The sequence below is a fragment of the Raoultella sp. genome (assembly GCF_039594335.1).
In the GTDB taxonomy this organism is placed as follows: Bacteria; Pseudomonadota; Gammaproteobacteria; order Enterobacterales; family Enterobacteriaceae; genus Klebsiella.
On the sequence record NZ_JBCNNS010000018.1, the window covers coordinates 1 to 50808 of the forward strand.

At 55.6% G+C, this 50808-nt stretch carries 48 protein-coding genes and 4 tRNA genes; 41 read left to right on the forward strand and 11 right to left on the reverse strand.

Annotated features, from left to right (window positions below):
- Positions 1-35 precede the first annotated feature (35 nt).
- The 14 genes from wecC to ACZAHD_RS04830 all read left to right on the forward strand — a co-directional run bounded on the left by wecC (position 36) and on the right by ACZAHD_RS04830 (position 11747).
- On the forward strand, positions 36-1298 hold the full coding sequence (gene wecC / locus ACZAHD_RS04765; protein ID WP_462455753.1) for a UDP-N-acetyl-D-mannosamine dehydrogenase: 1263 nt from the start codon (positions 36-38) through the stop codon (positions 1296-1298).
- Positions 1295-2362 (forward strand): dTDP-glucose 4,6-dehydratase, encoded by a 1068-nt coding sequence (gene rffG / locus ACZAHD_RS04770; RefSeq protein ID WP_462455754.1) that lies wholly within the window; start codon positions 1295-1297, stop codon positions 2360-2362. The genes wecC and rffG overlap by 4 nt, the downstream gene beginning before the upstream one ends.
- A 17-nt stretch (positions 2363-2379) precedes the next feature.
- Positions 2380-3261, forward strand: a complete 882-nt coding sequence (gene rfbA / locus ACZAHD_RS04775) for a glucose-1-phosphate thymidylyltransferase RfbA (protein WP_462455755.1) — start codon at positions 2380-2382, stop codon at positions 3259-3261.
- Positions 3239-3913: a dTDP-4-amino-4,6-dideoxy-D-galactose acyltransferase gene (rffC, locus tag ACZAHD_RS04780; RefSeq protein ID WP_462455793.1), complete on the forward strand. Its 675-nt coding sequence runs from the start codon at positions 3239-3241 to the stop codon at positions 3911-3913. Before rfbA ends, rffC begins: the two co-directional genes overlap by 23 nt.
- A gap of 4 nt (positions 3914-3917) precedes the next feature.
- Positions 3918-5048, forward strand: a complete 1131-nt coding sequence (rffA, locus tag ACZAHD_RS04785) for a dTDP-4-amino-4,6-dideoxygalactose transaminase (protein WP_462455794.1) — start codon at positions 3918-3920, stop codon at positions 5046-5048.
- Position 5049: 1 nt separating this feature from the next.
- On the forward strand, positions 5050-6300 hold the full coding sequence (wzxE, locus tag ACZAHD_RS04790; RefSeq protein ID WP_462455756.1) for a lipid III flippase WzxE: 1251 nt from the start codon (positions 5050-5052) through the stop codon (positions 6298-6300).
- Entirely contained in the window at positions 6297-7376 is a 1080-nt protein-coding gene (locus tag ACZAHD_RS04795) for a TDP-N-acetylfucosamine:lipid II N-acetylfucosaminyltransferase (protein ID WP_462455757.1), read from the forward strand. Before wzxE ends, ACZAHD_RS04795 begins: the two co-directional genes overlap by 4 nt.
- Positions 7373-8719, forward strand: a complete 1347-nt coding sequence (gene wzyE / locus ACZAHD_RS04800) for an ECA oligosaccharide polymerase (RefSeq protein ID WP_462455758.1) — start codon at positions 7373-7375, stop codon at positions 8717-8719. Before ACZAHD_RS04795 ends, wzyE begins: the two co-directional genes overlap by 4 nt.
- Positions 8720-8730: 11 nt before the next feature.
- Positions 8731-9471: a lipopolysaccharide N-acetylmannosaminouronosyltransferase gene (wecG, locus tag ACZAHD_RS04805; protein ID WP_462455759.1), complete on the forward strand. Its 741-nt coding sequence runs from the start codon at positions 8731-8733 to the stop codon at positions 9469-9471.
- A gap of 340 nt (positions 9472-9811) precedes the next feature.
- Positions 9812-11197 carry a bifunctional threonine/serine APC transporter ThrP gene (gene thrP, locus ACZAHD_RS04810; RefSeq protein WP_462455760.1) on the forward strand — a complete coding sequence of 462 codons (1386 nt, stop codon included), beginning with the start codon at positions 9812-9814 and terminating at the stop codon, positions 11195-11197.
- Positions 11198-11299: 102 nt separating this feature from the next.
- Positions 11300-11376 (forward strand) — tRNA-Arg (locus tag ACZAHD_RS04815).
- A gap of 67 nt (positions 11377-11443) precedes the next feature.
- Positions 11444-11519 (forward strand) — tRNA-His (locus ACZAHD_RS04820).
- A 22-nt stretch (positions 11520-11541) separates the two neighbouring features.
- A tRNA-Leu gene (locus ACZAHD_RS04825) sits at positions 11542-11628 on the forward strand.
- A gap of 42 nt (positions 11629-11670) precedes the next feature.
- Positions 11671-11747, forward strand: a tRNA-Pro gene (locus tag ACZAHD_RS04830).
- A gap of 527 nt (positions 11748-12274) precedes the next feature.
- Here ACZAHD_RS04830 and hemY read toward each other — a convergent pair.
- The 4 genes from hemY to hemC are packed head-to-tail and all read right to left on the reverse strand — an operon-like array spanning position 12275 to position 16362.
- The gene (gene hemY, locus ACZAHD_RS04835) at positions 12275-13471 is read right to left on the reverse strand and encodes a protoheme IX biogenesis protein HemY (protein ID WP_462455761.1); all 1197 of its coding nucleotides are present in this window, start codon (positions 13469-13471) and stop codon (positions 12275-12277) included.
- Between the two features lie 3 nt (positions 13472-13474).
- Positions 13475-14662 carry a uroporphyrinogen-III C-methyltransferase gene (hemX, locus tag ACZAHD_RS04840; protein ID WP_462455762.1) on the reverse strand — a complete coding sequence of 396 codons (1188 nt, stop codon included), beginning with the start codon at positions 14660-14662 and terminating at the stop codon, positions 13475-13477.
- 21 nt (positions 14663-14683) lie between these two features.
- Complete coding sequence (hemD, locus tag ACZAHD_RS04845) at positions 14684-15424, reverse strand: uroporphyrinogen-III synthase (RefSeq protein ID WP_462455763.1); 741 nt, start codon at positions 15422-15424, stop codon at positions 14684-14686.
- A complete protein-coding gene (gene hemC / locus ACZAHD_RS04850; protein WP_462455764.1) occupies positions 15421-16362 on the reverse strand; it encodes a hydroxymethylbilane synthase in 942 nt (313 codons plus the stop codon). Before hemC ends, hemD begins: the two co-directional genes overlap by 4 nt.
- Positions 16363-16708: 346 nt before the next feature.
- On the opposite strand from hemC, the gene cyaA reads away from it, so the two are divergent.
- Positions 16709-19261 carry a class I adenylate cyclase gene (gene cyaA, locus ACZAHD_RS04855; protein WP_462455765.1) on the forward strand — a complete coding sequence of 851 codons (2553 nt, stop codon included), beginning with the start codon at positions 16709-16711 and terminating at the stop codon, positions 19259-19261.
- Between the two features lie 84 nt (positions 19262-19345).
- On the opposite strand, the gene cyaY is transcribed toward cyaA, so the two are convergent.
- A complete protein-coding gene (gene cyaY, locus ACZAHD_RS04860; protein ID WP_462455766.1) occupies positions 19346-19666 on the reverse strand; it encodes an iron donor protein CyaY in 321 nt (106 codons plus the stop codon).
- 138 nt (positions 19667-19804) lie between these two features.
- Between cyaY and lptM the strand changes: the two genes are divergently transcribed.
- The 8 genes from lptM (at position 19805) to corA (ending at position 26735) form a co-directional block, all read left to right on the forward strand.
- Positions 19805-20008: an LPS translocon maturation chaperone LptM gene (lptM, locus tag ACZAHD_RS04865; RefSeq protein ID WP_462455767.1), complete on the forward strand. Its 204-nt coding sequence runs from the start codon at positions 19805-19807 to the stop codon at positions 20006-20008.
- A 35-nt stretch (positions 20009-20043) separates the two neighbouring features.
- Entirely contained in the window at positions 20044-20868 is an 825-nt protein-coding gene (gene dapF, locus ACZAHD_RS04870) for a diaminopimelate epimerase (protein ID WP_462455795.1), read from the forward strand.
- On the forward strand, positions 20865-21572 hold the full coding sequence (locus ACZAHD_RS04875) for a DUF484 domain-containing protein (protein ID WP_462455768.1): 708 nt from the start codon (positions 20865-20867) through the stop codon (positions 21570-21572). Before dapF ends, ACZAHD_RS04875 begins: the two co-directional genes overlap by 4 nt.
- On the forward strand, positions 21569-22471 hold the full coding sequence (xerC, locus tag ACZAHD_RS04880; protein ID WP_462455769.1) for a tyrosine recombinase XerC: 903 nt from the start codon (positions 21569-21571) through the stop codon (positions 22469-22471). The genes ACZAHD_RS04875 and xerC overlap by 4 nt, the downstream gene beginning before the upstream one ends.
- The gene (gene yigB, locus ACZAHD_RS04885; protein ID WP_462455770.1) at positions 22471-23187 is read left to right on the forward strand and encodes a 5-amino-6-(5-phospho-D-ribitylamino)uracil phosphatase YigB; all 717 of its coding nucleotides are present in this window, start codon (positions 22471-22473) and stop codon (positions 23185-23187) included. The genes xerC and yigB overlap by 1 nt, the downstream gene beginning before the upstream one ends.
- Before the next feature lie 78 nt (positions 23188-23265).
- On the forward strand, positions 23266-25428 hold the full coding sequence (gene uvrD, locus ACZAHD_RS04890) for a DNA helicase II (RefSeq protein ID WP_462455771.1): 2163 nt from the start codon (positions 23266-23268) through the stop codon (positions 25426-25428).
- Positions 25429-25576: 148 nt separating this feature from the next.
- On the forward strand, positions 25577-25633 hold the full coding sequence (ysgD, locus tag ACZAHD_RS04895) for a YsgD/CorL family protein (RefSeq protein ID WP_407081267.1): 57 nt from the start codon (positions 25577-25579) through the stop codon (positions 25631-25633).
- Positions 25634-25784: 151 nt separating this feature from the next.
- The gene (corA, locus tag ACZAHD_RS04900; protein ID WP_123758105.1) at positions 25785-26735 is read left to right on the forward strand and encodes a magnesium/cobalt transporter CorA; all 951 of its coding nucleotides are present in this window, start codon (positions 25785-25787) and stop codon (positions 26733-26735) included.
- A gap of 193 nt (positions 26736-26928) precedes the next feature.
- On the opposite strand, the gene rarD is transcribed toward corA, so the two are convergent.
- The gene (gene rarD, locus ACZAHD_RS04905; RefSeq protein ID WP_462455772.1) at positions 26929-27822 is read right to left on the reverse strand and encodes an EamA family transporter RarD; all 894 of its coding nucleotides are present in this window, start codon (positions 27820-27822) and stop codon (positions 26929-26931) included.
- A 49-nt stretch (positions 27823-27871) separates the two neighbouring features.
- Positions 27872-28336: an acyl-CoA thioesterase YigI gene (gene yigI, locus ACZAHD_RS04910; RefSeq protein ID WP_100685961.1), complete on the reverse strand. Its 465-nt coding sequence runs from the start codon at positions 28334-28336 to the stop codon at positions 27872-27874.
- 156 nt (positions 28337-28492) lie between these two features.
- Here yigI and pldA point away from each other — a divergent pair, with 156 nt between their 5' ends.
- From pldA to rhtC, 3 genes are all read left to right on the forward strand, one after another.
- Positions 28493-29365: a phospholipase A gene (gene pldA / locus ACZAHD_RS04915; protein ID WP_462455773.1), complete on the forward strand. Its 873-nt coding sequence runs from the start codon at positions 28493-28495 to the stop codon at positions 29363-29365.
- Positions 29366-29432: 67 nt separating this feature from the next.
- On the forward strand, positions 29433-31259 hold the full coding sequence (gene recQ / locus ACZAHD_RS04920) for an ATP-dependent DNA helicase RecQ (protein ID WP_462455774.1): 1827 nt from the start codon (positions 29433-29435) through the stop codon (positions 31257-31259).
- 84 nt (positions 31260-31343) lie between these two features.
- The gene (gene rhtC / locus ACZAHD_RS04925) at positions 31344-31964 is read left to right on the forward strand and encodes a threonine export protein RhtC (RefSeq protein WP_462455775.1); all 621 of its coding nucleotides are present in this window, start codon (positions 31344-31346) and stop codon (positions 31962-31964) included.
- Positions 31965-32009: 45 nt separating this feature from the next.
- Here the strand turns inward: rhtC and rhtB are convergent, their stop codons facing one another.
- The gene (gene rhtB, locus ACZAHD_RS04930) at positions 32010-32630 is read right to left on the reverse strand and encodes a homoserine/homoserine lactone efflux protein (RefSeq protein ID WP_462455776.1); all 621 of its coding nucleotides are present in this window, start codon (positions 32628-32630) and stop codon (positions 32010-32012) included.
- Positions 32631-32738: 108 nt separating this feature from the next.
- Between rhtB and pldB the strand changes: the two genes are divergently transcribed.
- The 3 genes from pldB to ACZAHD_RS04945 all read left to right on the forward strand — a co-directional run bounded on the left by pldB (position 32739) and on the right by ACZAHD_RS04945 (position 35711).
- Positions 32739-33731 (forward strand): lysophospholipase L2, encoded by a 993-nt coding sequence (pldB, locus tag ACZAHD_RS04935; RefSeq protein ID WP_462455777.1) that lies wholly within the window; start codon positions 32739-32741, stop codon positions 33729-33731.
- A 191-nt stretch (positions 33732-33922) separates the two neighbouring features.
- Positions 33923-34723, forward strand: coding sequence for a sugar/pyridoxal phosphate phosphatase YigL (gene yigL, locus ACZAHD_RS04940; RefSeq protein ID WP_462455778.1), 801 nt, complete (start codon positions 33923-33925; stop codon positions 34721-34723).
- Between the two features lie 88 nt (positions 34724-34811).
- Positions 34812-35711, forward strand: coding sequence for a carboxylate/amino acid/amine transporter (locus ACZAHD_RS04945; protein ID WP_462455779.1), 900 nt, complete (start codon positions 34812-34814; stop codon positions 35709-35711).
- Here the strand turns inward: ACZAHD_RS04945 and metR are convergent.
- Complete coding sequence (gene metR, locus ACZAHD_RS04950) at positions 35599-36552, reverse strand: HTH-type transcriptional regulator MetR (protein ID WP_462455780.1); 954 nt, start codon at positions 36550-36552, stop codon at positions 35599-35601. The two genes, ACZAHD_RS04945 and metR, sit on opposite strands and share 113 nt — an antisense overlap.
- A 239-nt stretch (positions 36553-36791) precedes the next feature.
- Between metR and metE the strand changes: the two genes are divergently transcribed.
- Both metE and ACZAHD_RS04960 read left to right on the forward strand, forming a co-directional pair.
- Positions 36792-39053: a 5-methyltetrahydropteroyltriglutamate--homocysteine S-methyltransferase gene (gene metE, locus ACZAHD_RS04955; RefSeq protein ID WP_462455781.1), complete on the forward strand. Its 2262-nt coding sequence runs from the start codon at positions 36792-36794 to the stop codon at positions 39051-39053.
- A 155-nt stretch (positions 39054-39208) separates the two neighbouring features.
- Positions 39209-39898 (forward strand): transporter substrate-binding domain-containing protein, encoded by a 690-nt coding sequence (locus tag ACZAHD_RS04960; RefSeq protein WP_462455796.1) that lies wholly within the window; start codon positions 39209-39211, stop codon positions 39896-39898.
- Positions 39899-39902: 4 nt separating this feature from the next.
- Here ACZAHD_RS04960 and ACZAHD_RS04965 read toward each other — a convergent pair whose 3' ends face one another.
- Entirely contained in the window at positions 39903-40715 is an 813-nt protein-coding gene (locus ACZAHD_RS04965) for a dienelactone hydrolase family protein (RefSeq protein WP_462455782.1), read from the reverse strand.
- A 267-nt stretch (positions 40716-40982) separates the two neighbouring features.
- Between ACZAHD_RS04965 and udp the strand changes: the two genes are divergently transcribed.
- From udp to tatD, 9 genes are all read left to right on the forward strand, one after another.
- Complete coding sequence (gene udp / locus ACZAHD_RS04970) at positions 40983-41744, forward strand: uridine phosphorylase (RefSeq protein WP_462455783.1); 762 nt, start codon at positions 40983-40985, stop codon at positions 41742-41744.
- A 138-nt stretch (positions 41745-41882) separates the two neighbouring features.
- Positions 41883-43331: a DNA recombination protein RmuC gene (rmuC, locus tag ACZAHD_RS04975; RefSeq protein WP_462455784.1), complete on the forward strand. Its 1449-nt coding sequence runs from the start codon at positions 41883-41885 to the stop codon at positions 43329-43331.
- A 66-nt stretch (positions 43332-43397) separates the two neighbouring features.
- The gene (gene ubiE, locus ACZAHD_RS04980) at positions 43398-44153 is read left to right on the forward strand and encodes a bifunctional demethylmenaquinone methyltransferase/2-methoxy-6-polyprenyl-1,4-benzoquinol methylase UbiE (protein WP_462455785.1); all 756 of its coding nucleotides are present in this window, start codon (positions 43398-43400) and stop codon (positions 44151-44153) included.
- A 12-nt stretch (positions 44154-44165) separates the two neighbouring features.
- Positions 44166-44771, forward strand: coding sequence for a ubiquinone biosynthesis protein UbiJ (gene ubiJ / locus ACZAHD_RS04985; RefSeq protein WP_462455786.1), 606 nt, complete (start codon positions 44166-44168; stop codon positions 44769-44771).
- A complete protein-coding gene (gene ubiB / locus ACZAHD_RS04990) occupies positions 44768-46408 on the forward strand; it encodes a ubiquinone biosynthesis regulatory protein kinase UbiB (protein ID WP_462455787.1) in 1641 nt (546 codons plus the stop codon). The genes ubiJ and ubiB overlap by 4 nt, the downstream gene beginning before the upstream one ends.
- Positions 46409-46535: 127 nt before the next feature.
- Positions 46536-46787, forward strand: coding sequence for a Sec-independent protein translocase subunit TatA (gene tatA / locus ACZAHD_RS04995; protein ID WP_462455788.1), 252 nt, complete (start codon positions 46536-46538; stop codon positions 46785-46787).
- Between the two features lie 3 nt (positions 46788-46790).
- Complete coding sequence (tatB, locus tag ACZAHD_RS05000) at positions 46791-47333, forward strand: Sec-independent protein translocase protein TatB (protein ID WP_462455789.1); 543 nt, start codon at positions 46791-46793, stop codon at positions 47331-47333.
- 2 nt (positions 47334-47335) lie between these two features.
- A complete protein-coding gene (gene tatC, locus ACZAHD_RS05005) occupies positions 47336-48109 on the forward strand; it encodes a Sec-independent protein translocase subunit TatC (protein ID WP_462455790.1) in 774 nt (257 codons plus the stop codon).
- Positions 48110-48136: 27 nt separating this feature from the next.
- The gene (gene tatD, locus ACZAHD_RS05010) at positions 48137-48931 is read left to right on the forward strand and encodes a 3'-5' ssDNA/RNA exonuclease TatD (RefSeq protein WP_462455797.1); all 795 of its coding nucleotides are present in this window, start codon (positions 48137-48139) and stop codon (positions 48929-48931) included.
- An 8-nt stretch (positions 48932-48939) separates the two neighbouring features.
- Here the strand turns inward: tatD and rfaH are convergent, their stop codons facing one another.
- A complete protein-coding gene (rfaH, locus tag ACZAHD_RS05015; protein WP_462455791.1) occupies positions 48940-49428 on the reverse strand; it encodes a transcription/translation regulatory transformer protein RfaH in 489 nt (162 codons plus the stop codon).
- A gap of 177 nt (positions 49429-49605) precedes the next feature.
- Between rfaH and ubiD the strand changes: the two genes are divergently transcribed.
- Positions 49606-50808: 4-hydroxy-3-polyprenylbenzoate decarboxylase (gene ubiD / locus ACZAHD_RS05020; RefSeq protein ID WP_462455792.1), on the forward strand; the 1203-nt coding region annotated here is incomplete at its 3' end.

Genomic DNA, 50808 nt, shown 5'->3' on the forward strand with positions numbered 1-50808 from the left:
ATTTTGTCCGCACTTAAAAATAATCAGGTAACGCTATGAGTTTTTCTACCATTTCAGTGATTGGCCTTGGATATATTGGCCTGCCAACCGCTGCCGCGTTCGCCTCCCGGCAAAAGCGGGTGGTCGGCGTTGATATCAATCAACAGGCCGTGGCGACCATTAACCGTGGCGAGATTCATATCGTAGAGCCGGATTTGGCGAGCGTGGTCAAAACGGCGGTTGAGCAGGGATATTTACGTGCGACGACCGAGCCAGTCGCGGCGGATGCGTACCTGATTGCCGTACCCACCCCGTTCAAAGATCTGCATGAGCCGGACATGGTCTTCGTCGAGTCGGCGGCAAAATCGATTGCGCCAGTGCTGAAGAAGGGGGCGCTGGTGATTCTGGAGTCCACTTCTCCGGTTGGTTCGACGGAGCAAATGGCCGCCTGGCTCGCTGAAATGCGCCCGGACCTTAGCTTCCCACAGCAGGCTGGCGAAGCGGCGGATGTCAATATTGCCTACTGCCCGGAGCGCGTGTTGCCGGGGCAAGTGATGGTCGAACTGATTAAAAACGACCGCGTCATCGGCGGTATGTCGCCGGTTTGCTCCGCCCGCGCCAGCGAGCTGTATAACATTTTCCTCGAAGGCGAATGTGTGGTCACCAACTCTCGCACCGCCGAGATGTGTAAGCTGACCGAAAACAGCTTCCGCGACGTGAATATTGCGTTCGCGAACGAGCTGTCGCTGATCTGCGCGGAGCAGGGCATTAACGTCTGGGAGCTTATTCGTCTGGCGAACCGTCATCCGCGCGTGAATATCCTGCAGCCGGGACCTGGGGTTGGAGGGCATTGCATCGCAGTCGACCCGTGGTTCATCGTGGCGCAAAACCCGCAGCAGGCGCGGCTGATTCGCACCGCCCGTGAAGTTAACGACCATAAGCCTGACTGGGTTATCGAGCAGGTCAAAGCCCGGGTGGCCGATTGTCTGGCCGCCAGTAATAAACGCGCCAGCGAGGTGAAAATCGCCTGTTTTGGCCTGGCTTTTAAGCCGAATATCGACGATCTGCGCGAAAGCCCGGCGATGTCGATCGCCATGCACATTGCCCACTGGCACAGCGGTGAAACGCTGGTTGTGGAACCCAATATTCACCAACTGCCGTCGAAACTTAACGGTCTGTGCTCGCTGGCCTTGCTGGATGATGCATTGGCGAACGCCGATGTACTGGTGATGCTGGTTGACCATCGCCAGTTTAAAGCCATCAGCGGCGATAGCGTGACGCAGGGTTATATTGTCGATACCAAAGGAGTGTGGCGGTGAATACGGTTCTGGTCACCGGTGGGGCAGGGTTTATTGGCTCAGCGGTTGTTCGCGAAATCATTCGCGAAACTTCTGATACGGTTGTTGTTGTCGATAAATTGACCTATGCCGGTAATTTACAGTCGCTGTCTCCTGTTCCCAGGAATGCTCGCTTCGCTTTTGAACAAGTGGATATTTGTGATCGGACCGAACTAGATCGCATCTTTCACCTCTACCAGCCTGACATTGTGATGCACCTTGCGGCTGAAAGTCATGTCGATCGCTCCATTGATGGCCCTGCGGCGTTTATTGAAACCAATATCATCGGGACCTATACACTACTGGAAGCCGCACGCACCTACTGGAATGGGGCTGACGAAGAGAAGAAATCGGCTTTTCGCTTCCACCATATTTCGACAGACGAGGTATACGGCGATCTCCACGATAGTGGTGCGTTTTTTACCGAAACGACGCCTTATGCGCCTAGCAGTCCTTATTCCGCTTCTAAAGCCAGCAGTGACCATCTGGTGCGCGCATGGCAGCGTACCTATGACCTGCCAGCGCTGATCACCAACTGTTCAAATAATTACGGCCCGTATCACTTTCCTGAGAAGCTGATTCCGCTCACCATCCTCAATGCGCTGGCGGGCAAGCCGCTGCCGGTTTATGGCAATGGCCAGCAAATTCGCGACTGGCTGTACGTTGAAGACCACGCCAGAGCACTGTACCAGGTGGCGACACGCGGCAAGCCGGGCGAAACTTACAATATCGGCGGGCACAACGAGCGTCAGAATATCGAGGTGGTGGAAACCATTTGCGATCTGCTGGAAGAGCTGGCGCCGTATAAACCGGATGGTGTGGCGTACTATCGCGACCTCATTACCTTTGTCGCCGATCGCCCAGGACACGATCTTCGCTATGCCATTGATGCATCGAAAATTGAAACTGAACTAGGCTGGACGCCGGATGAGACATTTACCAGCGGTATGCGCAAAACGGTTCAGTGGTACCTGGCAAATGAAACCTGGTGGCATCAGGTTCTGGACGGTAGCTATCAGGGCGAGCGTCTGGGACTGCAGGCCTGAACGCCTGGGAGAGGACAATGAAAGGTATTATTCTGGCGGGGGGGTCGGGCACTCGTTTGCATCCTATTACCCGAGGAGTGTCAAAACAGCTGTTGCCTGTCTACGATAAGCCGATGATTTACTACCCGCTGTCGGTGCTGATGCTGGCCGGTATCCGCGAGATTCTGGTGATCACCACGCCTGAAGATCAACGTGATTTTCAGCGCTTGCTCGGCGATGGGGAAGAATTCGGCGTGCAACTAAGCTACGCTGTTCAGCCAAGCCCGGACGGGCTGGCAGAGGCCTTTATCATCGGCGAGGCTTTTCTCAATGGTGAGCCTTCATGTCTGGTGCTGGGTGACAATATCTTTTTCGGCCAGGGCTTTAGCCCAAAACTGCGTAGCGTCGCGGCCCGTACAAGCGGGGCGACGGTGTTTGGCTATCAGGTGATGGACCCGGAACGCTTTGGCGTAGTGGAGTTTGATGACGAATTCCGCGCTATTTCACTAGAAGAGAAGCCAAAGCAGCCCAAGTCCAACTGGGCGGTAACCGGCCTCTACTTCTACGACGGTAAAGTGGCAGAGTACGCGAAACGGGTTAAGCCCTCAGAGCGCGGCGAGTTGGAAATCACCTCCATCAATCAAATGTACCTCGACGATGGTGCACTGACGGTGGAGCTGCTCGGCCGCGGTTTTGCCTGGCTGGACACGGGAACGCACGATAGCTTGATCGAGGCCAGTATGTTCGTACAAACCGTGGAAAAGCGTCAGGGCTTCAAAATCGCTTGCCTGGAAGAAATTAGCTGGCGCAACGGTTGGTTGGATGATGATGGTGTGAAGCGGGCAGCCAAACGCCTGGAAAAAACCGGCTATGGCCAATACTTACTGGATCTTGTCCGTGTCCGTCCACGCCAGTATTGAATCCCTGGAGTGGGAAAATCGTTTCTTCGGCATCCAGAGCGCGATTGTGCGCTTTTGCGATGACGCCCCGCCGCTGACCGCTCAGGTTTTGGCCGGCTGGTCGCGTTTGCAGGCGAAGATTGCGGCGGATGATTGTATGCGGCTGGATGCGCTACAGCGGCTGGGTTTCCAGCTCGTGGAAGGCGAAGTCGATCTGGCACTGCCGGTCGGTCGGTCTGCCGAGGCGGGCTGTGAAGTGGCCACGGCGGCAGAGATTCCACGACTGCGCGCGCTGGCGGCACACGCCTTTGCGCAAAGTCGCTTCCGCACTCCCTGGTATGCTGCAGATGCCAGCGGCCGTTTCTACGCTCAATGGATTGAAAATGCGGTGCGGGGGACCTTCGATAACCAGTGCCTGATTTTTCGTGCCGCTGATGGCGACATTCGCGCTTTTGTTTCACTGCGTCAGCTTAACGAAACGGATGCCCGAATCGGTCTGCTGGCCGGTCGCGGCGCGGGTGCTGAACTGATGCAGGCCGCACGGCATTGGGCCGAAGGTCGCGGACTTTCTACACTGCGGGTGGCAACCCAGATTGGGAACACTGCCGCGCTTAAACGTTATATTCTCAGCGGTGCAAATGTGGAAAACACCGCGTACTGGTTATACAGGTGACATGATGATTCCATTTAACGCACCGCCGGTGGTGGGAACCGAGCTTGATTATATGCAATCCGCGATGGACAGCGGAAAACTGTGCGGCGACGGCGGATTTACCCGCCGCTGCCAGCAGTGGATGGAGCAGCGGTTCAGAACTGCCAAAGCACTGTTGACGCCTTCCTGCACCGCTTCGCTGGAAATGGCGGCGCTGCTGCTGGATATTCAGCCGGGCGATGAAGTGATTATGCCGAGCTATACCTTCGTCTCCACCGCCAACGCCTTTGTGTTACGCGGTGCGAAAATCATCTTTGTCGATGTTCGTCGCGATACGATGAACATTGATGAAACCAAAATTGAAGCGGCGATCGGTGAGAAAACCCGGGCGATTGTGCCGGTACACTATGCCGGCGTGGCCTGCGAGATGGACACCATCATGGCCCTTGCCAGCAAGTACAATCTGTTCGTGGTGGAAGATGCTGCGCAGGGCGTCATGTCGACTTACAAAGGCCGAGCGCTGGGCACGATCGGGCATATTGGCTGTTTCAGTTTTCATGAAACCAAAAACTATACCGCCGGTGGTGAAGGTGGCGCGACGCTGATTAACGATCGTACGCTGATCGAGCGTGCGGAAATTATTCGCGAAAAAGGGACCAACCGTAGTCAGTTCTTCCGCGGGCTGGTGGATAAATACACCTGGCGTGATATCGGTTCCAGCTATCTGATGTCTGACCTGCAGGCGGCATACCTCTGGGCGCAGCTGGAAGCAGCGGAACAGATTAACCAGCAACGTTTAACGCTCTGGCAGCGCTATTATGATGCCTTGCTGCCATTGGTACGGGCTGGTCGCATCGATCTGCCGGTTATTCCGGCCGACTGCGGACACAACGCGCATATGTTTTATATTAAGCTGCGCGATATTGACGATCGCAGTAGCCTGATTGCCTGGCTAAAGGAGGCGGAAATTCTGGCGGTGTTCCACTACATTCCGCTACATAGCTGCCCGGCGGGGGAGCACTTTGGTCAATTCCACGGTGACGATCGTCATACTACCCAAGAGAGCGAACGTCTGCTGCGCCTGCCGCTATTCTATAACCTGTCATCAGCCAATCAGCGTACGGTGATTAATTCGCTGTTGAGCTACTTCTCCTGATATGTCGCTGGCTAAAGCTTCACTGTGGACCGCCGCGTCCACGCTGGTCAAAATTGGCGCCGGACTGTTGGTGGTTAAATTACTGGCGGTTTCCTTTGGCCCGGCTGGGGTTGGTCAGGCCGGTAACTTTCGCCAGCTGGTGACCGTGCTGGGCGTACTAGCGGGCGCCGGTATTTTCAATGGTGTCACCAAACTGGTCGCGCAGCATCATGATGATCATCAGCAGCTGAATAGGGTCGTCGGCACCTCCTCAGCGATGGTGCTTGGCTTCTCAATGCTACTGGCGCTGGTCTTTCTGCTGGCGGCTGCGCCTGTCAGCCAGGGGCTGTTTGGTCATACGCACTATCAGGGACTGGTGCGGCTGGTGGCGCTGGTGCAGATGGGTATCGCCTGGGCAAACCTGCTGCTGGCCTTGTTGAAAGGTTTTCGCGATGCGGCGGGTAATGCCCTGTCGCTGATCGCCGGTAGCTTGATTGGCGTCGTGGCCTATTACGCCTGCTATCACTTTGCGGGCTACCAGGGGGCGCTGCTTGGGCTGGCGCTGGTACCGGCGCTGGTGGTGATCCCGGCGGCAATCGTACTATGGCGACGCGGAACGATCCCCCTCAGCGCGCTGCGTCCGCGCTGGGATAACGGCCTCGCAGGGCAGCTTTCCAAATTTACCCTGATGGCGCTGATTACCTCAGTGACGCTGCCGGTGGCTTATGTGATGATGCGTAACCTGCTGGCGGATCATTATGGTTGGGAGGCGGTAGGGATCTGGCAAGGGGTCAGCAGCATTTCCGATGCCTACCTGCAGTTTATCACCGCGTCGTTTAGCGTCTACCTGCTGCCTACGCTCTCCCGATTGACGGTCAAATCGGACATTACCCGTGAGATCGGCAAATCATTAAAATTTGTCCTTCCGGCGGTGGCAGTGGCGAGCTTAACCGTCTGGCTACTGCGCGACTTCGCCATCTGGCTGCTGTTTTCCGACCGCTTTACGGCGATGCGCGACCTTTTTGCCTGGCAACTGGTGGGTGATGTGCTGAAGGTCGGCGCCTATGTTTATGGCTATCTGGTGATTGCGAAAGCGTCACTGCGTTTTTATATACTGACGGAAATCAGCCAGTTCACGCTGTTGACCGCATTCTCGCACTGGCTGATCCCGGCGCATGGCGCGATTGGCGCAGCGCAGGCGTATATGGCTACGTATATTGTTTATTTCGCCCTTTGTAGTGGCGTGTTTTTACTCTGGCGTAAACGGGCATGACAGCACTGATACATGTACTGGGATCGGATATCCCACACCATAACCAGACCGTTTTACGGTTCTTTAACGAGGAGCTGGCCGCCCATGACGAGCAGGCGCGTCGGTTTATGGTCGTCGGTGATGCAACAGGGGTCCGTGAGGCCTACCCGGCATTGTCTGTCACCTGTTATCCCGGAAAAAAATCTCTGGCGCAGGCGGTGATCACGCAGGCAAAAGCCGATCGCCGACAGCGCTTTTTCTTCCACGGCCAGTTTAATACCGGGCTGTGGCTGGCGCTGCTGAGCGGGGGGATTCGTCCTGCCCAGTTTAACTGGCATATCTGGGGCGCCGATCTGTATGAAAATTCGCCCAGCCTGAAGTTTCGCTTATTCTATCCACTGCGGCGCCTGGCCCAGAGTCGGGTCGGGCGCGTTTTCGCCACCCGGGGAGATCTCAGTTGGTTCGCTCGCCGTCATCCGCGCGTGCCCGGTGAACTGCTCTATTTTCCGACGCGCATGGATCCGACGCTCAATTCGCTGGCCGATAGCGCACCGCGTGCCGAGACACTGACGATTCTGGTCGGAAACTCTGGCGACCGCAGTAATGAGCATATTGCGGCGCTGCGCGCTATCCATCAGCAATTTGGCGATACGGTAAACGTGATCGTACCGATGGGGTATCCGGAAAATAACACGGACTACATTAACGAGGTCCGTGAAGCGGGCGCTGCGCTATTTAGCACCGCACACCTGCAGATTCTCAGTGAGAAACTGGCGTTTAATGATTATCTGAATCTGTTGCGCCGCTGCGATCTGGGCTATTTCCTGTTTGCTCGCCAGCAGGGCATCGGGACACTCTGTTTATTAATTCAGGCAGGTATACCCTGTGTGCTGAATCGGGAAAACCCGTTCTGGCAGGATATGACGGAGCAGAATATTCCGGTGCTGTTTACCGGCGATGCGCTGGATGTTGCCGTGGTGCGTGAAGCCCAGCGCCAGCTGGCAAGCGTTGATAAGAACCAGATTGCTTTCTTCCGGCCGAACTATCTGGCGGGCTGGCAGCGGGCGTTGCAGATTGTCGCGGAGGTCAATGCATGACATTAATGCAATTTTGCGGGCTGCTGGTAGTCTGGCTGCTGTCAACGCTGTTTATCGCCACCGCGACGTACTTTGAGTTCCGCCGCGTGCGCTTTAACTTCAATGTGTTCTTCTCATTGTTGTTTCTGCTGACCTTTTTCTTTGGCTTCCCGCTGACCAGCATCCTGGTGTTCCGCTTTGATGTCAGCGTTGCCCCGCCGGATGTGCTATTGCAAACCCTGCTGGTGTCGGTCTGTTTCTATGCGATCTATTACGTGACCTATAAAACGCGTCTGCGTTCGGCCACGCACGACAGCCCGCGACGCCCGCTATTTACGATGAACCGCGTGGAAACGCATCTGACATGGATCATTCTGCTGGGCGTGGCGCTGCTGTGCGTCGGGATTTTCTTTGCCCACAATGGCTTCCTGCTGTTTAAGCTCCGCTCTTACAGTCAGATCTTCTCTGCCGAAGTCTCCGGTGTGGCGCTGAAGCGCTTTTTCTATTTCTTTATCCCCGCGATGCTGGTGGTTTATTTCCTGCGCCAGGATTATAAGGCGTGGATATTCTTCCTGCTCAGCACCGTGGCGTTTGGGCTGCTGACCTATGCCATCGTCGGCGGTACTCGCGCGAATATCATTATCGCTTTCGCCATTTTCCTGTTTATCGGCATTATTCGCGGCTGGATCAGTCTGTGGATGCTGGTGATGGCGGGCGTCCTGGGCATTGTGGGAATGTTCTGGCTGGCGCTTAAGCGCTATGGCATGAACGTCAGCGGCGATGAAGCGTTTTATACCTTCCTCTATCTGACCCGCGATACGTTTTCGCCGTGGGAGAATCTGGCGCTGCTGCTGCAAAACTATGACAAGATTGCCTTCCAGGGGCTGGCGCCGATGATCCGCGACTTCTACGTTTTTATCCCCAGTTGGATGTGGCACGGTCGCCCGACGATGGTGCTGAATACCGCCAACTACTTCACCTGGGAGGTGTTAAACAACCACTCGGGGTTGGCGATTTCACCGACGCTAATTGGCTCGCTGGTGGTGATGGGCGGCATTTGGTTTGTTCCGCTGGGTGCCGTCGCGGTAGGACTTATTATTAAATGGTTCGACTGGCTGTACGACCTTGGCAATCGGGAAAGCAATCGCTACAAAGCGGCGATCCTGCATAGTTTTTGTTTCGGCGCTATTTTCAACATGATAGTGCTGGCGCGAGAAGGGCTGGATTCGTTCGGCTCCCGCGTGGTGTTTTTCCTCGTGATCTTCGGTATCTGCTTGTTAGCGGCGAAATTGCTGTACTGGCTCCTGGACAGCGCAGGATTGATTCATAAGCGGCCTAAACCACTTTCGCAACCACAGGTCTGATAAGGATGAACATGACTAAGAACACTTCCGCGCCGCAGTATACGCTGCGAGGGCTGCAGCTCATTGGCTGGCGTGACATGCAGCATGCGCTCAATTATCTCTTTGCCGACGGCGAGTTGCGTCAGGGAACGCTGGTAGCGATTAACGCCGAGAAAATGCTGGCGGTAGAAGATAACCCGGAAGTCCGCGCGCTGATTGAAGCCGCCGAGTTTAAGTATGCGGATGGCATCAGCGTCGTGCGTTCGATACGCAAAAAATATCCGCAGGCCAGGATATCCCGCGTTGCCGGTGCCGACCTCTGGGAAGCATTAATGGAACGCGCTGGCGCTCAGGGGACGCCGGTATTTCTGATTGGCGGCAAGCCGGAAGTGCTGGCGCAAACGCAAGCGAAGCTGCGCGCACGCTGGAATGTGAATATCGTTGGCAGCCAGGACGGCTATTTTACCCCTGACCAGCGCCAGCCGCTGTTCGAGCGGGTACGAGAAAGCGGAGCGAAAATCGTCACTGTGGCGATGGGATCGCCGCGTCAGGAGATCCTGATGCGCGACTGTCGGCGGCTTTATCCCGCAGCGCTGTATATGGGCGTTGGCGGCACCTATGACGTCTTTACCGGCCACGTCCATCGGGCGCCGAAGTTCTGGCAGAACCTTGGCCTGGAGTGGTTTTATCGTCTGTTGCTGCAGCCGAGTCGGATTAAACGACAGCTCCACCTGCTGCGCTATTTACGTTGGCATTATTCCGGGAAGCTCTGATATTCCACTGCAATCAGGCGAGATTGCATACATATTCTGTGTAATGTCTTCACTTGCCTGATACTTTATTTGCCATTTCCTGAAAATTCATTAACCATTCGCATGCTTAATCCACGGCGGGTAGCGTGTGCCGTCGTGCGGGCAAGGACATTTCCTTTCATTCATTAATAAAAATAACCGGTATATGGGCAAGACCATTGGCGGGTCGCGCCATGGCAAACCTGTCACTCTCCGGCGGTATGAGGCGCTGTGCTTCGGGAAGGTGTGAGGTCAGACATCAGGCGTGCCGTTCGAAGGACGAAGAACAAAAACCGGAAGCAGGGCAAACACAAGAGGTTATATGACAGAGAAAAAAGCGGAACTCCAGCGCGGACTGGAGGCCAGACACATTGAACTCATCGCTCTGGGCGGGACGATTGGCGTGGGTTTGTTTATGGGGGCGGCAAGTACGCTGAAGTGGGCCGGTCCTTCGGTCCTGCTGGCGTATATTATCGCCGGGTTATTTGTCTTCTTTATCATGCGCTCGATGGGCGAAATGCTGTTCCTTGAGCCAGTGACCGGTTCATTCGCCGTTTACGCGCACCGCTATATGAGCCCGTTTTTCGGCTATCTTACTGCATGGTCATACTGGTTTATGTGGATGGCGGTCGGGATCTCGGAGATTACGGCCATCGGGGTGTATGTGCAGTTCTGGTTCCCGGATATGGCACAGTGGATACCGGCACTGATTGCTGTCGGGCTGGTGGCGCTGGCAAACCTGGCCGCAGTACGCCTGTATGGTGAGATTGAATTCTGGTTCGCGATGATTAAAGTCACCACCATTATTGTGATGATCGTCGTCGGGCTGGGCGTGATCTTCTTTGGTTTTGGCAACGGCGGGCACTCCATCGGATTTGGTAACCTGACCGAACACGGGGGTTTCTTCGCCGGTGGCTGGAAAGGGTTCCTGACGGCGCTGTGTATCGTCGTGGCCTCCTATCAGGGCGTTGAACTTATCGGCATCACCGCGGGTGAGGCGAAGAACCCGCAGATCACGCTGCGCAGTGCGGTGGGCAAGGTTTTGTGGCGTATTCTGATTTTTTATGTGGGCGCAATTTTCGTGATTGTCACGATTTTCCCGTGGGATCAAATTGGCTCCGGCGGCAGTCCGTTCGTTCTGACCTTTGCGAAAATCGGTATTACTGCGGCGGCGGGTATTATCAACTTTGTGGTACTGACAGCGGCGCTTTCCGGCTGTAATAGTGGGATGTACAGCTGCGGTCGTATGCTCTACGCGCTGGCGCGCAACCGGCAGCTGCCTGCGGCGATGGCGAAAGTTTCGCGCAATGGCGTACCGGCCGTGGGCGTCGCGCTGTCGATTCTGATTCTGCTGATTGGCTCCTGTCTGAACTATATTATTCCCAACCCGCAGCGGGTCTTCGTCTATGTCTACAGTGCCAGCGTACTGCCGGGCATGGTGCCATGGTTTGTGATCCTGATTAGTCAGCTGCGTTTTCGCCGTGCGCATCAGGAGGCGATGGCCAGCCATCCATTCCGTTCGCTGCTGTTCCCGTGGGCTAACTATTTCACAATGGCATTTCTGATTTGCGTGCTGATCGGCATGGGCTTTAATGACGACACCCGTATGTCGCTGTTCGTCGGAATACTTTTCCTGGCCCTCGTGACGCTTATCTATAAGGTGTTTGGTCTTGGTCGGCATGGAAATGTCGATAAAACGACGGAATAAACGGCAAAGTGCGCAAAGCGTGACCAAACAGAAATTTTATTTAAAAAGGCACTAGACAGCGGGGGGGGAAGTCCGTATTATCCGACCCCGCAACGGCGCTAAGCGCCCGTAGCTCAGCTGGATAGAGCGCTGCCCTCCGGAGGCAGAGGTCTCAGGTTCGAATCCTGTCGGGCGCACCATTTAACCCGGTGCTTGAGCTGCGGTGGACTGTTAATTTAACAGTGCCGCGTGAAAAGATTTGCAGTGGTGGCTATAGCTCAGTTGGTAGAGCCCTGGATTGTGATTCCAGTTGTCGTGGGTTCGAATCCCATTAGCCACCCCATTATTTGATAGAGTTGTGAAATGCGAAGGTGGCGGAATTGGTAGACGCGCTAGCTTCAGGTGTTAGTGTTCTTACGGACGTGGGGGTTCAAGTCCCCCCCCTCGCACCACGACTTTAACGAATTGAACTAAAAATTCAAAAAGCAGTACATCGGCGAGTAGCGCAGCTTGGTAGCGCAACTGGTTTGGGACCAGTGGGTCGGAGGTTCGAATCCTCTCTCGCCGACCAATTTTGAACCCCGCTTCGGCGGGGTTTTTTGTTTTCTGTCGTACCGCGACTATCTTATATCTCCCTGATCTCCAGAATAAAAACGGCTATCCGCGCGCTATGTGAACGCGTCATTTTGTGTCCGGAATCCTCCCAATTTACTGTTGTGACTGATGCAATTTCCACGGAACCTGTGCGATAATAAACGGGTAGATGCTCATTCCATCTCTTATGTTCGCTTTCGGGCCTCATAAACTCCGGAATGATGCAGAGCCGTTTACGGTGCTTATCGTCCACTGCCAGATGTCGCGTTTATACGCACGATCTTCACGCTGCTGCGAAGCAGTTTGAGAGATAAAGCGTATCGTCTCATCAAACACCATGGACATAACGTTGAGTGAAGCACCCAATTTTGTTGTCAAACAGACCTGTTTTAACGCCTGCGCTGGTTTCAGTGCAGGCGTTTTTTTATGTCTGCGGTTATGCGCAGAAGAGGGCTCGGAGAAGCGCGCTATCGTCTCAGGAAGAGACGATAGCGGAAGGGCAGGTTACTGCTGAGGATTATTCTGTAGCGTTAACAGCAGGCCATCACGGCGCATTAATGCCGCTTCTTCTGGTTGATGCATACGGTCGAGCGTATCGGCCAGCCATGCGTAATCAAATGCATCCGGACGTTGTTTCAGCGCAGCACGGAACGCGATGCTGGCCTCCTGCCATTCGCCGTGGCGCATCAGGGATTGCCCCAGCGTGCTCCACAGTAAAGGCCGATCGCCGACCGATTTAATCTGCTGACGCAGCACTTTTTCCAGCTGCTCCGGATTATTGGTCTTCAGGCGCGGAATAAGCATCACCAGGCGGTCATCATACTGCTTCTTCAGTCCGTCGATAATAATCTGCTGCGCAGTATCATGATCGTCACTCTCAATGAGCAGATTGGCCATCGCCACCTGCAGGGACACCTGGCTGCGAGTTTTGCGGTTCTGGTTTTTCCACCACTCACGTAACCCATCGCTTCCGCGATCGGCCAGGGTTTGATCCATCAAACCAATCCAGGCCTGCTGCTCCAGCGCGGCGCGGTGCTCTTCATCGCTGACGTTGGCTTTTGCCATTGACGGCAGAATATCCAGCAGCGAATTCCACGCGCCGGTGCGGGTATAGGCCTGCTCGGCCAGGCGCAACACTTCCGGATGCCGCGGGGTAATCTCCAGCAGCTTATCAATGCCGTGGCGGGCTGCATGGTTTTCATTGCGGGCCAGTTGCACGCGCACGCGGGCGATCTCGACTGGAATCAGGTCGTCTCCGGCCAGCTCCGTTGCACGCTCCAGATGCTGATTCGCCCGTGCTTCATCACCACGCTGCTGGGCTGCTTCCGCCGCCAGCAGATAGTTCACCACCGGCTGTTCGGCGTGATCGGCATTCTTCGCCATCAGCTTTTCAACCTGCTGATAGTCGCCTTCTGCCAGCTTCAGCAATGCCTGTTCAGTTTGCTTACGTGCACGACGGCGTTTACGACCCAAGAACCAGCCACGGGTATGGGCGCCGGTACGGAAAATGCGGCGGAACAGCCATTCAATCGCAAACAGTACCACCATGGTGAGGATCAGGATGATCACCAGCCCGGTCACGCTGGTTTCAATGTTGTAGTTATCGGTCTGGATCAGAACGTAGCCCTGGTGTCCGGAGATAATCGGGCCGACAACGATCCCGGCGATCAGCAGTGCGAAGAGTAAGAGAATTTTCAGCATACGTTACTCTCCTTGTGGCGCTGGTGCAGGTGCTTGTGTAGGTGCGGGAGCAGGGGGCGTCGGCGCGCTGCTCTGGGTGACGGCAGGTTGCGTCATCAGGTTGCGTACCCGCGTTTGCATCAGCTTCTCGAGGAGGGCCTGACTTTGCAGATTTTGCGGCACGCTCATCGTGATGCTTTGCTGACTCAGTTTATCGACATCTTCCAGGAACGCTTTGGTCGTGGCATCTTCCGTGTCGTAATACGCGCGAACCCAGGTGGAAACATTATCCAGTGCTTGTTTGTATGTCTCTTCCTGATGGCGCGGGACCGCTTGCGCCGCAACCAGCAGACGGGAGCGAATATTTTCGCGCAGGTAGATATCCTGGTTTGGCGCCAGCAGCGGGACTGCTGTTTCGTCGCGACGACGAATGGTAATAAAGCTGTCCATAAAGCTCTGCCAGCTTTTTTGCAGATTCACGCGCCATTCGCCGATGGAGCTGGACAGCTCTTCGCTGTCGGAATCCATCGGGGAGTCGTCATCGTTATTGTCGGCGAGGCGCAGATTATCAATCTGGTTAGCAAGCTGGTTGACCTTCAGGATAATACCGTCGTAGTCGACCTGGCTGACGGCCGATAGCGACGCGATATCGTCGGTAATGGCGCGGCGGGCGCTAATCAGACTGGGATCGTTCATATCGGCAAGGCTGGCATCAGCGCTTTTTAACAGCGCAGCGGCAGTGGTGACGTCCTGATCGCTCCACAGCTTACGTCCGGCAGATTTGACCAGAAAATCGGCCTGCGCCAGCAGCCAGGTTTTGGCATCGCTTCCGGAAATGACGGCCACTTTTTGCTGCACGTCTTCCAGCTGCTTCGCCAGCGTCTCCTGCTGACGCTTCGCCTCGGTTAGCTGGTCCGCCTGCTGCCTGATAATACCATCGAGCTCATTTTTTTGGCTTTCTTGCGCTTTTTGCAGCTCCGCCACCCGTTCGGCGAGCGCCGTACTGGTCTCGTTCTGTCGCGATACTTGCTGTTTATTTAAACCAAACAGGCCGACGCCAGCGGCGAGGGCAATGGCGATAGCAATCGCGCTCAGAACGAGGCTGGTTTTATTACCGTCGTTTTTCTTTCCGGTATTCTCTGGCTGTGGCGCCTTGTCCACGGCCTCCCTGGTCTCTTCAACCACGGCGGATTGGTTTTGTTGTTCCGTCATTATGGCTTCCAATGTTGAGAGTTATTGTAATGCGCGTAGCAGCGCATCGTTGTCGGCGCTATCGGCTACCTGGATATCCTGCCAGCCCAATTCACGGGCCTGCTTGGCCAGGCGTTCACTGACAACTAAAATGCGACAGCGAAGGAGCCACCGTTCGCGATACCATTGGGGTATCAGCGCCCAAAGCTGTTGCAGCATCTCGCCGCTGGTAACGACCAGCGTCGTGACGCCGCGGGACAGCCAGCGCATTGCTTCTTCTGCGCCATCGTAATGCTTCGCACTACGTTGATAGCATTCACAAAAAGTAACGTCGGCGCCGCGCTCGCGGAGCGTTTCGCCTAATAATTCCCGCCCGCCGTTACCGCGAAGAAGAAGGGCTTTCTTCCCGGCAATGTTTTGTAATTCAGGTAATTGTAGCAACACTTCGCTAATTTCCCGATCTAATGGATAGCGAATATTTTGTCCACTGACCGTATGCAGCGCCAGCGCCGTCGTGCGGCCAATCGCAAAATAGCCGGGTGCTTTCGGCCAGCGTTGGCCTAGTTGATGTAAGCGAGCATGGGCAAACTCTACCGCATGTTGCGAGAGTACAAACAAAAGATCGCCTGCGGATAAGGCAGCCAGCTGGCCGCTTAGCGCAGGCAGTTCGCGTCCGGGCGTAAACTCAATGAGTGGAAAACTCCAGGCCACATGTCCCAGCGCGCGCAGGCGGCTGACCAGTTCTTCACTTTGGGGCAACGGACGGGTGACCAGGATGCTCATCGGGGGGGATCTCCTGCATAAACTGCGGTGAGAATGTCGCGGGCGCCGTTATCCAGCAGCTCTTCCGCTAGCGAGACGCCGAGATGCTCGGCATTTTCCGGTTGACCGCGTCGTTCACCGCGTACCAGCTGCGAACCGTCCGGTGCGCCCACCAGCGCGCGCAACCACAGCTCACCATTGATCAGCTCAGCGTAGCTGCCGATCGGAACCTGACAGCCACCTTCCAGCCGGGTATTCATCGCCCGTTCCGCGCGCACGCGGATGGCGGTTTCCGTATGATTCAACGGGGCTAACAGCGTTTGCGTCCATTGATCATCAAGGCGACATTCAATGCCGACCGCGCCCTGACCGACCGCGGGCAGCGACTGCTCTGGCGTTAACGGTTGACGAATGCGCGACTCTAATCCCAGGCGTTTCAGCCCGGCGGCCGCAAGGATAATCGCGTCATATTCGCCGCTATCGAGCTTGCCGAGGCGGGTCCCCACGTTACCGCGCAGAGAGCGGATCTGCAGGTCGGGCCGTTGCGCTGCCAGCTGGCACTGGCGGCGTAAACTTGAAGTGCCAACGATACTGCCGTGCGGCAGCGCATCGATTGACGCATAGTGATTAGAGACGAAGGCATCGCGCGGATCTTCACGCTCGCAAATTGTGACCAGCCCCAGTCCCTCGGGAAACTCGACGGGAACATCTTTCATGGAATGCACGGCGATATCCGCACGCCCTTCCATAATAGCCAGTTCTAATTCTTTAACAAACAAACCCTTGCCGCCCACTTTCGCCAGCGGAGTATCAAGGAGCACGTCGCCGCGAGTGACCATCGGCACCAGTTCCACCGCCAGTCCAGGATGGCAGGACTCAAGGCGCTCTTTCACATAATGCGCCTGCCATAGCGCAAGTGGGCTTTGCCGTGTGGCAATTCTCAAAACTTTGTCTAACATGCTTGTTACCGTCATTGTCGACCACAAACTATCCTAACATTGTTGCCTTATGGATGTTAGTTTTGTGGGATTAGGAAGGCGGCTCTTCTTTATTTGCGTTTGGTGCCATTGCGGTTGCCACAAGCGTAGTGAGGAATTTACACGCGGTAAACGGTGCTACAATTGTAAGTAGCGCATCTTCCTTTACGGTCAATGAGCAAGGTGTTAGATTGATCACGTTTTAAACCATTTGTCCGTCATCAGCTCATCACAACCACACCGACGACAAATGGTGACGGTTTTTGTTGAAATACTGAAATCCTCCGTACTATTGTACGACGGGTTTTTGAACATCAGGCGATATGTCTTGTACCTCTATATTGAGACACTGAAACAGAGACTGGATGCCATCAACCAACTGCGCGTGGATCGCGCGCTTGCTGCCATGGGACCCGCTTTCCAGCAGGTTTACAGTCTACTGCCGACATTACTACATTATCATCACCCGCTGATGCCGGGTTACCTTGACGGTAACGTTCCCCGCGGCATCTGCCTCTACACGCCTGATGAAACCCAACGCCACTACCTTGATGAGTTAGAACTGCACCGCGGCATGCTGGCGCAGGAGCCGCCGAAAGGCGAACTGCCGATTACCGGCGTCTACTCGATGGGCAGTACCTCCTCCGTTGGCCAAAGCTGCTCTTCCGACCTGGATATCTGGGTTTGTCATCAGGCATGGCTTGATACCGAAGAGCGCCAGTTGCTGCAGCGAAAATGTAGCCTGTTGGAAAGCTGGGCGGCATCGCTGGGCGTTGAAGTCAGCTTCTTCCTGATCGACGAAAACCGCTTCCGCCATAACGAAAGTGGCAGCCTCGGCGGTGAAGACTGCGGGTCAACCCAGCATATTTTACTGCTCGATGAGTTCTACCGTACCGCCGTGCGCCTCGCCGGAAAACGCATTCTGTGGAATATGGTGCCGTGCGACGAAGAGGATCATTACGACGATTACGTAATGGGACTCTACGCGCAAGGCGTACTGACGCCAAACGAGTGGCTCGATCTGGGCGGTCTGAGCTCGCTGTCGGCGGAAGAGTACTTCGGTGCCAGCTTGTGGCAGCTCTATAAAAGTATCGATTCGCCGTATAAAGCGGTCCTGAAAACGCTGCTGCTGGAAGCCTACTCCTGGGAATACCCGAACAACCGCCTGTTGGCGAAAGACATTAAACAGCGTCTGCACGACGGAGAAATCGTCTCGTTTGGGCTCGATCCTTACTGCATGATGCTGGAGCGCGTGACTGCCTATCTGCAGGCCATCGAAGACGACACTCGCCTCGATCTGGTGCGTCGCTGTTTCTATCTGAAAGTGTGCGAAAAACTCAGCCGCGAGCGCGCCTGCGTGGGCTGGCGTCGTGAAGTGGTGAGCCACCTGGTGAAAGAGTGGGGCTGGGATGAAAAGCGTCTGATGATGCTGGACAACCGGGCTAACTGGAAGATTGACGAAGTGCGCAAAGCGCACAATGAACTGCTGGATGCGATGATGCAAAGCTATCGCAACCTGATTCGCTTTGCGCGGCGTAACAACCTGAGCGTGTCAGCCAGTCCGCAGGATATTGGCGTACTAACCCGTAAGCTGTATGCGGCGTTTGAAGCGCTGCCGGGCAAAGTGACGCTGGTGAACCCGCAAATCTCTCCGGACCTCTCCGAGCCGAATCTGACCTTTATCCACGTGCCTCCTGGCCGTGCCAACCGTACCGGTTGGTATGTGTACAACCGCGCCCCGGATATGGAATCGATCATCAGCCATCAGCCGCTGGAATATAACCGTTATCTTAATAAGCTGGTGGCCTGGGCCTGGTTTAACGGCCTGTTGACGTCACGTACTCGCCTGTTTATTAAGGGCAACGGCATCGTCGATCTCGCGAAGCTTCAGGAGATGGTCGCCGATGTTTCGCACCATTTCCCGCTGCGACTGCCGTCGCCAACGCCCAAAGCGCTGTATAGCCCCTGTGAAATCCGCCACCTGGCGATTATCGTCAATCTCGAATATGACCCGACGGCGGCGTTCCGTAATCAGGTCGTGCATTTTGACTTCCGTAAACTGGATGTCTTTAGCTTCGGCGAAGAGCAGAAGTGCTTAATCGGCAGCGTCGATCTGCTGTACCGTAACTCGTGGAACGAAGTACGAACCCTGCACTTTAACGGCGAGCAGGCGATGATCGAAGCGCTAAAAACGATTCTGGGTAAAATGCATCAGGATGCGGCGCCGCCGGATAGCGTTGAAGTGTTCTGCTACAGTCAGCACCTGCGCGGTCTCATCCGCACCCGCGTTCAGCAGATGGTGTCCGAGTGCATTGAGCTGCGCCTTTCCAGTACCCGTCAGGATACCGGGCGCTTTAAGGCATTGCGGGTTTCCGGGCAGACCTGGGGACTGTTCTTCGAACGCCTTAACGTATCGGTGCAGAAGCTGGAAAACGCCATTGAATTCTATGGTGCCATCTCGCATAACAAACTGCACGGTCTGTCGGTTCAGGTGGAAACCAACCACGTTAAGCTGCCGCCCGTCGTGGACGGATTTGCCAGCGAAGGGATCATTCAGTTCTTCTTTGAAGAGGCGGATAACGAGAGTGGATTTAATATCTATATTCTCGACGAGAGCAATCGCGCAGAGGTTTATCATCACTGTGAAGGCAGTAGAGAGGAGCTGGTGCGTGACGTGAGCCGCTTCTACTCTTCATCCCACGATCGTTTCACCTACGGTTCCAGTTTTATCAACTTCAACCTGCCGCAGTTTTATCAGATCGTCGACGTCGACGGTCGACCTCAGGTGATTCCGTTCCGCAGCCAGGCGATCGGGGCGGCTGCCGCGCCGGTGAGCCAGGATGCCGCTGTGTCGCCGATGCTACAGCAGCACTATTCCTGATCGACATGTCTGAGTCATCCTTTCCCCGGCGAGGTTGTGTTTTCGCCGGGGCTTTGCTTTCCCGCTTATGATGAAAACGCTGGCTTAGCGAAAACTCACCGCTTCGCCGGCCTGATGGGTCGCCGCCTGCTCCAGCAGATCCCAGAAGGTTTCACCGCTGCGGTCGCACACCCACTCATCACCTTTAAGATCAAAATGGTAGCCGCCTTGCTTTGTCGCCAGCCACACCTGATGCAGCGGTTCCTGACGGTTGATAATAATTTTGCTGCCGTTCTCAAAACTGAGGGTCAGCACGCCGCCGTTGATCTCACAGTCGATATCGCTATCGCCGTCCCGCTCATCCAGACGCTCTTCGATGGTCATCCACAGGCTGTCAGCCAGGCGATGGAATTCACTGTCGTTCATGGTTCTACCCTGCTTTTTTGAAGATGGCGGCAGTATAGCGCGAAACAAAAGCGCGCGCAGTCGGATGCTAAACGCTTGCTTTTACGTCTTCTCCTGCGATGATAGAAAGCAGAAAGAGTGAATCACGGGCAACTATCAATGAAAAACGTTTTTCCAACGCTTGCCGTTTTATTGGCGATCTTCAGCCTGACCGGCTGTGGTCTGAAGGGGCCGCTTTATTTCCCTCCGGCAGAAAAGACGACAGTTCCGCCGACCAAACCGGTCAATAGCGGTATCCAGAGCTCGGCGCCAGATCGTAACGATCGCGGCGATAGCGGCGGCCCGTCCCAGGTAAACTATTAACGATAACGTTCTGTTCCGCGCAACTGGAGTAGATGATGCAGTTCTCTAAAATGCATGGCCTTGGCAACGACTTCATGGTCGTTGACGCGGTAACGCAGAATGTTTTTTTCTCACCAGAACTGATTCGCCGCCTGGCGGATCGGCATCTGGGCGTCGGTTTCGATCAACTGCTGGTTGTTGAACCGCCTTACGATCCGGAACTGGATTTCCATTATCGTATCTTCAACGCCGACGGCAGCGAGGTGTCGCAGTGCGGCAACGGCGCGCGCTGCTTTGCCCGATTTGTCCGCTTGAAAGGCCTGACCAATAAATGTGACATCCGCGTGAGCACGGCGAACGGTCGTATGATATTAAGCGTGACGGAAGACGATCTGGTGCGCGTCAACATGGGGGAGCCCAACTTCGAGCCCTCTCAGGTCCCCTTCCGCGCCAACAAAGCGGAAAAGACCTATATTATGCGCGCCGCCGAGCAGACAGTATTGTGCGGCGTGGTCTCGATGGGGAACCCGCACTGCGTCATTCAGGTCGATAATGTCGAAACCGCTGCGGTGGAAACGCTCGGCCCGGTGATGGAAAGCCACGAGCGCTTCCCGGAGCGCGCCAACATCGGTTTTATGCAGGTGGTCGAGCGCGATCGCATTCGTCTGCGTGTTTATGAGCGCGGCGCAGGTGAAACTCAGGCCTGCGGCAGCGGCGCCTGTGCGGCGGTGGCGGTTGGTATCCAACAAGGACTGCTGGCCGAACAAGTACGCGTGGAATTGCCAGGCGGGCGTCTTGATATCGCCTGGAAAGGCCCGGGCCAACCGTTGTTTATGACTGGCCCGGCGGCACATGTCTACGACGGATTTATTCACTTATGAAACAAGTCGGGGAAGAACAGCAGGAAATCACCGGCGCGTTGAACGACCGCGCAGTGGTGGACTATCTGTTGCAACATCCTGAATTTTTTATTCGTAATGCCGCGTTGGTTGAGCATATGCGCGTACCGCATCCGGTACGCGGCTCGATCTCGCTGGTGGAATGGCACATGGTGCGGGCACGTAACCATATCAACGTGCTGGAAGAGAACATGATGCTGCTGATGGAGCAGGCAACGGCCAATGAGAGCCTGTTCCAGCGTCTGCTGCATCTGCAGACGCGGCTGGCAGCGGCGGAAAGCCTTGACGAGATGCTGAACCGTTTTCATCGCTGGGCACGTGAGATAGGGCTGGCGGGCGCGACGGTACGGCTGTTTCCCGATAGCTGGCGGCTGGGCGCACCTTCAAAATTCACCCATCTGGCGCTAAGCAGGCAGGCATTTGAGCCTGTCCGCATTCAGCGACTTGGGCAGTCTCGTCATTATCTTGGGCCGTTGCACGGCCCTGAACTGCTGGTGGTACTGCCGGAAGCGAAAGCTATCGGTTCGGTGGCGATGTCGCTGCTGGGCGGTGATGACGCCCCTGGTGTGATGATCTTCAGCAGCCGCGATGCCCAGCATTATCAACAAGGCCAGGGAACGCAGCTGCTGCAGGAAATTGCGTTAATGCTACCGGGTCTGTTGGAGCGTTGGGTTGAACGCGCATGACCGATTCTCCCTTATTCCCCGCCGTTGACCGCTTTCTACACTATCTGGGTGTAGAGCGTCAGCTGAGCCCAATCACGCTACTGAACTACCGGCGTCAGTTGGATGCGCTGATGGTGCTCGCCGAACAGGCGGGGCTCAAAAGCTGGCAGCAGTGCGATGCCGCTCAGGTTCGTGGCCTGGCGGTTCGTAGCCGCAAACAGGGCCTGGGGCCGGCAAGCCTTGCGCTGCGGCTTTCCGCGTTGCGCAGTTTCTTTGACTGGCTGGTGGCGCAGGGCGAGCTGGCGGCGAACCCGGCGAAAGGCATCTCCGCTCCGAAAATTCCCCGTCACTTACCTAAAAATATCGATGTCGATGACGTCAACCGGCTGCTGGATATCGATCTTAACGATCCGCTGGCGGTGCGCGACCGGGCGATGCTGGAGGTGATGTACGGCGCGGGTCTGCGTCTCTCCGAGCTGGTCAATCTTGATATTAAACACCTCGATCTGGAATCCGGGGAGGTGTGGGTGATGGGCAAAGGCAGCAAAGAACGCCGCCTGCCGATTGGGCGCAGCGCGGTGGCGTGGATCGAACACTGGCTCGATTTACGCGGTCTTTTTGGCACGGATGATGATGCGCTGTTTTTATCTAAACTGGGGAAACGTATTTCCGCGCGTAATGTGCAGAAGCGCTTTGCCGAATGGGGTATTAAGCAGGGGTTGAACAGCCACGTGCATCCGCATAAGCTGCGCCACTCCTTTGCCACCCATATGCTGGAGTCGAGCGGCGATCTGCGCGGCGTACAGGAGCTGCTGGGCCATGCCAATCTCTCGACGACTCAAATCTATACCCATCTTGATTTTCAACACCTTGCCTCGGTGTATGATGCGGCGCATCCGCGCGCCAAACGGGGGAAATAATGCGCTTTTACCGACCGCTGGGCCAAATTTCTGCACTGACGTTTGATCTGGACGATACCCTTTACGACAACCGTCCGGTCATCGACCGGACGCTGCAGGAGTCGCTGGCCTTTGTGCGCAGCTACCATCCGTCACTGAGCCGGTTTGATGCCCAGGAGCTGCAACAGTTGCGTCAGACGCTGCTTGAGACCGAACCGGAGATTTACCACGACGTGACCGAATGGCGGCGACGCGCGCTGGTGCTGGGGATGACGAATGCCGGGCTTTCTGCCGGGCAGGCTGCCGAGGGCGCGGATGCGGCAATGGCGAATTTTGCCCACTGGCGGAGTCTGATCGAGGTGCCGCAGGAAACTCACGATACGCTGACCGCGCTGGCGGAGAAATGGCCGCTGGTGGCGGTGACCAACGGTAACGCGCAACCGGAACTCTTTGGTTTGAGCGATTATTTCCGTTTTGTTCTGCGTGCCGGTCCGGACGGGCGATCGAAACCCTTTGCCGATATGTATCATCTGGCGGCGGAGCGTCTTGGTTTGCCGTTGGGACAGATACTTCACGTGGGGGATGATCTGACCACCGATGTGGCGGGCGCTATTCGCTGCGGCATGCAGGCCTGCTGGATCAAACCGCAGGGGGCCGATCTGATGCGCGCAACCGACAGCCGCCTGCTGCCGCACATTGAAATTTCACGGTTGGCATCTCTGACCTCGCTGATATAATCACCACTAGTTCTGTATATATTAACAGTATGCCCGGTAGACGATGTGTTGCCGGGCAGCTCATTTCCGGCGGTGCCAATGGACGTTTCTTACCTGCTCGACAGCCTCAATGATAAACAGCGTGAAGCCGTAGCTGCTTCGCGCACCAATATGCTGGTTCTGGCGGGAGCGGGCAGCGGTAAGACGCGCGTTCTGGTACACCGTATTGCCTGGCTGCTGAGCGTGGAAAATTGCTCGCCGTATTCGATTATGGCGGTGACCTTTACCAACAAAGCGGCGGCGGAGATGCGCCATCGTATTGGCCAACTGATGGGGACAACCCAGGGCGGTATGTGGGTCGGGACATTCCACGGGCTGGCACATCGTCTGCTGCGAGCCCATCATCTCGATGCTAACCTGCCGCAAGATTTTCAAATCCTCGATAGCGAAGACCAACTGCGTCTGCTGAAGCGTCTGATTAAGGCGATGAACCTCGACGAGAAGCAGTGGCCGCCGCGTCAGGCGATGTGGTACATCAATAGCCAGAAAGATGAAGGGCTGCGCCCGCACCATATTCAGAGCTACGGCAACCCGGTGGAACAGACCTGGCAGAAAGTTTATCAGGCCTATCAGGAAGCCTGCGATCGCGCCGGTCTGGTGGACTTTGCCGAATTGCTGCTGCGTGCGCACGAGTTGTGGCTCAACAAGCCGCATATTCTCCAGCATTATCGCGAACGCTTCACCAACATCCTCGTGGATGAGTTTCAGGATACCAATAACATCCAGTATGCCTGGATTCGCCTGCTGGCGGGCGAGAGCGGCAAGGTGATGATTGTGGGGGATGATGACCAGTCGATCTACGGCTGGCGCGGCGCCCAGGTTGAGAATATTCAGCGTTTTCTCACCGATTTCCCCGGCGCGCAGACCATCCGCCTGGAGCAGAACTACCGTTCGACCAGCAATATCCTGAGCGCCGCCAACGCTCTGATTGAAAACAACAGCGGGCGTTTGGGCAAAAAACTGTGGACCGACGGCGCCGACGGCGAACCTATCTCCCTCTATTGCGCGTTTAACGATCTTGATGAGGCGCGCTTTGTCGTCAATCGCATTAAAACCTGGCAGGAGAACGGCGGGGCGCTGGAGCAATGCGCTATTCTCTACCGCAGCAACGCCCAGTCGCGCGTGCTGGAAGAGGCGCTGTTGCAGGCCAGCATGCCGTATCGTATCTATGGCGGCATGCGCTTCTTCGAACGCCAGGAGATCAAAGATGCGCTCTCCTATCTGCGTCTGATCGCCAACCGTAACGACGATGCGGCGTTTGAGCGTGTGGTGAATACCCCGACGCGCGGCATCGGCGATCGCACGCTGGACGTGGTGCGTCAGACCTCGCGCGACCGTCAGCTAACGCTGTGGCAGGCTTGCCGCGAACTGTTAAAAGATAAAGTCCTCGCCGGGCGCGCCGCCAGCGCGCTGCAACGCTTTATGGAGTTGGTTGACGCCCTGGCGCAGGAAACGGCGGATATGCCACTGCACGTGCAGACCGACCGGGTGATTAACGACTCCGGCCTGCGGACGATGTACGAGCAGGAAAAGGGCGAGAAAGGCCAGACACGGATAGAAAACTTAGAGGAGCTGGTGACGGCAACGCGCCAGTTCAGCTACAACGACGAAGATGAAGATTTAATGCCGCTACAGGCCTTCCTCTCCCATGCCGCGCTGGAAGCGGGTGAAGGGCAGGCGGACACCTGGCAGGATGCGGTGCAACTGATGACTCTGCACTCGGCGAAAGGTCTGGAGTTCCCGCAGGTGTTTATCGTTGGCGTGGAAGAGGGGATGTTCCCGAGCCAGATGGCGCTGGATGAAGGTGGCCGGCTGGAGGAGGAGCGTCGTCTGGCTTACGTCGGCGTGACACGAGCGATGCAAAAACTGACGCTCACCTATGCGGAAACCCGCCGTCTGTACGGTAAAGAGGTTTATCATCGTCCGTCGCGCTTTATCGGCGAGCTGCCGGAAGCCTGTGTAGAAGAGGTACGCCTGCGCGCGACGGTGAGCCGTCCGGTCAGCCATCAGCGGATGGGGACGCCAATGGCGGAAAACGATACCGGCTACAAACTGGGGCAGCGCGTACGCCATCCGAAGTTTGGCGAAGGCACTATCGTGAATCTGGAAGGCAGCGGCGAGCATAGCCGTTTGCAGGTTGCCTTCCAGGGGCAGGGTATTAAATGGTTAGTGGCGGCCTATGCCCGGCTGGAAACAGTGTAACAGTAAGAAAAGTATCGTTTTTTTGTAATAATCTGCTAGCCTTATATGCTAAAAGGCAGGATTTGCTCTTTAGCGTTTCGTTGCGTGTTGACGCCGTTTTTGTGCTGGCGTAACATGCGCGCACGATTACGCTAAGAGGACATTCGCCTTGGACACACCCAGTAGACGCTGGCTCAATTTCCTGTCCGTCAGGAACAACTCCTAAGGCTATCCTCTTATGCTGCTGATAGCCTTAGCGGTTGTCAGCGACCCGTCATACCCGTCGCTCTGAGTCAGGCTTAATGGTCTGAAACCCAAATTGTTTCTGTGTGCCCACCGAACCGTCCGATAATTTTTTTGCATTGGGAGTCCCGGTCATGCTGAGCGCATTTCAACTGGAAAATAATCGTTTAACACGCCTGGAAGCTGATGAGATCAAACATCTCGCCAGTTCGGTGTGGGTCGATTTGGTCGAGCCCGACGATGACGAACGAAGCCGCGTGCAGACGGAATTGGGTCAGAACCTGGCAACGCGCCCGGAACTGGAAGATATCGAAGCATCGGCGCGTTTCTTCGAAGACGAAGACGGTTTACACATTCACTCTTTTTTCTTTTTTGAAGATGCAGAGGATCACGCCGGTAACTCCACCGTGGCATTTACGATTCGTGAAGGGCGCCTGTTTACCCTGCGTGAACGTGAATTGCCGGCATTTCGCCTGTATCGCATGCGCGTTCGCAATCAGTTAATGGTTGATGGCAACGCCTATGAACTGCTGCTGGATCTGTTCGAAACCAAAATTGAACAGCTGGCGGATGAAATCGAAAATATCTACAGCGACCTGGAAAAACTCAGCCGCGTGATCATGGAAGGTCGTCAGGGCGATGAGTACGATGACGCGCTCTCAACGCTTGCCGAGCAGGAAGATATCGGCTGGAAGGTCCGTCTGTGTCTGATGGATACCCAGCGCGCGCTGAACTTCCTCGTGCGTAAGGCTCGCCTGCCGGCAGGCCAGCTGGAGCAGGCACGCGAGATCCTGCGAGATATCGAATCCCTGCTGCCGCACAACGAATCGCTGTTCCAGAAGGTCAACTTCCTGATGCAGGCGGCGATGGGCTTTATCAACATCGAGCAGAACCGTATCATCAAGATCTTCTCGGTGGTTTCCGTGGTCTTCCTGCCGCCTACACTGGTGGCTTCCAGCTATGGGATGAACTTTGAGTTTATGCCGGAGCTGCACTGGAGCTTTGGTTATCCCGGCGCGATTGTCTTTATGATGCTCGCGGGTCTGGCGCCGTATCTCTACTTCAAGCGTAAAAACTGGCTGTAAAAAGGTCTTTTTGACCTGAGCAAATCCTTTTTAGCATTTCCGCCGGGTGGCGGCTGACGCCTTGCCCGGCCTACAGAATGTTACCCTGTCATCCCGGTACACATTATCGCCAGGCCGGTGTAAGCGAAGCACCGCCGGGCAATTCCAGCAGCGCTCACCTGGTCAGTAACCTGGAATGTGCTTCGGTTTTTCGTTATGTCCTGCTCGTTCTGCGCATTGTGTAAACCGCATCCATCACGAAAATTGCCAGTGCCACCCAGATAAAGCCAAAGGTCACCATCTTATCGGCCCCCGGTACCTCTCCGTAAAAGACGACCGCCAGCAGAAACATCAGCGTCGGGCCGATATACTGGAAGAATCCTAGCGTGGAGAGGCGCAGGCGGGTGGCTGCCCCGGTAAAGCACAGCAGGGGAATCGTGGTGACAATGCCTGCCGCCATCAGCAACAGGTTCAGCGACCACGAATTCTGTCCCATATGGCTGGTTGGGCTATCGGCGATGGCAAACAGGTATACGGCGGCGACCGGCAGAAGCCACAGAGTTTCGACTAACATCCCGGTTTGCGCGTCGACGGCGATTTTTTTACGCAGCAGCCCGTAAAAGGCAAAGCTGAAGGCCAGCCCAAGGCCGATAACCGGCAGCGAACCAAAGGTCCACAGCTGTACCAGCACGCCACACGCTGCCAGCAACACCGCCACCCACTGCATCCGTCGAAAACGCTCGCCGAGGAAAATCATCCCCAGCACAATATTCACCAGCGGGTTAATGAAGTAGCCGAGACTGGCCTCCAGCATATGGTGGTTATTCACCGCCCAGATGAAGAGTAGCCAGTTGCCGCCAATCAGCACAGCCGACAGTGCCAGCAGGAGAATTTTACGCGGCATATGCAGCAGTTTTTTCACCTGCCCCCACTGGTGGCTAAGGCTGATTAGCGCCAGCATAAAAAAGAATGACCAGATCACACGATGGGTCAGGATTTCATCGGCGGGAACATAGTAGATAAGTTTGAAGTAGGCAGGTGCGATGCCCCAGATAAAATAGGCGGCAAGAGCCAGCATAATCCCTGTCCGCGTTTGTTTTGCATCCATCGGTAGAATCCGTTACGCCAAAACAACGATATTACTTTATTTACCGCGATCAACCCACCATATACGTCGCCGTGGCGCTGGCGATATAGACCTGATCTTCGTTATGTAATTCCACGCGGGCGACGGCAACCTTATTCCCGGCACGTAACAGGCTGCTGGTGGCGGTAAAGTGCTCGCCGCGCCCTGGGCGCAGATAATCAACGCGCAGATCGATGGTTCCCATCCGCGACAGACGCTGGCGTAACTCTTCTTCATTAATCGTGTCATGCCGGGTCAGCGTACTACCTACGCACACCAGCCCTGCGGCCACATCCAGCGCGGAGGCGATGACCCCACCATGCAGAATACTTTGCGCCCAGTTGCCAACCATCATAGGCTGGTTTTTAAAGCTGAGCTGAGCAAACTCTTTTTCGTAACGCTCCAGCTTCAGACCTAAGGCACGATTAAAAGGCATGTGGTAGACAAAGATTTCTCCCACCAGCTTAAGGGCGGCTTCGGCTGTGAGTTCAGACATGACGATTGTATCCATTCGTTAATGAAATGTTGATTTTATGCTTCTAAAACGCTGATTTCCACTTTCAGAACGGATAAGCGGGCGGAGAGCCCGTAAACAGGTAGAATGAATGCCGGGTAAAACAGAAATAATAATCACTCATTCAGGAGAACAGTAATGCGTATCTCTTTGGCCTGGTTGCTAGCGCTGAGCGCGCTTCCGGCTGGCGTTTTGGCACAGGATGCGCCGGTTAGTCATCCCGTTCATGATACCCCTGCGGTACGCGGTAGTATCATCGCTAACCTGTTGCAGGACCATGACAATCCTTTCTTGCTGTATCCCTACGAGAGCAACTACCTGCTCTATACATGGAGTAGCGATATCAACAAGGAAGCGATCTCCAGCTATGACTGGGCGGAAAATGCCCGCAAGGACGAAGTGAAATTCCAGCTCAGCCTGGCGTTTCCGCTGTGGCGAGGGATCCTCGGCGAGAACTCGCTGCTCGGGGCTTCCTATACGCAGAAGTCCTGGTGGCAGCTCTCCAACAGCAAAGAGTCCGCGCCGTTTCGTGAAACCAACTATGAACCGCAGCTGTTTTTGGGATTTGCTACGGATTATCAGCTTGCCGGCTGGACGTTGCGTGATGTCGAAATGGGTTATAACCACGACTCTAACGGCCGCTCCGATCCTACTTCCCGCAGCTGGAACCGCCTGTATGCCCGCCTGATGGCGCAAAATGGCAACTGGCTGGTGGAAGTGAAGCCCTGGTATGTCATCGGCAGCATCAACGATAACCCGGATATCACTAAATATATGGGGTATTACCGCCTTAAGATCGGTTATCAACTTGGTGAAGCTATCCTGAGCGCCCAGGGGCAATATAACTGGAACAGCGGTTATGGTGGTGCAGAGCTCGGCATCAGCTATCCGATCACCCGCCACGTGCGTTTCTACACTCAGCTCTACAGCGGTTATGGCGAGTCGCTCATTGACTATAACTTTAACCAGACCCGGGTTGGTGTCGGTGTGACGCTCAACGATCTGTTTTAATCGTTGCACTCTGGCTCACTGGCGCTGAAAATAGCGCCTGTTTTCTTTTCAGGCAGACGGGGTCAACGTGGCGCAGGCGGAAGTATTGAATCAAACATTGCTGGCAAAGCAGGTTTTACAGGAAACCTTCGGCTACCAGCAGTTTCGCCCAGGCCAGGAAACCATTATCGACACGGCGCTGGGCGGTCGCGATTGCCTGGTCGTCATGCCTACCGGTGGTGGTAAATCGCTGTGCTACCAGGTGCCCGCGCTGGTGCTTGGTGGCCTGACGGTGGTGGTATCGCCGCTGATCTCGTTGATGAAAGATCAGGTTGACCAGCTGCTGGCCAACGGCGTGGCCGCTGGCTGTCTTAACTCGACCCAGAGCCGCGAGCAGCAGCAGGAGGTCATGGCCGGCTGTCGCAGTGGGCAGATTCGTCTACTGTATATCGCCCCCGAGCGCTTGATGCTGGATAATTTCCTTGAGCATCTCAGCTACTGGAACCTGGCAATGGTGGCGGTGGATGAAGCGCACTGTATTTCCCAGTGGGGGCATGATTTCCGCCCGGAATATGCCGCCCTGGGCCAACTGCGCCAGCGCATGCCGCAGATTCCGTTTATGGCGTTAACCGCCACCGCTGATGACACCACCCGCCGCGATATCGTTCGTCTGCTGGGGCTGAACGACCCGCTGATTCAGGTCAGCAGCTTCGACCGCCCGAACATCCGCTACATGCTGATGGAGAAGTTTAAACCGCTCGATCAGCTGATGCGCTACGTGCAGGACCAGCGCGGCAAATCGGGCATTATCTACTGCAACAGCCGTTCGAAAGTGGAAGATACCGCCGCGCGTTTGCAAAGCCGCGGAATCAGCGCGGCGGCCTACCATGCCGGGCTGGAGAATGACGTTCGTGCGGATGTGCAGGAGAAATTTCAGCGCGACGATCTGCAAATCGTGGTGGCCACGGTCGCTTTTGGTATGGGGATCAATAAACCCAACGTCCGCTTTGTGGTGCACTTCGATATTCCCCGTAATATTGAATCCTACTATCAGGAAACCGGTCGCGCCGGGCGCGATGGCCTGCCGGCGGAAGCGATGCTGTTTTACGATCCGGCCGATATGGCGTGGCTGCGTCGCTGTCTGGAGGAGAAGCCCGCCGGGCCACTGCAGGATATTGAACGCCACAAGCTGAATGCGATGGGTGCGTTTGCCGAAGCGCAAACCTGTCGCCGTCTGGTGCTGCTCAACTATTTTGGCGAAGGTCGCCAGGAAGCGTGCGGCAACTGCGATATCTGCCTCGACCCGCCAAAACAGTACGATGGATTAATGGACGCGCGTAAGGCGCTCTCGACCATTTACCGCGTGAACCAACGCTTCGGTATGGGTTACGTGGTGGAGGTCCTGCGCGGGGCGAATAATCAGCGTATTCGCGAGATGGCACATGACAAGCTGCCAGTGTACGGCATTGGCCGGGAACAGAGTCATGAACACTGGGTGAGCGTGATTCGTCAGCTGATTCATCTTGGCCTGGTCACGCAAAATATCGCCCAGCATTCGGCGCTGCAACTGACCGAAGCCGCGCGTCCGGTGTTGCGAGGCGAAGTCCCGCTGCAACTCGCCGTGCCACGTATCGTGGCGCTGAAGCCGAAGGCGATGCAAAAATCCTTCGGCGGCAATTATGACCGCAAGCTGTTCGCCAAGCTGCGCAAATTGCGTAAAGCGATTGCCGATGAGGAAAATATCCCGCCATACGTCGTATTTAACGACGCGACGCTGATCGAAATGGCGGAGCAGTCGCCGATGACCGCCGGTGAGATGCTGAGCATAAACGGCGTCGGTACGCGAAAACTGGAGCGTTTCGGGAAAGAGTTTATGGCGCTGATCCGCGCGCATATTGATGGTGAAGATGAGTAGTCAGCCGAGCGAAAAAGTGTCAGGATAGTTTCGGGCTTCACTATATTCCTGCGATCAAAATTGCCGATAGATTAGGGTTCAATCATGCTGATGCTTTTCCTCACCGTTGCGCTGGTGCATATCATTGCGCTGATGAGTCCAGGTCCGGACTTTTTCTTTGTTTCTCAGACCGCGGTAAGTCGTTCTCGTAAAGAGGCAATGATGGGCGTGCTGGGGATTACCTGTGGCGTGATGATCTGGGCGGGGGTCGCGCTGCTTGGCCTACACCTGATTATCGAAAAAATGGCCTGGCTGCACACCATTATTATGGTCGGCGGCGGCTTGTACCTGTGCTGGATGGGCTATCAGATGTTGCGCGGCGCGCTGCAGAAAAACGATGCGCCGACGCCGGAGCCGCAGGTCGCGTTGGCCCGCAGCGGCCGTAGCTTCCTGAAAGGACTGCTGACCAACCTCGCCAACCCTAAGGCGATTATCTATTTTGGTTCCGTCTTCTCACTGTTTGTCGGTGATAACGTTGGCACGGGCGAGCGCTGGGGGATTTTCCTGCTGATTGTTCTGGAAACGCTGGCCTGGTTTACCGTCGTGGCCAGCCTGTTCGCCTTACCGGCCATGCGTCGTGGTTACCAGCGATTGGCAAAATGGATTGACGGCATTGCCGGCACGTTGTTTGCCGGCTTCGGCATTCATCTGATCATTTCGCGCTAAGCGCAGATTTTCCCGGTTTGCTTAAGGTTAACCGGGCCTCTCTCGTCAGGCATGGCGCGCGGAAGCCAACAGCGCGCCCACCAGCATAAACAACGATCCGAAGACTTTATTCAACGCCTTCATCTGTTTCGGTCCCTTAATCCATGTCGCAATACGCTGCGCCAGCGTCGCGTAGCCAATCATCACGATGATATCCACCGCGATAGTGGTGACGCCGAGAACCAAATACTGCATGATCTGCGGCTGATGCGGCACGATAAACTGCGGGAACAGGGCCGCGAGGAAGACAATGCTTTTCGGGTTGGTCATGTTGACGAAAACCGCGCGCTGGAACAGTTTTCCCCGCGTTTGCGCTTTTGCCAGGGTATTGAGATTGAGCGATCCCGCCGCCCGCCACTGCTGAATGCCCAGCCAGATAAGATAAGCCGCCCCGGCCCACTTCAGCACTTCGAAGGCCAGTACCGAGCGGGAAAACAGCGTTCCCAGGCCGATACCAACGAGGACGATATGAATTGCTAGCCCGGTTTGTAATCCGGCAATTGAAGCGGCCGCGCCACGGTAGCCGTGGTTGATCGAGGTCGTCATGGTATTAATGGCCCCTGAACCCGGCGACAGGCTGAGGATAATGGATGTCAGCAGATAGGCGAACCACCACTCGAACGTCATAGAAACTCCCTGATTGTCTGTTTTTATGCCACAATACGCTATTGTGTAAGCATTGTGTGATACGCAATAAAAAAATGATTTTCAGTGGTTAACAGGGGTGTAAGCCCGATGTTTCGGCAGCAAAAGGATTGGGATACGCGAGAAAACGCGTTTGCGGCTTTTACGATGGGGCCACTTACCGATTTCTGGCATCAGCGGGAAGAAGCGGAATTCAGGGGCGTAGACGATGTCCCGGTCCGTTTTGTTCGCTTTTGCGCCCAGGATAACGATCGGGTCGTGGTCATCTGTCCGGGGCGTATTGAAAGCTACGTGAAATACGTCGAGCTGGCTTACGATCTTTTCCACAGCGGTTTCGATGTGATGATTATCGACCACCGCGGCCAGGGGCGTTCCGGGCGAATATTGAACGACAGCCATCGCGGCCACGTGGTGCGCTTTAGCGATTATGTCGACGATCTCGCCGCGCTCTGGCAGCAGGAAGTCGCTCCTGGACATTGGCGAAAACGATTTATCCTCGCGCATTCGATGGGGGGCGCCATTGCGACGCTGTTTTTGCAGCGTCACCAGCAGCATTGCGATGCCATTGCGCTGTGTGCGCCCATGTTCGGGATTGTCATGCGTTTCCCGGACTGGATGGTGCGCCATATTCTCGATTGGGCTGAGGGCCATCAGCGCATTCGTGAAGAGTATGCGCTGGGGACCGGTCGCTGGCGGGCGCTGCCTTTTTCGGTCAATGTGCTGACACACAGTCGCCAACGCTATCGCCGTAATCTGCGCTTCTATGCCGATGAACCGCAACTGCGTGTCGGCGGGCCAACCTACCACTGGGTGCGTGAGGGGATCCTCGCAGGCGAAGAAGCGCTGGCGGGCGTAGAGAAAGACATCACCCCCACCTTGTTATTGCAGGCAGAAGAAGAACGTGTGGTCGATAACCGCATGCACGAACGTTACTGCGAGCTCCGTGCCGCGGCAGGCCGGCCCTGTGAAGGTAATAAGCCGCTTGTCATCGAAGGGGCATACCATGAGATCCTTTTTGAAAAGGACGCTATGCGCTCAGTCGCGCTGAATGCCATCGTCGATTTTTTCGGTCGACATAATTAGAGCCTGTCCCAGTAGGTGTAAATTGTTGCAGCCAGTCTGGACACGGACAGCGCGGAACAACCGGAACGTACAGATAGTACGTGAGGATTGTGAGCACTCCCCGGATCCGAAATGGCAAATAAAAAAGCCTGATCGGACAGGCTCTTAATCCGGCGAAACGCTCGTCGCCCTGCTTAGAGGTTAAAATTTTTATGTACCAGGTTGTTGCATCTGACTTAGATGGCACGCTGCTTTCTCCCGATCACTACTTAACTCCCTACGCAAAAGAGACGCTGCAGCTGCTGACTGCGCGCGGGATCAATTTTGTCTTCGCTACCGGACGCCATTACATCGATGTCGGCCAGATTCGCGATAATCTCGGCATTCAATCCTACATGATCACCTCCAACGGCGCGCGCGTACACGACAGCGAGGGAAAACAGATCTTTGCGCATAACCTTGACCGCGATATCGCGGCCGATCTATTTGAAATGATGCGTAATGACCCGAAAGTCGTGACCAACGTCTACCGCGAAGACGAGTGGTATATGAACCGCCATCGCCCGGAAGAGATGCGTTTTTTCAAAGAAGCCGTGTTCAACTATAAACTCTACGAAGCGGGAGAGCTTGATCCGGACGGGATCAGCAAAGTATTTTTCACCTGTGAAGATCATGAGCATCTGCTGCCGCTGGAGCAGGCGATCAACGCCCGCTGGGGCGATCGCGTGAACGTCAGCTTCTCCACGTTGACCTGCCTGGAAGTGATGGCCGGAGGGGTGTCAAAGGGGCATGCGCTGGAAGCGGTCGCCAAAATGCTGGGCTATCGCCTGAAAGACTGCATCGCTTTTGGCGATGGCATGAACGACGCAGAAATGCTGTCGATGGCGGGTAAAGGCTGCATTATGCAGAATGCTCACCAGCGGCTGAAAGACCTGCATCCGGAGCTGGAAGTGATCGGCAGCAACGCTGGTGATGCGGTGCCGCATTATTTGCGGAAGCTCTATCTCGCCTGATAAAGACTGACGACTGTTTTTTTATTGTTCAGTTGTCAACCTGACTCTTCGCTACAATGAGTCCACTTCTTACTGGGAGACATTCATTGTGGCGCTACTGATTATTACCACTATCCTGTGGGCTTTTTCCTTTAGCCTGATAGGCGAATACCTGGCAGGTAGCGTCGATAGCTACTTTTCCGTGCTAATGCGCGTGGGTCTGGCGGCGCTGGTGTTCCTGCCGTTTCTGCGCACCCGCGGGCAATCGCCGCGTACTATCGTGCTCTACATGCTGGTCGGCGCAATGCAGCTTGGCATCATGTACCTGCTGGCATTCCGCGCCTATGTGTACCTGACGGTGTCTGAATTCCTGCTGTTTACCGTCTTTACCCCGCTTTATATCACGCTGATTTACGATTTGCTCAGCGGACGCAAGCTCCGTTGGGGATATCTGCTGAGCGCGGGGCTGGCGGTACTGGGCGCGGCCATTATTCGTTATGACAAAGTGAGCGATCATTTCTGGACGGGGTTGCTGTTGGTTCAGCTGTCGAACCTTAGTTTTGCTATCGGAATGGTGGGCTATAAACGTCTGATGGAGCTGCGTCCAATGCCGCAGCACAACGCGTTTGCGTGGTTCTATATGGGGGCTTTCCTGGTGGCGGTAGCGGCCTGGTTTATGCTGGGCAATCCGCAAAGGCTGCCAACCACAACGCTACAGTGGGGCGTGCTGGTCTGGCTGGGCGTGGCGGCGTCGGGGCTAGGTTACTTTATGTGGAACTACGGGGCCACCCAGGTGGATGCCGGAACGCTGGGTATTATGAATAACGTGCACGTACCAGCTGGGCTGCTGGTTAACCTTGCCATCTGGCAGGAACAGCCCCACTGGCCGAGCTTTATTACAGGAGCTCTGGTGATCCTGGCCTCACTGTGGGTCCATCGCCGTTGGGTCGCTCCGCACTCCGCACAAACGGCAAATGATCGCAAGCGTGATTCCGCGCTGAGCGAATAAACGCTTCAGTGACCGGCTGACGCTGTTCGCCGTCGCGTACCGCGGCGTACAGTCGGCTCCACAGTCCTTCGCCCAGGGTTTTGGTGATCACCAGACCCTGGCGCTCAAAACTTTCCACCACCCAGTGCGGCAGGGCGGCGATGCCCATCCGTGCGGCGACCATCTGGATTAACAGCAGGGTATTATCAACGCTTTTGAGCTGCGGGCTGATACCGGCCGGCTGCAGGAAGTGGCGCCAGATATCCAGGCGACCGCGCTGAACCGGATAAATCAACAGCAGTTCCGACGCCAGATCTTCCGGCGCAATGCGCGTTTTCACCGCCAGCGGATGCTCAGGCGCCAGCACCAGACGGACTTCAAAATCAAACATGGGCGAATAGTGCAGGCCGCTGCGTGGCAGGATATCGGAGGTCATCACCAGATCCAGCTCGCTTTGTTGCAGGGCGGGCTGTGGGTCAAAGGTAACGCCAGACTGGAAATCCACTTCGACGTGCGGCCAGCGGGCGCGGAAACTCTCCAGCGCCGGAGTCAGCCATTGAATGCAGCTATGACATTCGATAGCGATGCGCAGACGGGTTTGCTGCGGCTCGTGGCAGTCCTGCAGCGCACGGCTGATTTGTGGCAGAACCTGGTTTGCCAGCTGGAGCAGAATCTCCCCCTGCGGGGTGAAGCGCAGAGGCTGGCTTTTACGCACAAACAAGCGGAAGCCAAGGCGTTGTTCCAGATCGCTGAACTGGTGAGACAGGGCGGACTGGGTTTGATGCAGTGCCGCCGCAGCGCCTGCCAGCGACCCGCTGTTCCGCAACGCCTGTAGCGTTTTCAGGTGTTTAATTTCGATCATGAAAGTCCTTCACTTCGGCATGAATAATTTGCGCTTGAGGAATATACAGTACCTGTCAATTATGGATGTGTAAACATCTGGACGTCTAAACCTATCATATTTCGACTTGCAGAGGCGTTGGCTTCCTCGCGTACCCCAGCAGCTTACTTTAGTAAGCACCTGAGGATGCGCCTTGCTGCCAGCTGAACTATTTAGGGTTTTCCCGCAGAGACAAAATTAAAAAATATGAGGTCTTAAAAATGACAATTATTAATCACACCCTCGGTTTCCCTCGCGTTGGCCTGCGTCGCGAGCTGAAAAAAGCGCAAGAGAGTTACTGGGCAGGCAACTCGACCCGCGAAGAATTGCTGGCAGTGGGCCGCGAGCTGCGCGCACGCCACTGGGAGCAGCAGAAGCTGGCGGGCATTGACCTGCTGCCGGTGGGTGATTTCGCCTGGTACGACCATGTTCTGACCACCAGCCTGCTACTGGGTAACGTGCCGGCTCGTCATCAGAACAAAGATGGCTCGGTTGATATCGATACCCTGTTCCGCATTGGCCGCGGCCGTGCGCCGACCGGCGAACCGGCGGCAGCGGCAGAAATGACCAAATGGTTTAACACCAACTATCACTACATGGTGCCAGAGTTCACCAAAGGGCAGCAGTTTAAGCTGACCTGGACCCAGTTGCTGGATGAAGTGGACGAAGCGCTGGCGCTGGGTCATAAGATTAAACCCGTCCTGCTAGGGCCGGTGACTTATCTGTGGCTGGGTAAAGTAAAAGGCGAACAGTTTGACCGCCTGAGTCTGCTGAGCGACATCCTGCCGGTTTATCAGCAGGTGCTGGCAGAACTGGCAAAACGCGGCATCGAGTGGGTGCAGATTGACGAGCCGGCTCTGGTGCTGGAGCTGCCGCAGGCGTGGCTGAAAGCGTTCAAACCAGCGTATGACGCGCTCGCAGGCCAGGTTAAGCTGCTGCTGACCACCTACTTTGAAGGCATCACCGCCAACCTCGACACCATCGCCGCGCTGCCGGTGCAGGGTCTGCACGTTGACCTGGTTCACGGTAAAGATAATGTGGCCGATCTGCATCGGCGTCTGCCAGCCAACTGGCTGCTCTCTGCGGGCCTGATCAACGGTCGCAACGTCTGGCGCGCCGATCTGACGGAGAAGTCTGCGCAAATTAAAGATATCGTCGGTAAGCGTGAATTGTGGGTTGCCTCTTCCTGTTCCCTGCTGCACAGCCCGATCGATCTGAGCGTGGAAACCCGTCTCGATGCGGAAGTGAAAAGCTGGTTTGCCTTCGCCCTGCAAAAATGTGTCGAGCTGGCGCTGTTGCGCGATGCGCTGAACAGCGGTGATACGGCGAAACTGGTGGAATGGAGCGCGCCAATTCAGGCTCGCCGCCACTCAACCCGCGTGCATAACGCCGCAGTGGAAAAACGCCTGGCGGCAATTACTGCACAGGACAGCCAGCGTAACAGTTCGTACGCTGAGCGCGCCCAGGCGCAACGTGCGCGCTTCAATCTGCCGGCGTGGCCGACCACGACCATCGGCTCTTTCCCACAAACTACAGAGATCCGCGGCCTGCGTCTGGACTTCAAAAAAGGCAATCTCGATGCCAGCAACTACCGCACCGGTATTGCTGAACACATCAGACAGGCGATTGTTGAGCAGGAACGTTTAGGGTTAGATGTTCTGGTTCACGGCGAAGCCGAGCGTAACGACATGGTGGAGTACTTCGGTGAACACCTCGACGGGTTCATCTTCACGCAAAATGGCTGGGTACAGAGCTACGGCTCCCGCTGCGTGAAACCGCCGGTGGTTATCGGGGATGTCAGCCGCCCGGAAGCGATCACCGTTGAGTGGGCGAAGTTTGCGCAGTCGCTGACCGACAAGCCGGTGAAAGGCATGCTGACCGGTCCGGTGACGATTCTTTGCTGGTCTTTCCCGCGTGAAGACGCCAGCCGCGAAACCATCGCGAAACAGATTGCGCTGGCGCTGCGTGACGAAGTGGCGGATCTGGAAGCGGCCGGTATCGGCATCATCCAGATTGATGAACCGGCGCTGCGTGAAGGCCTGCCGCTCAAGCGTAGTGACTGGGATGCTTACCTGCAGTGGGGCGTGGAAGCCTTCCGGATCAACGCTGCGGTGGCGCGGGATGATACTCAGATCCACACCCATATGTGTTATTGCGAGTTCAATGACATCATGGATTCGATTGCCGCGCTGGATGCGGATGTGATCACCATTGAAACCTCGCGCTCTGACATGGAGCTGCTGGAGTCGTTTGAAGAGTTTGAATACCCGAATGAAATCGGGCCGGGCGTATATGACATCCATTCACCGAACGTCCCGAGCGTGGAGTGGATTCAAGCGCTGCTGGCGAAAGCGGCGCAGCGTATCCCGGCAGAGCGTCTGTGGGTCAACCCGGATTGCGGCCTGAAAACCCGCGGCTGGCCGGAAACCCGCGCCGCGCTGGCCAACATGGTGAAAGCTGCGCAGAACCTGCGCCAGGCATAATTCAGTCCCCCCGTCCCGGAGGAGGCTCAGGCCTCCTCTTCTTTTTTGTCTTTTTTATTCCGTGCGGGTAAATGCACTGTTCAACCTGCGGAGTTTCCCCGGCTGGGCTACGCTTAGCTGCACCGAGCAAGCACAGATATTCCTGGAGGAGAATGATGACCAGGCTTGACGATCTGCAGCGGTCTTTACGTTTTGCTATTAATCTGGGGAACCCGGTTCTCGCCACGTTATTGCCGGATAATACCCCTGGCGGTATCACCGCCGAATTAGCCAAAAAACTGGCCGCTGAATGCGGTGGCGAGGCGCGATTTGTGACCTGGCCGACGGCTGGAAAAGTGGTTGATGCGGCCTTGCTGGACCAGTGGGATATTGCTTTTCTGGCGATTGATCCCGCTCGTGAAGACAAACTGTGCTTCACCCCGCCCTATGTCACAATTGAAAGTTCAGTGCTGGTCAGAAACGACAGCGATATTCACTCCGTACAGGAAATGGATCGTCCGGGAGTAACGATTAACGTCGGGAAAGGCGCGGCCTATGAGCTGCATCTGATTCGAACGCTACATCATGCGGCGATGCAGCAGTACGCCACTTCCCAGGAGGCGATTCGCGCTTTTATCGCTGGGGAAGGGGATATGGTTGCCGGGATCCGTCAACCGCTTGCCAGCGTGGCACGGGAATATCCACAGCTTCGCTTACTGCCTGATAGCTTCAGCCAGATACAGCAAGCGATTTGTGTCCCCCGAAACAGGCGACAGCACTATGAATTTGTCTGTGGTTGCCTGGCGGAATGGATGAATGACGGAACGATCGCCGACATGATTAACCGCCATATCGGCAACCGTTAGCGGCTCACCCGCGCTTCCCGCCATACAGTGCAAACCACGCCAGCATGCGCTGCCAGCCGTCTTTGGCCGACTCTTCATGATAGCTGGCGCGATAGTCGGCGTTAAAGGCGTGATCGGCTTCCGGGTAGACGACGATCTCCGCTTTGGCGTTGGCCGCGCGAAGCGCGTGACGCATGGTTTCCACCGTATCCTGCGGGATGCTGGCGTCTTTGCCACCGTACAACCCCAGCACCGGTGCGTTGAGATCAACAGCGATATCCACCGGATATTTCGCTGAGTTCAGGGTTTTCTGCCCGACCAGCTTCCCGTACCAGGCGACGGCGGCCTTCAGTTGCGGGTTGTGGGCGGCATAAAGCCAGGTAATGCGTCCACCCCAGCAGAAGCCGGTGATCAGCAGGCGGTGAGCATCGCCTCCGTGGCGTGCAGCCCAGCTGGCGACATGGTCGAGGTCCGCCAGCACCTGGGCATCCGGTACTTTGCTGACCAGTTCCTGGAACAAGGTAGGGATATCGGTATAGTCATTCGGATCGCCCTGACGGAAGTAGAGCTCTGGTGCAATAGCCAGATATCCCTCCTGTGCCAGACGGCGGCAAATGTCGCGGATATGTTCATGGACGCCGAAAATTTCCTGAACAACGATAACGACCGGGAGCAGGCCATCGGCGTTTTTCGGACGAGCATGGTATGCCGGCATGTTCTCTCCCTGAGTAGGGATCGACGTTTCGCCTGTGGTGATGCTTTCCTCCGAGGTATGAACGGCGGTAGAAGCGTGCGGCGAGGCTGCAGGCGCAAAGCCAGGTTGCTTGGTTGTGGTCATGGTATTCTCCGTACCCTTATTTATTAGCGCATCGATAACTATAGACGCTATCGACCGGACGTTAACAAAGCACAGTGCCTGAAACAGGCTATCTTTTGTTCAGGCACGATGAATATAACTTGTTAATGTGATGTTTATCACTTTTTCATGGAAAATCATTGCAATGATTTTTATTCATGGTGATTTTTGTCACAAAATTAAGCGAATAGCTTCTGTAAAGTACCGTTTTGCTTCTGCTGATAATTCGACCCACAGAGGAGTTTTTTTATGTCTAAGTCTGATGTTTTTCATCTCGGCCTCACCAAAAACGATTTACAAGGGGCTACGCTGGCTATCGTCCCTGGCGATCCGGAGCGTGTGGAAAAGATCGCCGTGCTGATGGATAAGCCGGTCAAGCTGGCATCTCATCGCGAATTTACCTCCTGGCGTGCCGAACTGAATGGTAAGCCGGTTATTGTCTGCTCTACTGGTATCGGTGGTCCGTCAACGTCCATTGCCGTTGAAGAACTGGCGCAGTTAGGGATTCGGACCTTCCTGCGTATCGGTACCACTGGCGCTATCCAGCCACACATTAACGTCGGCGACGTGCTGGTCACCACCGCCTCCGTACGTCTCGATGGCGCGAGTCTGCACTTTGCGCCGATGGAATACCCGGCCGTGGCTGACTTTGCCTGTACCACCGCGCTGGTGGACGCGGCAAAATCGATCGGTGCGACCACTCATATCGGCGTTACCGCTTCATCTGACACCTTCTACCCGGGCCAGGAGCGCTACGATACCTTCTCCGGCCGCGTGGTCAGCCGTTTTAAAGGGTCTATGGAAGAGTGGCAGTCAATGGGGGTCATGAACTACGAGATGGAATCGGCGACCCTGCTGACCATGTGCGCCAGCCAGGGACTGCGTGCCGGGATGGTTGCCGGAGTTATCGTCAATCGTACCCAGCAGGAAATTCCGAACGCGGAAACCATGAAGCAAACCGAAAGCCACGCGGTAAACATCGTCGTGGAAGCGGCTCGTCGCCTGCTGTAATTCCTCGTCTCTCAACCCAGGGCCGGATCTTCCGGCCTTTCTTTTTTGCGCCACGCCTCGCAGGAAATCGCTTTTAAACTGGACGTTTGTACAGCACAATTCTATTTTGTGCCGTAAGTTGTTGCCGCAGGGGGCGTTGTGGATATCTCGATTGTGATAAGTGCCATCGTGGCGCTGGCTGGAGGGCTGGTCGCAGGATGGCTGGCGACCAAAGCCAAAGCTGACCAAATTCGCGCCGACCTTATCGAAGAGCGTCGTGAACTGGATATCGAACTCAGCGCCGTGCGCCAGCAACTGGTGCAGGAGGCCCACTGGCGCGATGAATGCGAGCTGCTGAATAACGAACTGCGCAGCCTGCGCGACATCAATAGTTCTCTGGAGGCTGACCTCCGCGAAGTCACTACCCGCCTTGAATCTACCCGGATGCATGCCGAGGATAAAATCCGCCAGATGGTGAATAGCGAACAGCGTCTGAGCGAGCAGTTTGAAAACCTGGCAAACCGCATTTTCGAACACAGCAACCGGCGCGTTGATGAGCAGAACCGGCAGAGTTTACATGGTCTGCTGACGCCGCTACGTGAACAGCTGGACGGTTTCCGCCGCCAGGTGCAGGACAGTTTTGGCCAGGAGGCGCGCGAACGGCATACTCTGGCTCATGAGATCCGCAATCTGCAGCAGTTGAACGCGCAGATGGCGCAGGAGGCGCTGAATCTGACCCGGGCGTTGAAAGGGGATAACAAAACCCAGGGTAACTGGGGTGAAGTGGTGTTAACCCGCGTGCTGGAAGCTTCCGGGCTACGCGAAGGGTATGAATATCAGACCCAGGTCAGCATCGAAACGGAAGGCCGTTCGCGCATGCAGCCCGATGTGATCGTCCGTCTGCCGCAGGGGAAGGACGTGGTCATTGATGCCAAAATGACGCTGGTTGCCTACGAACGCTATTTTAATGCCGAAGATGACTACACCCGCGAGGCGGCGCTGCAGGAGCATATCGCCTCAGTGCGTAACCATATTCGCCTGCTCGGGCGTAAAGATTATCAACAGCTGCCGGGCCTGCGCTCACTCGACTATGTCCTGATGTTTATTCCCGTGGAGCCGGCTTTCCTGCTGGCTATCGATCGCCAGCCTGAGCTTATCAGCGAAGCGTTGAAGAACAACATTATGCTGGTCAGTCCGACGACGCTGCTGGTGGCGCTGCGCACGATTGCCAATCTCTGGCGCTATGAACATCAAAGCCGCAATGCGCAGAAAATCGCTGAGCGCGCAGGTCGCCTGTACGACAAAATGCGATTGTTCGTTGATGATATGTCCGCCATCGGGCAGTGCCTCGATAAAGCGCAGGATAACTATCGCCAGGCGATGAAAAAGCTCACTTCCGGGCGCGGGAATCTGCTGGTGCAGGCAGAAGCGTTCCGCGGTCTCGGCGTTGAAGTGAAGCGCGGGATTAATCCTGATTTAGTCGATCAGGCAACGGCTCAGGACGACGAATTTTGTTCTGAAGAAGATGACAACGCGCTTGACGATAACGAATTTACGTCCGATCCGACCGATGAGGCGATGTCCGGCGAGCCCGCTTCGCCGCGTTGAACCGTATGGGAAATGCGCTGAATCTGTTACACTCGATGAACATTTTCTTGATAAGCAGGCATTGAGATGGTTGAGGATTCACAAGAAACGACGCACTTTGGTTTTCAGACGGTAGCCAAAGAGCAGAAGGCGGACATGGTGGCACATGTATTCCATTCTGTGGCCGCAAAATATGATGTTATGAATGATCTGATGTCGTTCGGTATTCATCGTTTGTGGAAGCGTTTCACCATCGATTGCAGCGGTGTACGCCGTGGACAGACCGTTCTGGATCTGGCCGGCGGCACCGGCGACCTGACGGCGAAGTTCTCTCGCCTGGTGGGTGAAACGGGTCGCGTCATGCTGGCGGATATCAACGACTCCATGCTGAAAATGGGGCGGGAAAAGCTGCGCAATATCGGTATCGTCGGCAACGTTGAATACATTCAGGCTAATGCGGAAGCGCTGCCGTTTGCCGACAACACTTTTGACTGCATCACGATTTCGTTTGGTCTGCGTAATGTCACCGATAAAGACAAAGCGCTGCGTTCAATGTATCGCGTCCTGAAGCCGGGCGGTCGTCTGCTGGTGCTGGAGTTCTCGAAACCGATTATTGAGCCGCTCAGCAAAGCCTATGACGCCTACTCCTTCCACGTGTTGCCGCGCGTAGGAGAACTGGTTGCCAAAGACGGTGAAAGTTATCGTTACCTGGCGGAATCTATTCGCATGCACCCGGATCAGGAGACCCTGAAAGCCATGATGCAGGATGCCGGTTTCGAAAACGTCGACTACTACAACCTGACGGCTGGTATCGTTGCGTTGCACCGCGGTTATAAGTTCTGACAGGGAGATCGCATGCCTTTCAAACCACTGGTTACCGCTGGCATTGAAACCGTCCTCAATACCTTTCTCTGGCGCGACAAAGCGTTAAAACCTGCTCGCCAGCGTCTGCTGGGGAAGGTGCTGCGCGTTGAGCTGAAGGAGTTATCGACGCCGGTTATGCTGGTCTTCGGTGAGCGTCAGGTGGATGTGCTGGGGGACTGGGAAGGCGATGCCGACTGTACCGTCATTACCCGCCTCAGCGTGCTGCCGCAGCTGCGCAACCGTCAACAGCTCACCGCGCTTATTCGCAGTGGTGATCTGGAAGTGCAGGGCGATCTGCAGGTGGTGCAGAACACGGTGACGCTATGTGACCTGGCGGAATTCGATCCGGCTGAGCTGCTGGCGCCCTATACCGGCGATATCGTTGCGGAAGGGGTCAGTAAGGCCTTTCGTGCCGGAGCGCGCTTTCTGCTGCACGGTGCCCAGCGTCAGCAGCAGTATGTCGCTGAAGCGCTGACCGAAGAGTGGCGTATGGCACCAGGGCCGCTGGAAATGGCCTGGTTTGCAGAAGAGACTGCTGCTGTGGAACGCGCGCTTTTTGCACTGGAAAAACGGCTGGAAACGCTGGAGGGCAAATGACGCCAGGAGAATTACGGCGCCTGTATCTTATTATCCGCACTTTTTTGAGCTATGGGCTTGATGAGCTCATTCCCAAAATGCGCATCACGCTGCCGCTGCGTATCGGGCGGCGGATGTTGTTCTGGATGCCGAATCGTCATAAAAACCAACCCCTCGGCGAACGCCTGCGCCTTGCGCTGCAGGAGCTGGGACCGGTGTGGATCAAGTTCGGCCAGATGCTCTCTACCCGCCGCGATCTCTTCCCGCCGCAAATCGCCGATCAGCTCGCGCTACTGCAGGATCGCGTGGCGCCCTTCGATGGCCGGCTGGCGAAACAGCAGATCGAACAGGCGATGGGTGGCCTTCCTGTAGAGGCATGGTTTGACGATTTCTCGATTGAACCGCTGGCATCGGCCTCTATTGCGCAGGTCCATACCGCGCGGCTGAAAGAAAACGGCAAAGAGGTCGTTATCAAGGTCATACGCCCGGACATTGTGCCTGTGATTAAAGCGGACATGAAACTTATCTATCGTCTCGCGCGCTGGGTGCCGCATTTACTGCCCGACGGTCGCCGCCTGCGCCCGCAGGAAGTGGTTCGTGAATACGAAAAAACGCTGCTGGACGAACTCAATCTGTTACGCGAATCGGCGAACGCCATTCAGTTGCGGCGTAACTTTGAAGACAGCCCGATGCTGTATGTACCTGAGGTCTACTCCGATTACTGTAGCGAAAATATGATGGTCATGGAGCGGATTTACGGGATCCCGATTTCCGACGTGGAGGCGCTGGAGGCGCAGGGCACGAACATGAAGCTGCTGGCGGAACGCGGCGTGCAGGTCTTTTTCACCCAAGTGTTCCGCGACAGCTTCTTCCATGCAGATATGCATCCGGGCAATATTTTCGTTAGCTACAACCATCCGGAGAACCCCCAGTACATCGGGATTGACTGCGGCATCGTGGGGTCGCTGAACAAAGAAGATAAGCGCTACCTGGCGGAAAACTTTATCGCCTTCTTCAATCGCGATTATCGTAAAGTCGCCGAGCTGCATGTGGATTCAGGCTGGGTTCCTGCGGATACCAATGTTGAAGAGTTCGAGTTTGCTATTCGCACCGTCTGCGAGCCGATCTTCGAGAAGCCGCTGGCTGAGATCTCGTTTGGTCATGTGCTGCTGAACCTGTTTAACACCGCCCGGCGTTTCAATATGGAAGTGCAGCCGCAGTTGGTGTTGCTGCAGAAGACATTACTTTACGTAGAAGGGGTAGGCCGCCAGCTCTATCCTCAGTTAGACTTGTGGAAAACGGCGAAACCTTTCCTTGAGTCGTGGATTAAAGATCAGGTCGGCATTCCGGCGCTGGTGCGTGCATTTAAAGAAAAAGCGCCGTTCTGGATCGAAAGAATGCCGGAAATACCTGAGCTGGTGTATCAGACTTTGCAGCAGAGCAAACAGTTGCAGAGCAGTGTGGATACCATCGCGCGCGACTTCCAGGTGCGACATGTTCGCCAGGGACAGTCCCGTTATCTGTTTGGTATAGGTGCGGTTCTGCTACTGAGTGGTACGCTGTTATTTATCCACCGCCCGGAATGGGGCATGATGCCAGGTTGGCTGATGGCCGCTGGCGCGGTGTCCTGGCTGATCGGCTGGCGGAAAACGCACTGACGGGCAGCGCCTTTATCGCAGCGCATTCGTTTTTGCGCGAAGTCATGCGAGCGGCCTGGTAAAGAGGCGGCCCGCGAGATGACGTGTATAATGCGTCCTAATCATCATCTGTCATAGAGGAACGTGTATGGGTGGTATCAGTATTTGGCAGTTATTAATTGTCGTCGTCATTGTGGTTCTGCTTTTCGGGACGAAAAAGCTGAGCTCGCTGGGGTCAGATTTGGGGGCATCGATCAAAGGCTTTAAAAAAGCCATGAGTGATGATGAAAAACCTGAAAAGTCTGCTCCGGATGCGGATTTCACGGCGAAATCGATCGCTGATAAGCCGGATGATGTAAAAAAAGACGAGACAAAACGCCACGACAAAGAGCAGGTGTAATTCGTGTTCGATATCGGTTTTAGTGAACTACTGCTGGTGTTCGTCATTGGCCTCATTGTCCTGGGGCCACAGCGATTGCCTGTAGCGGTAAAAACGGTGGCCAGCTGGATTCGTACGTTACGATCGCTGGCGGCTACCGTACAAAATGAGATCACTCAGGAACTAAAACTGCAGGAGTTCCAGGAAAGCCTGAAGAAAGTCGAAAAGGCGAGCCTGGATAACCTGACGCCGGAGCTGAAAGCGTCAATGGATGAGCTGCGAGAAGCCGCTGAATCTATGAAACGTTCTTATACCGCCCACGACCCTGAGAAAGCGAGCGATGAAGCGAACACGATTCATAACCCGGTAGTAAAGGGCAGTGAAGCGCAGCGCCAGAACATTACGCCGGCGACGGCTGAACATCAGGCCAGCGCGCCTGTGCATACGCCGCAAGAGAGTGTTGTTGAAGAGGCCCCTGCTACGCAGCCTGAGCCTCTCCCGGTCGCCAAAGAAAAAGTGGCCGTCACCGCTTCCGATTCCTCCCCTGCATCGAGTGATAAACCGTAAAAATGGGCGTAGAAGATACTCAACCGCTAATTTCGCATTTGATTGAGCTGCGTAAGCGTCTGATCAATAGCATCATCGCGATACTGGTTATTTTTCTGGCGTTAGTGTACTTCGCCAACGACATCTATCAGTTAGTTTCTGCACCGCTTATCCGGCAGATGCCGGTGGGTGCCACGATGATCGCCACCGACGTGGCTTCCCCTTTCTTTACGCCGATCAAACTCACCTTTATGGTCTCGGTGATTCTGTCGGTGCCGGTGATTCTTTACCAGGTCTGGGCGTTTGTTGCCCCGGCGCTGTATAAACATGAGCGTCGGCTGGTTATGCCGCTGCTGGTTTCCAGTACGCTGCTGTTCTATATCGGTATGGCCTTTGCCTACTTTGTCGTTTTCCCGCTGGCGTTTGGTTTTCTTACGCACGCGGCGCCTGAGGGCGTGCAGGTCTCGACGGATATTCGCAGCTATCTCGATTTCGTCATGGCGTTGTTTATCGCCTTTGGTGTTTCATTTGAAGTGCCGGTTGCGATCGTGCTGTTGTGCTGGATGGGCGTCACGACCCCGGACGATTTGCGTAAGAAGCGCCCGTACGTACTGGTGGGGGCATTCGTCGTCGGTATGCTGCTGACGCCACCGGATGTCTTTTCGCAAACGCTGCTGGCGATTCCGATGTACTGCTTGTTTGAGATCGGGGTTTTCTTTGCGCGTTTCTATACCGGAAAACGTCTGACGCGTGACGAGGATGCCGCCGCTGAAGAAGCGGAGAGCAAAGAAGAGTAACCAGCCGCCCGTCAGGGCGGTTGTCATATTGGAGAAGCGATGTTTGATATCGGCGTCAATCTGACCAGTCCACAGTTTTCCCGCGATCGCGATGAGGTCGTGGCCCGTGCTCAGGCGGCGGGCGTGACCGGCATGCTGTTCACCGGGACTAACCTGCATGAAAGCGAGCAGGCCCGGCAGCTGGCACATCGTTATTCCCGCTGCTGGTCAACTGCCGGTGTCCATCCGCATGACAGCAGCAGCTGGACGACATCGGTGGCCGACGCCATCTTTCAGTTGGCGCGCCAGCCGGAGGTCATCGCTATTGGCGAGTGCGGGCTGGACTTCAACCGCAACTTTTCGACCCCTCCGGAGCAAGAAGCCGCCTTCAACGCACAGCTGGCTCTGGCAGCCGAGCTGTCGATGCCGGTTTTTTTGCACTGCCGCGATGCCCACGAACGTTTTCTGACGCTCCTCACGCCCTGGCTGGATAAACTGCCTGGTGCGGTGCTGCACTGCTTCACCGGAAGCCGCGAAGAAATGCGAGCCTGTGTGGAGCACGGTTTGTATATTGGCATTACTGGCTGGGTTTGCGATGAGCGACGAGGACTTGAACTGCGCGAGCTGCTGCCGGATATCCCGGCAGAACGCCTGCTGATTGAAACGGATGCCCCGTATCTGCTGCCCCGCGATCTTAGCCCGAAGCCCGTTTCTCGCCGCAACGAACCGGTATATCTGCCACATATTCTGGCAAGTATTGCACGATGGCGCGGGGAGGAGGCTAAGCGGCTGGAAGAGATGACTGACACGAATGTCAGAACGCTCTTTGGCATCCGTTTTTAAGCGTACCGTCAGATTTTATGAAAGTCGGTATTTTTGATGCTTTGCAGTACCTGTTTGTTAAGCAGATTCAGCAGCAGCATGGAGCGAGCTTCACCATCCGGTTCGCTAAAGATAGCCTGCAGGCCTTCAAATGCGCCTTCGGTAATCAAGACGAAGTCGCCTTCGTGTGGCGTTTCCGGGTCGGTGATACCTTCCGGCTTATAGATAGAGAGCTGGTGAATGACCGCGGAAGGTACCGTCGCTGGCTGGGCGCCAAAGCGAACGAAGTTGTTCACGCCTCGCGTGGCGCTGATCGTCGTAGTGTGGATAATTTCCGGATCGAATTCGACAAACAGGTAATTGGGGAACAAAGGTTCACTTACCGTAGTGCGTTTGCCGCGGATGATTTTTTCCAGTGCGATCGTCGGCATCAGGCAATTAACTGCCTGTCGTTCGAGGTGTTCCTGGGCGCGCTGAAGCTGCCCACGTTTGCAATACAGTAAATACCAGGCTTGCATAATAACTCTTTCCACTCTATTAGCAGCAAGCATAACAAAAGCCTGGGGCGATCGCGAAAGCCAATATAAGTGAAATCAAAAATTCTATGTTCTTTCACTCTAATTTAACAAAAGTACAGCATGGCGCTGGCGAACACCGTATAATCAGCAGCCTGTATAGAGGTCAATAATAACTCCATGAAATACCACGATCTACGCGACTTTCTGACATTGCTGGAGCAGCAGGGCGAACTGAAAAGAATATCCCTGTCGGTTGATCCGCACCTTGAGATCACCGAAATTGCCGATCGCACTTTACGTGCTGGCGGCCCGGCCCTGCTTTTTGAAAATCCCAAAGGCTACACCATGCCCGTGTTGTGCAATTTGTTTGGCACACCACGCCGCGTCGCCATGGGAATGGGGCAGGAGGATGTCAGTTCGTTGCGTGAAGTGGGTAAGCTGCTGGCTTTTCTGAAAGAGCCGGAACCGCCGAAAGGCTTTCGCGACCTGTTCGATAAGTTGCCGCAGTTCCGGCAGGTATTGAATATGCCGACGAAGCGCCTGCGCGGAGCGCCCTGTCAGCAAAAAATCATTGAAGGCGACAGCGTTGATCTGACGCGTATCCCGATCATGACCTGCTGGCCGGAAGATGCTGCCCCGCTGATTACCTGGGGACTGACGGTCACTCGCGGTCCGCATAAAGAGCGGCAGAACCTGGGCATCTATCGCCAACAGCTCATTGGTAAAAATAAGCTGATCATGCGCTGGCTCTCCCATCGCGGCGGCGCTCTGGATTTTCAGGAGTGGTGTGCGGCTCATCCGGGCGAACGTTTTCCGGTCTCCGTAGCGCTGGGTGCGGACCCGGCGACCATTCTTGGCGCTGTGACTCCGGTTCCCGATACGCTTTCAGAATATGCGTTTGCCGGCCTGCTACGCGGTACCAAAACGGAAGTGGTCAAGTGCATTTCCAACGATCTTGAAGTACCGGCCAGCGCGGAAATTGTGCTGGAAGGGTATATTGAGCCAGGTGAAATGGCACCGGAAGGGCCGTATGGCGATCATACCGGTTACTACAATGAAGTGGATAATTTCCCGGTCTTTACGGTCACGCATATCACCCAGCGTGAAGATGCGATTTATCATTCAACGTATACCGGGCGCCCGCCGGATGAACCTGCGGTCCTGGGCGTCGCACTGAATGAAGTCTTTGTGCCGATCCTGCAAAAGCAGTTCCCTGAAATTGTTGATTTCTACTTGCCGCCGGAAGGCTGCTCTTATCGTCTGGCCGTGGTCACGATGAAGAAACAGTACCCCGGACACGCCAAGCGCGTCATGATGGGCGTCTGGTCATTCCTGCGCCAGTTTATGTACACGAAGTTCGTGATCGTCTGCGATGATGAT

Bases quoted from the DNA above. Each gene is read 5' to 3' on its own strand.
- rffA (WP_462455794.1), top strand. From the start codon at position 3,918: ATGATTCCATTTAACGCACCGCCGGTGGTGGGAACCGAGCTTGATTAT.
- pldB (WP_462455777.1), top strand. From the start codon at position 32,739: ATGTTTCGGCAGCAAAAGGATTGGGATACGCGAGAAAACGCGTTTGCG.
- wecC (WP_462455753.1), top strand. From the start codon at position 36: ATGAGTTTTTCTACCATTTCAGTGATTGGCCTTGGATATATTGGCCTG.
- rhtC (WP_462455775.1), top strand. From the start codon at position 31,344: ATGCTGATGCTTTTCCTCACCGTTGCGCTGGTGCATATCATTGCGCTG.
- tatA (WP_462455788.1), top strand. From the start codon at position 46,536: ATGGGTGGTATCAGTATTTGGCAGTTATTAATTGTCGTCGTCATTGTG.
- ACZAHD_RS04875 (WP_462455768.1), top strand. From the start codon at position 20,865: ATGAAACAAGTCGGGGAAGAACAGCAGGAAATCACCGGCGCGTTGAAC.
- rarD (WP_462455772.1), bottom strand. From the start codon at position 27,822: ATGGATGCAAAACAAACGCGGACAGGGATTATGCTGGCTCTTGCCGCC.
- wecG (WP_462455759.1), top strand. From the start codon at position 8,731: ATGACTAAGAACACTTCCGCGCCGCAGTATACGCTGCGAGGGCTGCAG.
- dapF (WP_462455795.1), top strand. From the start codon at position 20,044: ATGCAGTTCTCTAAAATGCATGGCCTTGGCAACGACTTCATGGTCGTT.
- hemC (WP_462455764.1), bottom strand. From the start codon at position 16,362: ATGTTAGACAAAGTTTTGAGAATTGCCACACGGCAAAGCCCACTTGCG.
- rfaH (WP_462455791.1), bottom strand. From the start codon at position 49,428: ATGCAAGCCTGGTATTTACTGTATTGCAAACGTGGGCAGCTTCAGCGC.
- lptM (WP_462455767.1), top strand. From the start codon at position 19,805: ATGAAAAACGTTTTTCCAACGCTTGCCGTTTTATTGGCGATCTTCAGC.
- yigB (WP_462455770.1), top strand. From the start codon at position 22,471: ATGCGCTTTTACCGACCGCTGGGCCAAATTTCTGCACTGACGTTTGAT.
- udp (WP_462455783.1), top strand. From the start codon at position 40,983: ATGTCTAAGTCTGATGTTTTTCATCTCGGCCTCACCAAAAACGATTTA.
- corA (WP_123758105.1), top strand. From the start codon at position 25,785: ATGCTGAGCGCATTTCAACTGGAAAATAATCGTTTAACACGCCTGGAA.
- rhtB (WP_462455776.1), bottom strand. From the start codon at position 32,630: ATGACGTTCGAGTGGTGGTTCGCCTATCTGCTGACATCCATTATCCTC.
- yigI (WP_100685961.1), bottom strand. From the start codon at position 28,336: ATGTCTGAACTCACAGCCGAAGCCGCCCTTAAGCTGGTGGGAGAAATC.
- uvrD (WP_462455771.1), top strand. From the start codon at position 23,266: ATGGACGTTTCTTACCTGCTCGACAGCCTCAATGATAAACAGCGTGAA.
- xerC (WP_462455769.1), top strand. From the start codon at position 21,569: ATGACCGATTCTCCCTTATTCCCCGCCGTTGACCGCTTTCTACACTAT.
- wzxE (WP_462455756.1), top strand. From the start codon at position 5,050: ATGTCGCTGGCTAAAGCTTCACTGTGGACCGCCGCGTCCACGCTGGTC.
- ACZAHD_RS04795 (WP_462455757.1), top strand. From the start codon at position 6,297: ATGACAGCACTGATACATGTACTGGGATCGGATATCCCACACCATAAC.
- metR (WP_462455780.1), bottom strand. From the start codon at position 36,552: ATGATCGAAATTAAACACCTGAAAACGCTACAGGCGTTGCGGAACAGC.
- rfbA (WP_462455755.1), top strand. From the start codon at position 2,380: ATGAAAGGTATTATTCTGGCGGGGGGGTCGGGCACTCGTTTGCATCCT.
- hemD (WP_462455763.1), bottom strand. From the start codon at position 15,424: ATGAGCATCCTGGTCACCCGTCCGTTGCCCCAAAGTGAAGAACTGGTC.
- cyaY (WP_462455766.1), bottom strand. From the start codon at position 19,666: ATGAACGACAGTGAATTCCATCGCCTGGCTGACAGCCTGTGGATGACC.
- ubiJ (WP_462455786.1), top strand. From the start codon at position 44,166: ATGCCTTTCAAACCACTGGTTACCGCTGGCATTGAAACCGTCCTCAAT.
- metE (WP_462455781.1), top strand. From the start codon at position 36,792: ATGACAATTATTAATCACACCCTCGGTTTCCCTCGCGTTGGCCTGCGT.
- tatC (WP_462455790.1), top strand. From the start codon at position 47,336: ATGGGCGTAGAAGATACTCAACCGCTAATTTCGCATTTGATTGAGCTG.
- yigL (WP_462455778.1), top strand. From the start codon at position 33,923: ATGTACCAGGTTGTTGCATCTGACTTAGATGGCACGCTGCTTTCTCCC.
- ACZAHD_RS04960 (WP_462455796.1), top strand. From the start codon at position 39,209: ATGACCAGGCTTGACGATCTGCAGCGGTCTTTACGTTTTGCTATTAAT.
- hemX (WP_462455762.1), bottom strand. From the start codon at position 14,662: ATGACGGAACAACAAAACCAATCCGCCGTGGTTGAAGAGACCAGGGAG.
- ACZAHD_RS04965 (WP_462455782.1), bottom strand. From the start codon at position 40,715: ATGACCACAACCAAGCAACCTGGCTTTGCGCCTGCAGCCTCGCCGCAC.
- hemY (WP_462455761.1), bottom strand. From the start codon at position 13,471: ATGCTGAAAATTCTCTTACTCTTCGCACTGCTGATCGCCGGGATCGTT.
- ubiE (WP_462455785.1), top strand. From the start codon at position 43,398: ATGGTTGAGGATTCACAAGAAACGACGCACTTTGGTTTTCAGACGGTA.
- ubiB (WP_462455787.1), top strand. From the start codon at position 44,768: ATGACGCCAGGAGAATTACGGCGCCTGTATCTTATTATCCGCACTTTT.
- thrP (WP_462455760.1), top strand. From the start codon at position 9,812: ATGACAGAGAAAAAAGCGGAACTCCAGCGCGGACTGGAGGCCAGACAC.
- wzyE (WP_462455758.1), top strand. From the start codon at position 7,373: ATGACATTAATGCAATTTTGCGGGCTGCTGGTAGTCTGGCTGCTGTCA.
- pldA (WP_462455773.1), top strand. From the start codon at position 28,493: ATGCGTATCTCTTTGGCCTGGTTGCTAGCGCTGAGCGCGCTTCCGGCT.